The sequence below is a fragment of the Streptomyces sp. NPDC059875 genome, from assembly GCF_042731085.1.
Lineage (GTDB): Bacteria > Actinomycetota > Actinomycetes > Streptomycetales > Streptomycetaceae > Streptomyces.
In genome coordinates, this window is sequence record NZ_JBHWJZ010000051.1 from 1 (window position 1) to 45281 (window position 45281).

General features: G+C 71.1%; 40 protein-coding genes. 21 read left to right on the forward strand and 19 right to left on the reverse strand.

Features of this window, described 5'->3' with window-relative positions:
• Positions 1-98 precede the first annotated feature (98 nt).
• Positions 99-464, forward strand: a complete 366-nt coding sequence (locus tag ACFV9D_RS35985; RefSeq protein ID WP_385156223.1) for an amphi-Trp domain-containing protein — start codon at positions 99-101, stop codon at positions 462-464.
• A 28-nt stretch (positions 465-492) separates the two neighbouring features.
• Here ACFV9D_RS35985 and ACFV9D_RS35990 read toward each other — a convergent pair whose 3' ends face one another.
• Positions 493-687 (reverse strand): hypothetical protein, encoded by a 195-nt coding sequence (locus ACFV9D_RS35990; protein ID WP_385156226.1) that lies wholly within the window; start codon positions 685-687, stop codon positions 493-495.
• Between the two features lie 343 nt (positions 688-1030).
• Between ACFV9D_RS35990 and ACFV9D_RS35995 the strand changes: the two genes are divergently transcribed.
• Entirely contained in the window at positions 1031-2149 is a 1119-nt protein-coding gene (locus ACFV9D_RS35995) for an acyltransferase family protein (RefSeq protein ID WP_385156229.1), read from the forward strand.
• A gap of 79 nt (positions 2150-2228) precedes the next feature.
• On the opposite strand, the gene ACFV9D_RS36000 is transcribed toward ACFV9D_RS35995, so the two are convergent.
• The gene (locus ACFV9D_RS36000; RefSeq protein WP_385156232.1) at positions 2229-3374 is read right to left on the reverse strand and encodes a PP2C family protein-serine/threonine phosphatase; all 1146 of its coding nucleotides are present in this window, start codon (positions 3372-3374) and stop codon (positions 2229-2231) included.
• 107 nt (positions 3375-3481) lie between these two features.
• Here ACFV9D_RS36000 and ACFV9D_RS36005 point away from each other — a divergent pair, with 107 nt between their 5' ends.
• Positions 3482-4711, forward strand: coding sequence for a GNAT family N-acetyltransferase (locus ACFV9D_RS36005; protein ID WP_385156235.1), 1230 nt, complete (start codon positions 3482-3484; stop codon positions 4709-4711).
• A 173-nt stretch (positions 4712-4884) separates the two neighbouring features.
• On the opposite strand, the gene ACFV9D_RS36010 is transcribed toward ACFV9D_RS36005, so the two are convergent.
• From ACFV9D_RS36010 to ACFV9D_RS36020, 3 genes are all read right to left on the reverse strand, one after another.
• Entirely contained in the window at positions 4885-6225 is a 1341-nt protein-coding gene (locus ACFV9D_RS36010) for an alpha/beta hydrolase family protein (RefSeq protein ID WP_385156238.1), read from the reverse strand.
• Positions 6222-7553: an MFS transporter gene (locus tag ACFV9D_RS36015; RefSeq protein WP_385156241.1), complete on the reverse strand. Its 1332-nt coding sequence runs from the start codon at positions 7551-7553 to the stop codon at positions 6222-6224. Before ACFV9D_RS36015 ends, ACFV9D_RS36010 begins: the two co-directional genes overlap by 4 nt.
• Positions 7554-7727: 174 nt before the next feature.
• Entirely contained in the window at positions 7728-8189 is a 462-nt protein-coding gene (locus ACFV9D_RS36020) for a MarR family winged helix-turn-helix transcriptional regulator (protein ID WP_385156244.1), read from the reverse strand.
• A 149-nt stretch (positions 8190-8338) separates the two neighbouring features.
• Here ACFV9D_RS36020 and ACFV9D_RS36025 point away from each other — a divergent pair, with 149 nt between their 5' ends.
• Genes ACFV9D_RS36025 through ACFV9D_RS36040 form a run of 4 tightly spaced genes read left to right on the forward strand, consistent with a single transcriptional unit; the run spans position 8339 to position 12099 of the window.
• Entirely contained in the window at positions 8339-9256 is a 918-nt protein-coding gene (locus ACFV9D_RS36025) for an SDR family NAD(P)-dependent oxidoreductase (protein WP_385156247.1), read from the forward strand.
• 11 nt (positions 9257-9267) lie between these two features.
• Positions 9268-10143, forward strand: coding sequence for an amidohydrolase family protein (locus ACFV9D_RS36030; protein ID WP_385156335.1), 876 nt, complete (start codon positions 9268-9270; stop codon positions 10141-10143).
• A 10-nt stretch (positions 10144-10153) separates the two neighbouring features.
• Complete coding sequence (gene menE / locus ACFV9D_RS36035) at positions 10154-11647, forward strand: o-succinylbenzoate--CoA ligase (RefSeq protein WP_385156250.1); 1494 nt, start codon at positions 10154-10156, stop codon at positions 11645-11647.
• Positions 11644-12099, forward strand: a complete 456-nt coding sequence (locus ACFV9D_RS36040) for a MaoC family dehydratase (RefSeq protein WP_385156253.1) — start codon at positions 11644-11646, stop codon at positions 12097-12099. Before menE ends, ACFV9D_RS36040 begins: the two co-directional genes overlap by 4 nt.
• Here ACFV9D_RS36040 and ACFV9D_RS36045 read toward each other — a convergent pair.
• From ACFV9D_RS36045 to ACFV9D_RS36055, 3 genes are all read right to left on the reverse strand, one after another.
• Complete coding sequence (locus ACFV9D_RS36045; protein ID WP_385156255.1) at positions 12090-12920, reverse strand: PaaX family transcriptional regulator C-terminal domain-containing protein; 831 nt, start codon at positions 12918-12920, stop codon at positions 12090-12092. The genes ACFV9D_RS36040 and ACFV9D_RS36045 overlap by 10 nt on opposite strands.
• Positions 12921-12968: 48 nt before the next feature.
• Positions 12969-13778, reverse strand: coding sequence for an Fpg/Nei family DNA glycosylase (locus tag ACFV9D_RS36050; RefSeq protein WP_385156258.1), 810 nt, complete (start codon positions 13776-13778; stop codon positions 12969-12971).
• Positions 13779-13851: 73 nt separating this feature from the next.
• On the reverse strand, positions 13852-14340 hold the full coding sequence (locus ACFV9D_RS36055) for a ribose-5-phosphate isomerase (protein WP_385156261.1): 489 nt from the start codon (positions 14338-14340) through the stop codon (positions 13852-13854).
• Positions 14341-14524: 184 nt separating this feature from the next.
• Here ACFV9D_RS36055 and ACFV9D_RS36060 point away from each other — a divergent pair, with 184 nt between their 5' ends.
• Both ACFV9D_RS36060 and ACFV9D_RS36065 read left to right on the forward strand, forming a co-directional pair.
• Positions 14525-15970 carry an amino acid permease gene (locus ACFV9D_RS36060; protein WP_385156264.1) on the forward strand — a complete coding sequence of 482 codons (1446 nt, stop codon included), beginning with the start codon at positions 14525-14527 and terminating at the stop codon, positions 15968-15970.
• A gap of 84 nt (positions 15971-16054) precedes the next feature.
• The gene (locus ACFV9D_RS36065; protein WP_385156267.1) at positions 16055-17407 is read left to right on the forward strand and encodes an FAD-binding oxidoreductase; all 1353 of its coding nucleotides are present in this window, start codon (positions 16055-16057) and stop codon (positions 17405-17407) included.
• Here the strand turns inward: ACFV9D_RS36065 and ACFV9D_RS36070 are convergent.
• Positions 17388-17981 carry a biotin transporter BioY gene (locus tag ACFV9D_RS36070; RefSeq protein WP_385156269.1) on the reverse strand — a complete coding sequence of 198 codons (594 nt, stop codon included), beginning with the start codon at positions 17979-17981 and terminating at the stop codon, positions 17388-17390. The genes ACFV9D_RS36065 and ACFV9D_RS36070 overlap by 20 nt on opposite strands.
• A gap of 264 nt (positions 17982-18245) precedes the next feature.
• Between ACFV9D_RS36070 and ACFV9D_RS36075 the strand changes: the two genes are divergently transcribed.
• From ACFV9D_RS36075 to ACFV9D_RS36085, 3 genes are all read left to right on the forward strand, one after another.
• Complete coding sequence (locus ACFV9D_RS36075) at positions 18246-19640, forward strand: amino acid permease (RefSeq protein ID WP_385156272.1); 1395 nt, start codon at positions 18246-18248, stop codon at positions 19638-19640.
• A 115-nt stretch (positions 19641-19755) separates the two neighbouring features.
• The gene (locus ACFV9D_RS36080; protein WP_385156275.1) at positions 19756-21174 is read left to right on the forward strand and encodes an amino acid permease; all 1419 of its coding nucleotides are present in this window, start codon (positions 19756-19758) and stop codon (positions 21172-21174) included.
• 167 nt (positions 21175-21341) lie between these two features.
• On the forward strand, positions 21342-21983 hold the full coding sequence (locus tag ACFV9D_RS36085; RefSeq protein ID WP_385156278.1) for a superoxide dismutase: 642 nt from the start codon (positions 21342-21344) through the stop codon (positions 21981-21983).
• A gap of 155 nt (positions 21984-22138) precedes the next feature.
• Here the strand turns inward: ACFV9D_RS36085 and ACFV9D_RS36090 are convergent, their stop codons facing one another.
• Positions 22139-22774 (reverse strand): DsbA family protein, encoded by a 636-nt coding sequence (locus tag ACFV9D_RS36090; protein WP_385156281.1) that lies wholly within the window; start codon positions 22772-22774, stop codon positions 22139-22141.
• A gap of 136 nt (positions 22775-22910) precedes the next feature.
• Between ACFV9D_RS36090 and pepN (ACFV9D_RS36095) the strand changes: the two genes are divergently transcribed.
• Complete coding sequence (gene pepN / locus ACFV9D_RS36095; RefSeq protein ID WP_385156284.1) at positions 22911-25523, forward strand: aminopeptidase N; 2613 nt, start codon at positions 22911-22913, stop codon at positions 25521-25523.
• 174 nt (positions 25524-25697) lie between these two features.
• The gene (locus tag ACFV9D_RS36100) at positions 25698-26705 is read left to right on the forward strand and encodes a hypothetical protein (RefSeq protein ID WP_385156287.1); all 1008 of its coding nucleotides are present in this window, start codon (positions 25698-25700) and stop codon (positions 26703-26705) included.
• A gap of 3 nt (positions 26706-26708) precedes the next feature.
• Here the strand turns inward: ACFV9D_RS36100 and ACFV9D_RS36105 are convergent, their stop codons facing one another.
• From ACFV9D_RS36105 to ACFV9D_RS36125, 5 genes are all read right to left on the reverse strand, one after another.
• On the reverse strand, positions 26709-27857 hold the full coding sequence (locus tag ACFV9D_RS36105; protein WP_385156290.1) for a serine hydrolase domain-containing protein: 1149 nt from the start codon (positions 27855-27857) through the stop codon (positions 26709-26711).
• Between the two features lie 95 nt (positions 27858-27952).
• Entirely contained in the window at positions 27953-28420 is a 468-nt protein-coding gene (locus ACFV9D_RS36110; RefSeq protein ID WP_385156293.1) for an NUDIX hydrolase, read from the reverse strand.
• A gap of 9 nt (positions 28421-28429) precedes the next feature.
• On the reverse strand, positions 28430-28870 hold the full coding sequence (locus tag ACFV9D_RS36115; RefSeq protein ID WP_385156296.1) for an HPP family protein: 441 nt from the start codon (positions 28868-28870) through the stop codon (positions 28430-28432).
• 36 nt (positions 28871-28906) lie between these two features.
• Complete coding sequence (locus tag ACFV9D_RS36120) at positions 28907-29764, reverse strand: pyridoxamine 5'-phosphate oxidase family protein (protein ID WP_385156299.1); 858 nt, start codon at positions 29762-29764, stop codon at positions 28907-28909.
• A 95-nt stretch (positions 29765-29859) separates the two neighbouring features.
• Positions 29860-30348 (reverse strand): VOC family protein, encoded by a 489-nt coding sequence (locus ACFV9D_RS36125; RefSeq protein WP_385156302.1) that lies wholly within the window; start codon positions 30346-30348, stop codon positions 29860-29862.
• A 141-nt stretch (positions 30349-30489) separates the two neighbouring features.
• Between ACFV9D_RS36125 and ACFV9D_RS36130 the strand changes: the two genes are divergently transcribed.
• The 5 genes from ACFV9D_RS36130 to pepN (ACFV9D_RS36150) all read left to right on the forward strand — a co-directional run bounded on the left by ACFV9D_RS36130 (position 30490) and on the right by pepN (ACFV9D_RS36150) (position 39827).
• A complete protein-coding gene (locus ACFV9D_RS36130; protein WP_385156304.1) occupies positions 30490-31032 on the forward strand; it encodes a CGNR zinc finger domain-containing protein in 543 nt (180 codons plus the stop codon).
• A gap of 189 nt (positions 31033-31221) precedes the next feature.
• Positions 31222-34539 carry a S8 family serine peptidase gene (locus ACFV9D_RS36135; RefSeq protein WP_385156307.1) on the forward strand — a complete coding sequence of 1106 codons (3318 nt, stop codon included), beginning with the start codon at positions 31222-31224 and terminating at the stop codon, positions 34537-34539.
• A gap of 146 nt (positions 34540-34685) precedes the next feature.
• The gene (locus ACFV9D_RS36140; protein WP_385156310.1) at positions 34686-35702 is read left to right on the forward strand and encodes an aspartate-semialdehyde dehydrogenase; all 1017 of its coding nucleotides are present in this window, start codon (positions 34686-34688) and stop codon (positions 35700-35702) included.
• A 161-nt stretch (positions 35703-35863) separates the two neighbouring features.
• The gene (locus ACFV9D_RS36145) at positions 35864-37201 is read left to right on the forward strand and encodes a TerD family protein (protein ID WP_385156312.1); all 1338 of its coding nucleotides are present in this window, start codon (positions 35864-35866) and stop codon (positions 37199-37201) included.
• 52 nt (positions 37202-37253) lie between these two features.
• Positions 37254-39827: an aminopeptidase N gene (gene pepN, locus ACFV9D_RS36150; RefSeq protein ID WP_385156314.1), complete on the forward strand. Its 2574-nt coding sequence runs from the start codon at positions 37254-37256 to the stop codon at positions 39825-39827.
• 141 nt (positions 39828-39968) lie between these two features.
• Here pepN (ACFV9D_RS36150) and alc read toward each other — a convergent pair whose 3' ends face one another.
• Positions 39969-41102 (reverse strand): allantoicase, encoded by a 1134-nt coding sequence (gene alc / locus ACFV9D_RS36155; protein WP_385156317.1) that lies wholly within the window; start codon positions 41100-41102, stop codon positions 39969-39971.
• A gap of 59 nt (positions 41103-41161) precedes the next feature.
• Positions 41162-42091 carry a LysR family transcriptional regulator gene (locus tag ACFV9D_RS36160; protein WP_385156320.1) on the reverse strand — a complete coding sequence of 310 codons (930 nt, stop codon included), beginning with the start codon at positions 42089-42091 and terminating at the stop codon, positions 41162-41164.
• A 94-nt stretch (positions 42092-42185) separates the two neighbouring features.
• Here ACFV9D_RS36160 and ACFV9D_RS36165 point away from each other — a divergent pair, with 94 nt between their 5' ends.
• A complete protein-coding gene (locus ACFV9D_RS36165) occupies positions 42186-42575 on the forward strand; it encodes a hypothetical protein (RefSeq protein ID WP_385156323.1) in 390 nt (129 codons plus the stop codon).
• A 1-nt stretch (position 42576) separates the two neighbouring features.
• Here the strand turns inward: ACFV9D_RS36165 and ACFV9D_RS36170 are convergent, their stop codons facing one another.
• On the reverse strand, positions 42577-43530 hold the full coding sequence (locus ACFV9D_RS36170; RefSeq protein WP_385156326.1) for a DMT family transporter: 954 nt from the start codon (positions 43528-43530) through the stop codon (positions 42577-42579).
• Positions 43531-43555: 25 nt separating this feature from the next.
• Positions 43556-44503, reverse strand: coding sequence for an EamA family transporter (locus ACFV9D_RS36175; RefSeq protein WP_385156329.1), 948 nt, complete (start codon positions 44501-44503; stop codon positions 43556-43558).
• A gap of 166 nt (positions 44504-44669) precedes the next feature.
• Between ACFV9D_RS36175 and ACFV9D_RS36180 the strand changes: the two genes are divergently transcribed.
• A complete protein-coding gene (locus tag ACFV9D_RS36180; protein ID WP_385156332.1) occupies positions 44670-45182 on the forward strand; it encodes a MarR family winged helix-turn-helix transcriptional regulator in 513 nt (170 codons plus the stop codon).
• The last annotated feature ends 99 nt before the right edge of the window (positions 45183-45281 follow it).

Genomic DNA, 45281 nt, shown 5'->3' on the forward strand with positions numbered 1-45281 from the left:
CAGGAGGTTCACTCCTCCGGCCCGGCCCCGAGGCGTTTTCCGTGGTGCGGCCGGAGAATGGGCACTGTCCCCCTGTTTCTGCCGCATCGGAGGCAGTCGTGAAGGATCTCAAGTTCGAGCAGAAGCGCTCGCTGTCGCGGATCGAGGCGGCCGATCAGCTCACGGCGCTCGCGGACGCGCTGAGGAAGGGCGGCGAGGCGGAGCTGGCGTTCGGCTCCGGGACCCTGAGTCTGCGCATCCCCGACGACGTTCGCAGCGAGGTGGAGTTCGAGGTCAGCGACGGGGAGATCGAGCTGGAGATCGAGTTCACCTGGCCGACGGGGAGCCCCCGGAAGGCGCCGGCCCGGGCGGCCGCGAGCGCGGCGAAGCCCGCGCGGAGCCGGAAGTCCGCGCCCGCCAAGCCCGCGCGGAGCGGCGCCGGCGGGGGTACGAAGTCGAAGCGGGCCGCCGCGAAGAAGGCCTGAGCCGCGCCGGGGTCCGGCGGGCGCCGGATCAGAACTTGATGGAGCCCACGGTCTGCGTTATCGAGTCCAGGAAGCGCTGGATGTCGTCGGCCATGCCCGTGGAGGCAAGGAAGAAGCCGAAGAGCACCGCGACCACGGCCGGGCCGCCCTTGAGGTTCCCGCCGCGGATCAGCACCACCAGGATGACCGCCAACAGCAGCACCACAGACAGTGAAATGGCCACAACTGATCACACCCTCGGTCGGTCCCACCTTGCCCGCCGGGGAGCACACGTCGCACCGCACCCCCCGCTGTCTCCATGGTGCCATCAACCCCCCTGCCCCCGCTGCCTGGTGACGAATCGTCGCGCACAAGATCACGACTCCGGGGCGCCGTCGGCCACGGCGTGAACGCGGGGCGAAAGCCCAAGAGAGAGATTAAGCACACCCCTACAACCAAGGGCGATTTGCCCGGTATTCGGCGGACATAATTGCGAAGTGAGGGTACATTTCCGCCATCCAACGAACTGAATGTCCCTTATGCGCCACATGGTTTGGCCACAGGATCCTCACAGCTAGGGTCCTCGGGTGTCCTCCGCCACGCAGAACATAGCCAGGACTCCGCTTCCCCAGGGTGAGGAGGCGGGGTCGGTCCCGACGACGCAGGTCAAGGGCGCCGCCGCCGGCACACCCACGCCACGCGATCCCTACTTCGACAACGCGAAGTACCTCGCGATCCTCCTCGTCGTCATGGGGCACGTCTGGCCCGCGGTGATCGAGGGAAGCCGGGCCACCCGAGGCCTGTACATGTTCGTCTACACGTTCCACATGCCGGTCTTCATTCTGGTGTCCGGCTATCTGTCCCGCAGTTACACGGGGCGGCCCGACCAGCTGAAGCGGCTCCTCACCGGCGTCGCCGTGCCGTACGTCGTCTTCGAGCTGGCCTACACGCTGTTCACCCGGTGGGGGACGGGCACCTTCCGGCCGATCAGCCTGCTCCACCCCACGTATCTGATGTGGTTCCTGATCGCCCTGTTCATCTGGCGGCTGACCACCCCGTTCTGGCGCGTCGTGCGGTGGCCGCTGGCGACGTCCCTCGCGATCGCGACGCTCGCGTCGGTGACGCCCGCCATCGGCGGCACCCTGGAGATGGTCCGGGTGCTCCAGTTCCTGCCGTTCTTCGTGCTCGGACTGTGCATGAAGCCCGAGCACTTCGTGTTCCTGCGACGGCGGCCGGTGCGCATCGCCTCCCTTCTCGTGTTCGCCGCCGCGGTCCCCCTCTTCTACTGGCTGACGCCCACCCTCTTCCTGAGCTGGTTCTACCGCTCCCAGAGCGTGCAGGAGATGGGCGTCGGCGTGGGGCGGGGCCTGTTCCTCATCGGCGTCCTCTTCCTGTGCACGCTGGTGCTGACGGCGGCGTTCCTCTCCCTCGTCCCCGGCAGCCGGCGCTGGTTCACGGCGCTCGGCGCGGGCACCATCTGCGGCTACGTGCTGCACGGATTCCTGATACGGGGGCTCAGCTACCTCGGCCTGTTCGAGGAGAACCCGTGGCTGAACACCGCGCCGGGCCGGGTGGTCGTGACCCTCGCCGCGCTCGCGGCGATGACCCTGCTGTGCACCCCGCCGGTGCGCAAGATGCTCAAGTGGGTCACGGAACCCGAGATGGCCTGGGCCTTCCGCAAGGACACGGCGGCGAAGCGCGCCTGAGGCGAAGCCGCTCGTCGGCCCCGGACGGTCCCGAGAGCGGGAGCGTCCGGGGCCGAGCCGTTTGTCGGGCGGTGAGGAATCAGGTCTGGCGGCTGATGAGCAGCAGGGCGCGGTCGTCGTTGACGTCCTTCGCGCAGGCCTCGATCAGGTGCCAGGCCGCGCCCTCGAAGCCCGAGGCGACATAGCGGTCGGCCTCGCCCGTGAGCCGGTCGATGCCCTCGGCGATGTCCCGGTCGGCGGCCTCGACGAGCCCGTCCGTGAAGAGCATCAGGACGTCGCCGGGCCGGAGCGAGCCCTTGACCGGGTGGAACTCGGCGCCGTCGTAGACGCCGAGGAGCGGGCCGTCGCCGGACTTCTCCTCCCAGCGCCCGGTGCCCGCGTGGAGCTGGAGCGCCGGCAGGTGCCCGGCGGACAGCAACTCGTAGTCCCCGGACTCCAGGTCGAGGACCAGGTGGATGGAGGTGGCGAAGCCCTCGTCCCAGTCCTGGCGCAGCAGATAGCCGTTGGCGGCCGGCAGGAAGCCGTGCGGCGGCAGCGAGCCGAGCAGTCCGCCGAAGGCCCCGGAGAGGAGCAGTGCGCGGGAGCCGGCGTCCATTCCCTTGCCGGACACGTCCGTGAGCAGGACCTCCAGGGTCCGGCCGCCGTGCGTGCGGGCGGCGACGACGAAGTCGCCGGAGAAGGACTGGCCGCCGGCCGGGCGCAGCGCCATCTCGCGGTGCCAGCCCTTGGGGAGCCGCGGGAGGGCGCTCTGGGCCCGGATGCGTTCGCGCAGGTCGAAGAGCATGGTGCCGCCCCGCCGCCAGGGCACGCCGACGCGCGCCCGGAACTGCGCGATGAGCAGCCCGAACAGTCCGCAGGCGGCGACGACCAGGACCGTTCCGGGCGTGACCCGGGCCGGGCCCTGGGTGTACGGGCCGAGCACGACCGACTCGACGATCAGGGCGCCGGCGGCCGCCGCGTACAGCGCGAGCAGACTCGCGGGGCGCAGGAGCAGCCCTCCGGCCACGATCGGCAGGACGAGCGCGGCGGGCGCGCACCACACCGGATCGGCGAGGGTGCCGATGGTGATCGCCGGGATCGTCAGCAGAAGTCCGGCGAAGGCGAGCCAGTCGGAGCCCTCGCCGCGGAAGTAGTCGACACCGGACTTGCGCAGGGAGATGCGGACCCGGTGTGCGCTCCTGCGCATCCGGGCCGAGTACGAGGCGACACCCGCGCGATTTCTCATTGGCCTGGACCCTATCCACCCGGTCGGACCTCGTGCAGGGGGACCCCTCAGGCATTGCGCGCGAAATCGGGTCGCGACGATCCGGTGGGCGCTGATATCGATGGCATATGACGACTGAACTGCGGGTGCTGGACGCGGCCGAGTGGGACGACTGGTACGGAACTCTGGAGCTCGCCTTCGGAGGCGTGCCGGAGTCCCCGGAGGAGCGGCGGCTCTGGCAGGACCTGACCGAAAACGAGCGCTCCATCGGGGTCTGGGACGGCGAGAGCTGTGTCGGTACGGCGGGCGCGTTCACCTTCCGGATGTCCGTACCGGGTGGGGCGATCGTGCCCACGGCGGGCGTCACGATGGTGAGCGTGGCCGCGACGCACCGCCGGCGCGGGATCCTCAGCTCGATGATGCGGCGCCAGCTCGACGACGTACGGGCGTGGGGCGAGCCGCTGGCCGTGCTGACGGCCTCGGAACCGGAGATCTACGGGCGGTTCGGCTACGGCATCGCCACGTACCAGACCAAGGCGACGATCGACACGACCCGGGTGCGGCTCACCGTGCCTGAGGGCACGGACGAGGTCGTGCTGCGGCAGGCCGATCCGGCGAAGGCGGCCGCGGCGTGCGAGGCGGTGTACGCCCGGCTGGTGCCGCGCCGGCCCGGAATGCTGGCCCGCCGGCCGGAGTGGGAGCGACTGCCGCTGCTCGACCCGGAGGGCGACCGGGGCGGTGCCTCGCCGCGGCAGTGCGTGCTGGCGGAGCGGGACGGCGAGGTCGTCGGGTACGCGCTGTACGCGATCAAGCCGGAGTGGTCCCCGAGCGGGGCCGAGGGCAGTGTGGTGCTGAAGGATCTGGGGGCGCTGGACCCGGCGGCGGAGGCGGCACTGTGGCGGTTCCTCTGCTCGATCGACCTGACGTCCTCGGTCCTGATCCACAGCCGGCCGGTGGACGACGCGTGGCAGCACCTGGTGTCCGACGTGCGGCGGTGCGCGCCGTCGCAGCGGGACTCGCTGCATCTGCGTCTGGTGGAGGTGGGCGCGGCGTTGGAGGCGCGGACGTACCAGGCGCCGGTGGACGTGGTGTTCGAGGTGGCGGACGCGTTCTGTCCGTGGAACGAGGGGCGTTGGCGGTTGACGGGGGACGCGAAGGGGGCGGTGTGCGTCCGTACGGACGAGGCCGCGGATCTTGCGTTGTCCGTACGGGAGTTGGGGGCGGCGTACCTCGGGGGCGTGAGCTTGATGTCGCTGGCGGCGGCTGGCCGAGTGCGGGAGCTTCGGGACGGGGCGCTCGTGGAGGCGTCCGTGGCGTTCGGGTCGCCCGTTGCGCCGTGGTTGCCGCACGGGTTCTAGGGCGCCGGCCTCGTGGGCACGGGGGTCGAGGGGCGGACGCGCCCGCCAGGGCGCCGTCCCGTTGTGCCCACCCGTCCCTCCCCCTAGGGCTTCGCCCTGGGGGGACCCCCACAGCGGGACGAATGCCCACAACGGGGGGAAGGCGGGCCGCCGCTCACAACGGGCGCGGTGCGTCACCCGCGCGGGTACTCGTACGGGTTGTACCTGGTGTACCTGGGATCGGTCGTCGGGTCCTCCTTGTGGGACCAGGCGTTCAAGGTTGCCGGTGAGGTGTGCCAGTGGCCCGTGGTGAGGCGGTGTTCCAGGGCGCGGAGGGCGGCGAGCATCTCGCCCGTGGTGAAGGTGCAGTGGCCGGGGCCGTCGACGTACGTCTGGGCGAGGAGGTGGCCCGTGCCGGCCGCGGTGACGGTCCGGCGGTAGGCGCTCTCGGCCTGGACGGGGATCAGCGCGTCGCCGGTCGTGTGGAGGGTGAGTTGGGGGTCGGTCAGCCGCCCGGTGAGGGTGCTGGTCCGCCGCATCCACCCGACGGCCCCGGGGTCGGCGGAGATCCGGGGCGCGCGGTCGAGCGCCGTGAGGTCTCCGCGTAGCGAGAGCCCGGCCTTCTTGTAGAGCTCCGTCACCTCCTTGGACTGGGGCGAGCGGGCGAGCATGCGCGTGTAGTCGACGCCCGTGTTCCACGAGGGGTTTCCGCCCGCGCGGCTCTCGGCCTCCTGCCGCCAGCTGAAGGCGGGGAGCTGGAGAAGGCCCTGGACTGCCGTGTACTGGTTGGCCTGCTGGGCGTCCCAGTCGGTCGGACCCGGCTCCTGCTGCGACGGGTCGTTGTGGCCGGGGATGCCGTGCAGGGCCGCGGCGAGGGCGATGCGGGCGCGGCCCTCGGGGGTCTGCTGGGCGGCGGTGACCTTCGCGGTGAGCGCGTGGGAGGCGTTCCGCGCTGCGGTCTGGTCGGCGAAGCCGGTGAGCCGGATGTCGTCGCCCCGCGCGAGCAGGGTCTTCAGCGCGAAGACCGGGTCCAGGGTGCTGTTCCAGTTGGCGACGCCGCCCTGGAGGAGCCCGCACATGGACAGCGAGCCGTCGAGCCGGTCGGCGTGCCGCTCGGCCAGCCGGGTGGTGACGAGTCCGCCGTACGAGGTGCCCCAGGCGAGCGTGCGCCGGGCGGTGCCGAACCTCTCCGTGAACAGGTCGAGCGTGGCCAGTTGGTCGGGTACCGCGTCCGTGACGGCCCAGCCGTTCGTCGCGTACGAGGAGCCGATGAGTGCGTAGCCCTGGGCGAGGAGCCTGTCGCGCGTCTCCGGACTCGGCGCGTTCTGGGCGGGGTTGGGCCACCCTGCCGCGCGGTAGCCGTGGCTGTAGAGCAGGACGGTGCCGTTCCAGGCGCCGGGCACGTCCATCAGGTACGCGGCGCCGGAGGGCAGTCGTCCCTCGACATGGGTGTCCATGGCGGCCTGTGCGGCGTGTGCGGGTGGCGTGGTCAGGGCGCACAGGGCGACGGCCGTCAGTGCGGTACGGATCTTCAACGGGGCGTCCCTTCCGGGGTGGGGGCGGCGGCTCGCGGAGCCGGGGAGTCGAGGGCGTCGCCGCGTGTCTCGCGCAGGCGCCACACGGTGAGCGCGGTCACGGCCGCGCCGCCGCACAGCAGCAGGGACACGGGGGTGCCGGAGCCGCCGGACGAGGCCACCAGGCTGCTCGCGATCAGCGGGGAGAAGCCGGCGCCGACGAGCGTGGCGGCCTGGTAGCCGAGGGAGGCGCCGGTGTAGCGGACGCGGGTGCCGAACATCTCGGTGAGCAGGGCGCCGAGCGGGCCGTACATCGTGGACTGGGCGACGCCGTGGCCGAGGGCGAGGCCGAGGATCAGCAGGCCCGGGGAGCCGGAGTCCACCAGGGCGAGCACGGGGAAGGCGAGCGCGGCGGAGGCGAGTGCTCCGGCGAGGACGACCGGGCGACGGCCGACGCGGTCGGACAGCGCCGAGGCGGCGGGCAGCACGAACAGGGCGACGGCGGACGCGACGGTCACGGCGGTGAGCACCTGCGGGCGGCTGTACCCGTGGCCGACCGCGTACGAGATCATGAAGCCGGTCAGCAGGGACTGCGCGGTGAACGCGCCGATGCCGACGCAGGCGGCGCGCAGGACGGGTCCGGGCCGGCGCAGCACCTCCACGAGGGGCGGCCTGGCCGGCGGCTCCTGACCGCCGCGCGTCTTGGCCTGTGCCCTGGCCTGTTCGAAGAGCGGGCTCTCGGCGACCTTGAGGCGGACGAAGAGTCCGACGGCGAGCAGGAGGACGCTCAGCAGGAAGGGCACCCGCCAGCCCCAGGAGCGGAACTGCTCGTCGGGGAGTCCGGAGACGAGGGTGACGACGCCGGCCGAGAGCACGGCGCCGAGCGGGGCGCCGAGCTGGGTGAAGCTGGACCACAGGCCCCGTCGGGAGCCCTGGGTGCGCTCGGCGTGCTCGACGACCATCAGGGTCGCGCCGCCCCACTCGCCGCCGATCGCCACGCCCTGCACGACCCGCAGGGCCACGAGGAGGACGGGTGCCCAGACGCCGATCGCGTCGTAGGTCGGCAGGAGGCCGATGAGGAAGCTGCCGCAGCCCATCAGCACCATGGTCAGCAGCATCATCGACTTGCGGCCGAGCCGGTCGCCGAAGTGGCCGAAGACGATGCCGCCCAACGGGCGGGCCGCATAGCCCGCGGCGAAGGTGCCGAAGGCCGCGATGGTGCCGACCGTGGGGTCGGCGCCGGGGAAGAACAGCTCGCCGAAGACGAGCGCGGCGACGGTGCCGTACACGAGGAAGTCGTAGAACTCGACGGCGGTGCCGAGCAGTCCGGACAGTGCGACGCGGCGCAACTGCCGTGATTCCGGGGCGGATTGACGAGCGGATGAGCGGGATGGCTGCACAGCTGGCTCCCTGCTGCCGAGGCGATGGCGTGTCACCGGCGGGGTGAACACACCGATGCCCCGGTGAAGTTAGGCATCAACCGTGCAGCCGTCAATCATTTGCACAACATCAACCCCGCCCGGTCAGCCGAGCCCGTCCTCCGCGATGCGCAACAGCAGGGCGTGCAGAACCTCCCGCTCGGCCGCGGCGAGCGGGGCGACCAGCTCGTTGGTCACCCGCCTCCCCGCCTCGTCGGTGTCGCGCAGGAAGGCACGGCCGTCCTCGGTCAGCACGACGATCCGGCTGCGGCGGTCGTCGGGGGCAGGGCGGCGCTCGGCGAAGCCGAGCTTCTCGAGGTCGTCGACCAGGCCGACGATCGCGCTCGGGTCGTAGCCGAGGCGGGTGCTCAGCTCACGCTGGAGCGCGCCGTCGGACGTGGCGAGGAAGCGCAGCACCGCGTAGTGACGCAGGCGCACGCCCGACTCCTGGAGGAAGGCGTTGAACAGCTGCCCGGAGCGCAGGCCGAGCCGGTACAGCAGGTAGCCGCTGTCCGCATGCAGCCCGCGCATCCAGGGCTCGTGCTCGTCGATGGGGGCGGGGTTCATGGCGGACTCCCTGGTCGGCCCCGGGCGGGGCGGTGTGCGGACGACGGCACCAGTCTGACGCACGAGCCTTACGGCAACAACTATTGACGTCGACAATGATTGCTCTTAGCTTCGATCTCACCGCCGCACCCCTTGCGAAAGGACCGTTCGTGCCCCCCATCGATCTCACTGGCAAGACCGCCGTCGTCACCGGCAGCGGCCGGGGCCTCGGCCTCGCGTACGCCCAGGCCCTGGCCGCACACGGAGCGTCCGTCGTCGTCAACGACGTGGACGAGGCCGTGGCCGAGCAGGCCGTGAAGGCCATCACCGAAGCGGGCGGCACGGCCGTGGCCGAGGTGGTCGCGGTCGGCACCGCCGACGCCGCCGACCGGCTCGTGAACCGTGCGGTCGAGGAGTTCGGGAGGCTCGACATCCTGGTCACCAACGCCGGCATCCTGCGCGACAAGGTGCTGTGGAAGATGACCGACGAGGACTTCGACGCGGTCCTGACCACGCATCTGAGGGGCACCTTCACCTGTGCTCGCGCCGCCGCCGTCCGGATGCGCGAGCAGGGCGAGGGCGGCAGCCTGATCCTGGTCGGCTCCCCCGCCGGACAGCGCGGCAACTTCGGGCAGACGAACTACGCCGCCGCGAAGGCCGGCATCGCCGCCCTCGCCCGTACCTGGTCCATGGAGCTGGCGCGCGCCGGCGTCACCGTCAACGCGATCGTGCCGGTCGCGGCGACCGCGATGACCGAGACCATCCCCGCCTTCGCGCCGTACATCGAGGCGATGCGGAACGGCGCGCCTCTGCCGGACTTCCTGCGCAAGGGCGAGGGCTTCGGCACCCCCGAGGACTGCGCGGCCCTCGTCCCCTTCCTCGCCTCGGAGGCGGCCCGCACCATCACGGGCCAGGCCATCGGCATCGGCGGCGACCGGGTGACCCTCTGGTCGCACCCGCAGGAGGTCAGGGCGGCGTACGCGGACGGCGGCTGGACGCCGGACACCCTCGCCGACGCCTGGCCCACCTCGGTCGGCGCCGAACTCCAGACGGTGGGCATCCCCGCGCCCCGGCTGCCGGAGGCGTGATGTCCCCCTCCATGAACCTCGACGAACTCGTCGCGATCGACGTCCACACCCACGCAGAGGTCTCCGCCCAGGGCCATTCCTCGCTGGACGACGACCTGCACGACGCCTCCTCCGCCTACTTCAAGGTCGAGGGCGACCGAAAGCCGACCGTGGCGGAGATGGCCGCCTACTACCGGGAGCGGAAGATGGCCGCGGTCGTCTTCACCGTCGACGCCGAGTCCGCCACCGGCACCGCGCCGGTCCCGAACGAGGAGGTCGCCGAGGCCGCGGCCGCCAACGCGGACGTCCTCATCCCCTTCGCGTCGATCGACCCTTTCCGCGGGAAGGCGGGCGTCCGTCAGGCGCGGCGGCTCGTGGAGGAGTACGGGGTACGGGGCTTCAAGTTCCACCCCAGCATCCAGGGGTTCTTCCCCAACGACCGCTCGGTGGCGTACGCGCTGTACGAGGTGATCGAGGAGACCGGCGCCATCGCCCTGTTCCACACGGGCCAGACCGGCATCGGCGCCGGAGTGCCCGGGGGCGGCGGGATCCGGCTGAAGTACTCCAACCCGCTGTACGTCGACGACGTCGCCGCCGACTTCCCGCATCTGAAGATCATCCTGGCGCACCCGTCCTTCCCCTGGCAGGACGAGGCCCTCGCGGTGGCCACCCACAAGCCGGGCGTCCACATCGACCTGTCTGGCTGGTCGCCGAAGTACTTCCCGCCGCAGCTGGTGCGGTACGCCAACACCCTGCTGAAGGACAAGGTCCTCTTCGGCTCCGACTACCCCGTCCTCACCCCGGACCGCTGGCTCGCGGACTTCGCGCAGCTGCCGATCAAGGACGAGGTCAGGCCGAGGATCCTCAAGGACAACGCCGCCCGCCTGCTCGGTCTGACGAAACCGTAGGGACCCGCCGATGCGCAACGAGGGAGTGGGGTCCTGGCCGGCCCGCCGGGCCCGCAAGACCCCCCGCCGGACGGCCCTGATCCACCACGACACCACGGTCACGTACGCCGAGCTGTACGCGCGCACCACCCGCCTCGCCCATGCCCTGCGCGCCCGTGGCGTGCGCCGGGGCGACCGGATCGCCTACCTCGGCCCCAACCACCCCTCCTTTCTGGAGACCCTGTTCGCCGCGGCCACGCTCGGCGCGGTCTTCGTCCCGCTCAACACCCGCCTCGCCGGCCCGGAGATCGCCTACCAGCTCGCCGACGCCGGGGCCACGGTCCTCGTCCACGGCCCCGCACACCGCGAGCTGGTCGAAGGGGTGGCGGGCGGCGTCGGTGTCCGTACGTACGTCGAGGTCGGCGCCGCGTACGAGGAGGCGCTGGCCGGGGCCTCCGCCGAGCCGATCGACGAGCCGGTCTCCGGCGACGACACCTGCATCATCATGTACACCTCGGGGACGACCGGCCGTCCCAAGGGCGCCATGCTCACCCATGCCAACCTGACCTGGAACGCGTTCAACGTCCTCGTCGACCACGATCTGATCGCCGACGAACGCGCCCTGGTCTCCGCCCCGTTGTTCCACACCGCCGGCCTCAACATGCTCACGCTGCCGGTGCTGCTCAAGGGCGGCACCTGCGTCCTGGTCGAGGCCTTCGCCCCGGACACCACCCTCGACCTGATCGAACGGCACCGGATCACCTTCATGTTCGGGGTGCCGACGATGTTCGACCAGGTGGCCCGGCATCCCCGCTGGGACGGGGCCGACCTGTCGTCCCTGCGGATCCTGACCTGCGGCGGCTCACCCGTCCCGACCCCGCTGATCGCCCGGTACCAGGAGCGCGGGCTCACCTTCCTGCAGGGCTACGGCATGACGGAGGCGGCTCCGGGCGCGCTGTTCCTGGACGCCGAACACGCGGTGAGCAAGGCGGGTTCGGCGGGCGTGCCGCACTTCTTCAGCGACATCCGGGTGGTCCGGCCGGACCTCACGCCGGTCGACGTCGGCGAGACCGGGGAGATCGTGGTGCGCGGGCCGCACGTCATGCCCGGCTACTGGGGGCTGCCCGAGGCGACGGCCGCCGCGTTCACGGACGGCTGGTTCCGCACCGGGGACGCGGCCCGGATCGACGAGGACGCCTACGTCTACGTCGTCGACCGCATCAAGGACATGATCATCTCGGGCGGCGAGAACATCTACCCCGCCGAGATCGAGGACCTGCTCCTCGGCCACCCGGACATCGCGGAGTGCGCGGTCATCGGCGTGCCGGACTCCACGTGGGGCGAGGTGCCGCGCGCGGTCGTCGTGCCCCGCGAGGGCGCCCGGCCCGACCCGGACGAGGTGCTCGCCTCCCTGGCCGGCCGCCTCGCCAAGTACAAGATCCCGAAATCGGTCGTGTTCGTGGACGCGCTCCCGCGCACGGCCTCCGGAAAGCTCCTCAAGTCCCATCTAAGGAAGACGACATGAGCATCACCGTCAACGGCGTCGACGCCCTGAAGAAGCTCGCCGGCAGCGAGCTCGGCACCAGCGAGTGGATCGAGATCACCCAGGAGCGCATCGACACCTTCGCCGACGCCACGGGCGACCATCAGTGGATCCACGTGGATCCGGTGAAGGCCGCCGAGGGTCCCTTCGGCGCCCCGATCGCCCACGGGTACCTCACCCTCTCCCTCTTCATCCCGCTCTTCACCGAGCTGCTGGACGTCCAGGGCGTCGCCACCAAGGTCAACTACGGCCTGAACAAGGTGCGTTTCCCCTCGCCGGTGAAGGTCGGCTCGCGGATCCGGCTCGTCGGCAGGCTGGCGGAGGTCGAGGACGTGCCGGGCGGGGTGCAGATCACGGTCGACGGCACGATCGAGATCGAGGGCGGCGCGAAGCCGGCGGCCGTGCTGCAGAGCCTGTCGCGCTTCTACGCCTGACCGGCGCGTACGGGTACGAGGTCGAGGAGGCGTTCCGAGGCGTCCTGGGCGAGCGGTGCGAGCCGCTCGTACACCGCACGGAACGTCTCCTCGGCCCGCTCGGCCGGCCAGTCCCCCGGCAGGTGCTCGATCGGCAGCCTCGGGTCGCCGCGGATGATCCCCAGCCACTCCGCCTGCAGCCGCAGCCGCAGCGCGAGGGCCTCGTCCGGCTCCGGCAGCTCGGTCCGCCAGGGCTGCCAGCGCCGTACGAACGCCTCGTGACGCGCGGCCAGTTCGGACAGCTCCCAGGTCTCCCCGATCATCGCGCCGATGTCCGTCGCGCTGTCGGCGTGGGCGCGGAAGACCTTCACATGGGCGGACAGACCGAGTTCGGCCACGAGCGCCGAGACGTCCACGTCTCCGGGCGCGACCCACAACCCGTTGAACAGCGGTCCGAAGCCGCTCCAGGTGAGCTTCGCGCGCAGGTCGTGCCGCTGGCGCTGCCAGGACTCGGGCAGGGAGAAGCCGAGCAGGGTCCAGGTGCCGTCCCAGTGCCGGTTGACCGCGCCGGTCCGCCAGATGCGCCGTTCGCCGTCGCGCAGCACCTCCTCCGAGCGTTCGGTGAGGCCGAAGTACATCCGGCGGCCCTCCCGTTGGCGGCGCAGCAGACCGCGGTTGACCATCCGGGTCAGCGTCGAGCGGGTCGCCTGCTCACCGACGCCGGCGCGCGCGAAGACGTCGATGACGCTCCCCGAGTACACGCAGACCTCGCGCCCGAGCACCTGGTCGCCCAGGAACGTGAGCATCAGGGACTGGGGGCGCAGCGGCTCTTCCGTGGTCACGCGGCCCACCGTACGCCGGGGGCGACGGCGGGCCGCAGGGGCCGGGTGTCAGCGTCGCTGGCAGCCCGGGCACCAGAAGAGGTTGCGGGCGGCGAGGTCGGCGGTGCGGATCTCGCCGCCACAGATGTGGCAGGCCTGGAGGGCCCGGCGGTAGACGTAGACCTCGCCGCCGTGGTCGTCGACGCGCGGCGGGCGGCCCATCGCCTCGGGGGTGTGCTCGGGGCGGACGGTGTCGATGCGGTTGTGGCGGACGCCCTCGCGCATCAGAGCCACGAGGTCGTCCCAGATCGCGTCCCACTCGCGACGCGTCAGGTCCTTGCCGGCGCGGTACGGGTCGATGCCGTGGCGGAAGAGGACCTCCGCGCGGTACACGTTCCCGACGCCCGCGATGACCTTCTGGTCCATGAGCAGGGCCGCGACCGTCATACGGGACTTCGAGATCCGGCGCCACGCCTTGTCGGGGTCGTCGCCGTTCCGGAGCGGATCCGGGCCGAGGCGGTCGTGTATCGCCCGCTTCTCGGGTTCGGTGATCAGCGCGCAGGTGGTGGGACCGCGCAGATCCGCGTAGTGGTCGTCGTTGACGAGGCGCAGCCGGACCGTGTCGGTGGGCGGCGGCGCCGGAGCCGTACCGAAGCCGAGCTTGCCGAAGAGGCCGAGGTGGACGTGGATCCAGCCGGTGTCCTCGAAGCCCAGGAAGAGGTGCTTGCCGTGGGCGTCGACTCCGTCGAGGACCAGTCCGTCCAGCAGCGCCGCGCTGTCGGAGAACTTCCCCTGCGGGCTGCTCACGCGGACGGGCCGGCCCGCGAAGCGGTCGAGGTGGTCCTCGGCCAGGCGGTGGATCGTATGCCCCTCGGGCACTGCTGCTCTCCTGGACGTGCGGGACGGCATGGCCGTGCCGCCGGGCCGGCCCGGCGGCACGGACTCGGGCGGGTCAGCCCTGCTGCGGGTGGTGGGCCGGGATCGGGGGGAGCTCGCCGGTGGTCTCGTACGCGGTGAGCATGTCGATCCGGCGGGTGTGACGCTCGTCACCGGAGTACGGGGTCTTGAGGAAGACCTCGACGAAGGTGGTTGCCTCGTCCTGGGTGTGCATCCGGCCGCCGATGGCGACGACGTTGGCGTTGTTGTGCTCACGGCCGAGGGCGGCGGTCTGCACGCTCCAGGCGAGGGCCGCGCGCACCCCCTTCACCTTGTTCGCGGCGATCTGCTCGCCGTTGCCCGAGCCACCGATGACGATGCCCAGGCTGTCCGGGTCCGCGGCCGTCTTCTCGGCGGCGCGCAGGCAGAACGGCGGGTAGTCGTCCAGGGCGTCGTAGATGTGGGGACCGCAGTCGACGGGCTCGTGGCCATGGGCCTTCAGCCACTCGACGAGGTGGTTCTTGAGTTCGAAGCCGGCATGGTCGGAGCCGAGGTACACGCGCATGGTTCCGAGTGTGGCACGGCAGGGCCTGGGTAGCGGTCAGCGGGGTCGGGGCCTTGGTCCGTATTGGTGTGGACCTTCGCCCCTTACGCAACGATCCGGAATCGGGTCTTCCGATCACCCCGCCCCTCGGTGTTGAATGCTCGGGCTCGTGACCCGAGCGCCCCCCACACTTAAGGAAGCGTTCATGAACACGCAGCCGACCCTTGCGAAGGAAGGCAGCGCCACCGGTAATCCCGGTGATTCGCAGCAGTCCGACGGACTCAAGGCCGGTCTCAAGAACCGCCACCTCTCGATGATCGCCATCGGTGGTGTCATCGGCGCCGGACTCTTCGGCGGCTCCGCGGCCGGCATCAAGGCCGCAGGCCCCGGCATCCTGCTGTCCTACGCGCTCGTGGGCACGATGGTCGTCTTCGTCATGCGGATGCTCGGCGAGATGTCCGTGGCCAACCCGACCTCCGGCTCCTTCTCGGCGCACGCCGACCGGGCGCTCGGACGCTGGGCGGGCTTCTCCATCGGCTGGCTGTACTGGTTCTTCTGGGTCGTCGTGCTCGCCGTCGAGGCGACCATGGGTGCGGACATCCTGAACGGCTGGATCCCGTCCGTCCCGCAGTGGGCCTGGGCGCTGATCGTGATGGTCGTCCTGACCGTCACCAACCTCGGCTCGGTCGCCTCCTACGGTGAGTTCGAGTTCTGGTTCGCCGGCATCAAGGTCGTCGCCATCGCCGCCTTCATCGTGGTCGGCGGGCTCGCGATCTTCGGCGTCCTGCCGGGTGCGGACACCTCGAGCGCCGGACTGAGCAACCTCACCGAGCACGGCGGCTTCCTGCCCAACGGCTACGGCGCGATCCTCACGGGCATCCTGATGGTCGTCTTCTCCTTCATGGGCAGCGAGATCGTCACCCTCGCCGCCGGCGAGTCCTCGGACCCGCGCCGCGCGGTCGCCAAGGCCACCAACAGCGTGATCTGGCGAGTCGGCATCTTCTACCTCGGCTCGATCCTGGTGGTCGTCTCGCTGCTGCCGTGGAACGACCCGTCGCTGGAGAAGGACGGCTCGTACGTCGCGGCGCTCAACTCGATCGGCATCCCGCACGCCGGTCAGATCATGAACGTCATCATCCTGACCGCGGTGCTGTCCTGCCTGAACTCGGGCCTCTACACCGCCTCCCGCATGGCCCACTCCCTCGGCCGGCGCGGTGACGCTCCGAAGGCCTTCGGCCGGACGAACGCGAAGGGCGTGCCGCAGGCCGCCATCATCGGATCGGTGATCTTCGGCTTCGTCGCCGTCTTCTTCAACTACAAGTGGCCCGACACCGTCTTCGCCTTCCTGCTGAACGCGTCCGGTGCGATCGCGCTCTTCGTCTGGCTGGTCATCTGCTTCTCGCAGCTGCGCATGCGGAAGATCATCCTGCGGGAGTCCCCGGAGAAGCTGCTCGTCAAGATGTGGCTCTTCCCGTACCTGACCTGGGCGACCATCGCGATGATCGTCTTCGTCCTCGGCTACATGCTCTACAACGGCGGCTCCGCCCGTGAGCAGGTCCTGCTGTCGCTGCTGGTGGCCGGCCTGGTGGTGGCCATCGCCGTGGTCCGCGACCGCTTCGGCAAGACCGCGGAGCCCGTCACCAAGGACTGAATCCATACCTGACGGGTTCTGTCAGGTATGAACGAGAAGCTCTCCGTGTCTCAGGGAAACCCCCAAGGAACGGAGAGCTTTCTCATGTCCATCGCCGCGCAGTACGTCTTCCGACCCGGCGACGCCGGGTACGACGAGGAGCTCGCCGGTTTCCAGACCGGCTTCGCCGTCCGCCCCGAGCTGATCGTCGGGGCCACCGACGCCGAGGAGGTCCGGGCCGCCGTCTCCTACGCGGCCTCGCGCGGGCTTCCGGTCGGCGTCCAGGCCACCGGGCACGGGCTGCCCGGCGCGGCCGAGGGCGGCCTGCTGATCACCACCCGGCGGATGGACGAGGTCCGGATCGACGCCGAGGGCCGTACCGCGCGCGTGGCGGCCGGGGTGCGCTGGGCGCAGGTCGTCGAGGCGGCCGCCCCGTACGGTCTCGCCCCGCTGAACGGGTCCGCGCCCGGCGTCGGGGCGGTCTCGTACACGCTGGGCGGGGGTCTGGGGATCCTCGCGAGGGAGTTCGGCTGGACCGCCGACCATGTGCGCGCGCTCGACGTGGTCACGGCGGACGGCACGCTGCGGCAGGTGACGGCCGCGAGCGATCCGGAGCTGTACAGGGGACTGCTCGGCGGAGGACAGAACCTCGGTGTGGTGACCGCGATGGAGGTGGGCCTGGTCCCGGTCTCGCGGCTGTACGGCGGAGCGATCTCCTTCGACGGCCGTCGGGTGGACCCGGCCACGATCGTGCGGGCGTACCGGGAGTGGACCGAGACCGTGCCGGACACGGTGACGTCGACGTTCACGGCCCTCGTCTACCCGGACATCCCGGTGGTGCCGGAGCAGCTGCGCGGCGCCTACCTCGTGTCGGTGAAGCTCGCGTTCACCGGGGACGCGACCGAAGGCGAGCGGCTCGTCGCGCCGTTGCGGGCGATCGGTCCCGCACGCTCGGACTCGCTGCGGGAGATGCCGTACACCGAGAGCCACACGATCCACAGCGACCCGGACTTCCCGCACGCCTACTGGGGCGACGGCATCACCGTGAGCGATCTGGAGGTGGCTGCCGCCGCCGAACTGCTGCGGCTCACCGGGCCCGAGGCCGACCGGATGGCCGTGCTCCAGATCAGCCACCTGGGCGGCGCGCTCACCAAGGAGCAGCCCAACGCGGTACCGCACCGCGACGCACGCTTCCTCGTGCGGGCGCTGTACCCGATCGGCGAGGACGGACCGGGACCGATCAAGGAGCTCCACGCGCGCGTGGAGCGCACGATCGCGCCGTGGGCCACCGGCCGGGCACTGAACTTCCTGTTCGGGGACGGCGAGCGTACGGAGGGGCTGTACGACGCCGAAACGCGGAAGAGGCTCGCCCGGGTCAAGGCGACGTACGACCCGGCGAACCTCTTCCGCAGGAACTACAACATCGTGCCCGAGGGCGTCAGCCCTTCCGGCCGATGAGCTTCCAGGCGGTCGGCAGCGCGCCCATCGCGAGCGCGGCCTTGAGCGCGTCGCCGATCAGGAACGGGGTCAGACCGGCGGCCACCGCCTGCGCGAACGTCATGCCCGTGGCGAAGGCCAGGTAGGGCACGCCGACCGCGTAGATGATCGCGGAGCCGAGCGCCATCGCGCCCGCCGTGCGGAGCACGGAGCGGTCGGCCCCGCGGCGCGCGAGGGCGCCGACGACGGTCGCGGCCAGCAGCATGCCGAGGATGTAGCCGAAGGAGGGCATCGCGTAGCCGGAGGTGGCCTGGGCGAACCAGGGCACGCCCGCCATGCCGACGACCGCGTACAGGGCCAGGGAGAGGAAGCCGCGGCGGGCGCCGAGCGCCGTGCCGACGAGCAGGGCGGCGAAGGTCTGGCCGGAGACGGGCACCGGGGAGCCGGGGACCGGGACGGCGATCTGCGCGGCGATGCCGGTGAGCGCGGCGCCGCCGACGACGAGCGCGATGTCACGCGCGCGGCTGGACGGCAGCAGGTCGGCGAGGACCGTCCCGGAGCGGAGGGAACGGACGGGGGCGACGGCGGTGCTCATCGGTACTCCGCGGGGTGAGGAAGGCTGGGACAGCTCGACCGTAGCCGAGGAGTGAACGCTCGATCACCATCAGCCGCCCACAAAGGGGAGGTTGAGCTCTTCGTGGAGATCACACAAAGAACGGGATCCATGCCGCGCGCCACGTGACGCTTGTCACGGCGAGGAGCTGCACCGGGGGCCATTTTGCGCCAGGGGGCGACCACCAGCGACACTGTGGGGTCTCCATAAACGCTTCCGATCGCTTCCGAAGGCACGAGCCCCCACATGCACGACGCACCTCCTGTCGCCTCGGCGCCCCTCGCCCCCGAATCGGAGCCGCTCTCCCACGGGCTGAAGCAGCGTCATCTGACGATGCTGGGGCTCGGCGGGGTCATCGGGGCCGGGCTCTTCGTCGGCTCGGGCGCGGGGATCGCGGTGGCCGGGCCCGGCATCGTCCTCTCGTATTTGATCGCGGGCACGCTGGCCATGCTGATCATGCGGATGCTCGGCGAGATGTCGGCGGCCATGCCGGCCTCGGGCGCCTTCTCCGTCCACGCCGAGCGGGCGCTCGGCCGCTGGGCGGGCTTCTCGGTGGGCTGGCTGTACTGGTTCCTGCTGGTCGTCGTCCTCGCGGTGGAGGCGACGGGCGCGGCGCAGATCGCGCACGGCTGGGTGCCCGGCGTCCCGCAGTGGGGCTGGGTCCTGATCTTCATGCTCGTGTTCACCGCGACCAACCTCGCGGCGGTGAAGAACTTCGGCGAGTTCGAGTTCTGGTTCGCCGCGCTCAAGGTCGGCGCGATCGTCCTCTTCCTCGTCCTGGGGACGCTGGCCGTCGTCGGCTGGCTGCCCGAGACGGACCCGGTGGGGATGGCGAACCTGACCGGCCAGGGCGGTTTCCTGCCCAACGGCTGGGAGGGCGTGGTCTCCGGTGTCCTCGCCGTCGTCTTCGCTTTCGGCGGTCTGGAGGTCGTGACGATCGCGGCCGCCGAGTCGGACGACCCGGCGCGCAACGTGGCGCGTGCGGTGCGCAGCGCGGTGTGGCGGATCCTCTTCTTCTACGTCGGCTCGATGCTGGTCATCGTGACCCTGCTGCCCTGGACCTCCATGAAGCCGGGCCAGTCGCCGTACGTCGCCGTGCTCGACTCCATCGGGGTGCCGTCGGCCGGCCAGATCATGAACGTCGTGGTCTTCGTGGCGCTGCTCTCGGCGCTCAACGCCAACCTCTACGGCTCCTCGCGGATGATCTTCTCGCTCGCCGAGCGCGGCGAGGCGCCGAAGGGCCTGCTGAAGGTCTCGGGCGGGAGCGTGCCGCGCCGGGCGGTGCTGGCGTCGGTGGCCTTCGGCTTCGTCTCCGTGCTGCTCAATCTGAAGTGGCCGGATTCGGTCTTCCTCTACATGCTCAACGCGGTCGGCGCCGTGCTCCTCTTCGTCTGGGGTCTGATCGCCGTCTCCCAGCTGAGGCTGCGCCGCCGGATCGAGCGCGCGGCGCCGGAGACCCTGACGCTGAGGATGTGGGGCTTCCCGTGGCTGACCTGGGCGGCGCTGGCCGCGATGGCGGCCGTCCTGATGCTGATGCTGAGCGACGAGGGGGCGCGGCCGCAGGTGCTCTGGTCGGGCGCGGCCACCGGGGCCGTCCTGCTGGTGGCGTGGGTGCGAGAATTGCGCACGAAGCGGAGGTAATCCTTCACCTTGTGTGAAGCTCGTGCCCGTATAGCGGACATCTGTTCCCTGTAAGCGGTGCACCCACCCAGACTGTGGGCCGTTCCCCCGTCTCAGCCAATGAACAGGGCTGCCCATGTCACGGACCACCGCGCCCGAGCCCGTCGACCGCAAGGTCGACGGGACGCCCCCCTCGCAGGGACTCACGCACGGCCTCAAGCAGCGTCATCTCTCGATGATCGCCCTCGGTGGCGTCATCGGCGCCGGCCTCTTCGTCGGTTCCGGTGCCGGCATCGCCGCCGCCGGTCCCTCGATCGTGGTCGCCTATGCCATCTCCGGTCTGCTCGTCATGCTCGTGATGCGCATGCTCGGCGAGATGTCGGCGGCCAACCCGGCCTCCGGCTCCTTCTCCGTGCACGCCGAGCGCGCGATCGGCCCGTGGGCGGGCTTCACGGCGGGCTGGGCCTTCTGGTTCCTGCTCTGCGTGGCCGTCGGCCTGGAGGGCATCGGCGCCGCGAAGATCATGACCGGCTGGTTCCCGGACACCGCGGAGTGGGCCTGGGTGGCTCTCTTCATGCTGGTGTTCTGCGTGACCAACCTGGCGGCGGTGAAGAACTTCGGCGAGTTCGAGTTCTGGTTCGCGGCCCTCAAGGTCGGCGCGATCGTCCTCTTCCTCGGCATCGGCGTGCTCGCCATCGTCGGCGTACTGCCCGGCACGGACGCCCCCGGCACGACGAACCTCACCGGCGACGGCGGCTTCTTCCCGAACGGCTCCGAGGGACTGATCGTCGGCTTGCTCGCCTCCGTCTTCGCGTACGGCGGTCTGGAGACCGTCACCATCGCCGCGGCCGAGTCCGAGCACCCCGTGCAGGGCGTCGCCAAGGCGGTCCGTACGGCGATGTGGCGCATCGCGCTCTTCTACATCGGCTCGATGGCGGTCATCGTCACGCTCGTGCCGTGGGGGGACAAGGCGGTCGTCGAGAAGGGCCCGTACGTCGCCACCCTCGACCACCTGGGCATCCCGGCCGCCGGCCAGATCATGAACGTGGTCGTGCTGATCGCCCTGCTGTCGGCCATGAACGCCAACATCTACGGCGCCTCCCGGATGGCCACCTCGCTGGTCGCCCGCGGCCAGGGCCCGAAGGCGCTCGGCCGGACCTTCGGCGGCGTGCCGCGGCCCGCCGTGCTCGTCTCCTCGGTCTTCGGCTTCCTGTGCGTGCTGCTGAGCTACTGGCGGCCCGACGACATCTTCATCTGGCTCCTGAACACCATCGGCGCGATCATCCTCGTCGTCTGGTTCTTCATCGCCGTCTCGCAGCTGCTGCTGCGCCGCCGGACCGAGCGCGAGGCGCCGGAGAAGCTGGTCGTGAAGATGTGGGCGTTCCCGGTGCTGACCTGGGTGGCGCTGGCCGGCATGGCGGCGATCTTCTTCCTGATGGCGCGCGAGGAGGGCACCCGGGTCCAGCTGTACTGGACGGGCGGCCTCACGGCGCTGCTCGCGGTGATCGGCTTCGTGCTCCAGAAGGTCCGCGCGTCGGCCCCGCAGGACGCCTGACCCCCCTGCGTACGTACGGAACCCCCGGACCGGTCGGTCCGGGGGTTCCGCGTTTTCCGCCGCGAGTCCTAGGCCCAAGGACTGATCAACTCGGGGGCACTCCTGCTGTTAGCCTGCACTTGCATATAGGTTGCAATAAGCATCAGCAGCAGCGAGAGGCTCGGCACATGGCGATCTACACCCTTCCGGAACTGCCGTACGACTACGCGGCGCTGGAGCCGGTGATCAATCCGCAGATCATCGAGCTGCACCACGACAAGCACCACGCCGCGTACGTCAAGGGCGCCAACGACACCCTCGAGCAGCTGGAAGAGGCGCGCGACAAGGAGCAGTGGGGCTCGATCAACGGCCTGGAGAAGAACCTCGCGTTCCACCTCTCCGGCCACATCCTGCACAGCATCTACTGGAACAACATGGACAGCCCGAAGGAGGGCGGCGGCGAGCCGCTGGCCGCGGACGGCGTCGGTGAGCTCGCGGACGCGATCACCGAGTCCTTCGGGTCCTTCGCGAAGTTCAAGGCCCAGCTGACCAAGGCATCCGCGACCACCCAGGGCTCCGGCTGGGGTGTGCTCGCGTACGAGCCGATCAGTGGCCGGCTGATCGTCGAGCAGGTCTACGACCACCAGGGCAACGTCGGCCAGGGCTCGATCCCGGTCCTGGTCTTCGACGCCTGGGAGCACGCCTTCTACCTGCAGTACAGGAACCAGAAGGTGGACTTCATCGAGGCCATGTGGCAGGTCGTCAACTGGCAGGACGTGAACAAGCGCTACCAGGCCGCCAAGACGTCCGTGCCGCTGATCTCCATCTGATCGGCGCCCTCAGTCGTCCTGCTCGTGATCGTCTTCTCAACCTTCACGTCGCAGGCGGATGAAAGAACGACCCCCGCGAGGACTGGGGGCACCCCCAGAGGCAGCTCTGGGGGCGACTCGCGGGGGTCGTTCCGTTCAGGGGATCCCGAAGGGGCCTACTCGAAGCTCGGCGCCGCCGTCCGCGTGCGCTTGATCTCGTAGAAGCCGGGCGTCGACGCCACCAGCAGTGTGCCGTCCCACAGCCGGGCCGCCGCCTCGCCACGCGGGGTCGGCGTCACGACCGGGCCGAAGAAGGCCACCTGGTCGCCGTCCGCGCCCGGGACGGAGATGACCGGCGTGCCGACGTCCTGGCCGACCTTGTCGATGCCCTCCTTGTGGGAGGCGCGCAGCTCGGTGTCGTACGTGTCCTTGTCGGCGTAGTCCGCCAGCTCGGCCGGCAGGCCGACGTCCGCGAGGGCCGCGGATATCGCCTCGCGCGTGGGGCCCTCGCCGTTGTTGTGGAAGCGGGTGCCGAGCGCGGTGTAGAGCTTGCCGACGACCTCGTCGCCGTGCTGCTGCTGGGCCGCGATCACCACGCGGACCGGGCCCCAGGCCTTGGTCTCCAGCATCTCCCGGTACTCGACCGGGACCTCGTCCAGCCTGTCCTCGTTGAGGACGGCCAGGCTCATCACCTTCCAGCGCACGTCGACCGGACGGACCTTCTCCACCTCGAGCATCCAGCGGGACGTCATCCACGCCCAGGGGCACAGCGGGTCGAACCAGAAGTCTGCGGTGGTCCTGCTCTCGGACATGTCACTCCTCGTGGATGAATACCTATGCGCCGCAAGCTGCAACGCCACGCCTCGGCCGCGGCATTCCCCGAGTGCCGGGCGTCAGTGGCACATGGGAGGATCGGTGCTGTTTCGAACGAGCCACGAAGGAGTGACCGTGCCCGGTGAGAATCTGTCCCGCGACGAGGCCCGCGAGCGGGCCGCGCTGCTGTCCGTCGACGGGTACGAGGTCGCCCTCGATCTGCGCTCGGCGGTCGGCGAGTCCGGGGATGGGAGTACCCCCGCCGAAGGCAGGGGGAGGGTGCGTACCTTCCGCTCGGTGACGACGATCCGCTTCCGCCGTACCGGCACGGGCTCCGCCACGTTCGTCGACCTGATCGCCCCCGCCGTGACCTCCGTCGAGCTGAACGGGCGCGCGCTCGACCCGGCCGCCGTCTTCGACGGCGCGCGGATCGCGCTGGACGGCCTCGCTGACGAGAACGTGCTCGTGGTGGACGCGCAGTGCGCCTACAGCCGGACGGGCGAGGGCATGCACCGCTTCGTCGACCCGGAGGACGGCGAGGTCTACCTGTACACGCAGTACGAGCCGGCCGACGCCCGCCGCGTGTACGCGACCTTCGAGCAGCCGGACCTGAAGGCCCCGCACCGCTTCTCGGTGACCGCCCCCGAGGGCTGGACCGTGTGGAGCAACGGCGCCGGGGAGCAGGACGCCGACGGGGTGTGGCGGTTCGCGGAGACGGCGCCGATCTCGACGTACATCACGTGTGTCGTGGCCGGCCCGTACCACTACGTCACGGACACGTACCGGCGCACCCTGGCCGACGGGTCCGAACTCGAGATCCCCCTCGGCGCGATGTGCCGCAAGGGGCTCGCGAAGCACTTCGACGCGGACGACGTCTTCCTGATCACCAAGCAGGGCTTCGACTTCTTCCACGACAACTTCGACTACCCGTACCCCTTCGGGAAGTACGACCAGGCCTTCGTCCCCGAGTACAACCTCGGCGCGATGGAGAACCCGGGCATGGTGACCTTCCGCGAGGAGTACATCTACCGGGGCAAGGTCACGCAGGCGGCGTACGAGCGCCGGGCGAACGTCATCCTGCACGAGATGGCGCACATGTGGTTCGGCGACCTGGTCACCATGGTGTGGTGGGACGACCTGTGGCTGAAGGAGTCCTTCGCCGACTTCATGGGTTCCTTCTCGCTGGCCGAGGCGACCCGCTTCACCAACAGCTGGGTGACCTTCGCCAACAACCGCAAGTCGTGGGCGTACCGCGCCGACCAGCTGCCGTCCACCCACCCGATCACGGCCGACATCCGTGACCTGGAGGACGCCAAGCTGAACTTCGACGGCATCACGTACGCCAAGGGCGCCTCGGTCCTGAAGCAGCTGGTGGCGTACGCGGGCCGGGACGCGTTCATGGAGGGCGCGCGCCGCTACTTCAAGCGCCACGCGTACGGGAACACGCGCCTGGCCGATCTGCTGTCGGTCCTGGAGGAGACCTCCGGGCGCGACATGAAGGCGTGGTCGCGGTCCTGGCTGCAGACCTCGGGCGTCAACACGCTGACGCCGGAGGTGACGTACGACGCGGAGGGCCGGATCACCGAGCTGGCCGTCGTCCAGGCCGGGGACGCTGTGCTCGATCAGCCGACTTCGTCGGCGGGCCGTCCGCACCGGGCGGCCGTCGGCCTGTACAAGCTGTCGGTGGACGGCGAGCTCGTCCGGTACGCGCGGGCCGAGACCGACGTCGTCGGGGCGCGCACGGTCGTGGCCGAGCTGGCGGGGTCGGCCGAGCCCGACCTGGTGCTCGTCAACGACGACGACCTGACCTACTGCAAGGTCCGTTTCAACGAGCGGTCCCTGGCGACCCTCCGGGCGCACCTGGGCGACATCACGGACCCCCTGGCGCGGGCGCTGTGCTGGTCGGCGCTGTGGAACCTGACGCGGGACGGCCTGATGCCGGCCCGGGACTTCGTGGCGGTCGTGCTGGACTTCGCGGGCCGTGAGACGGACATCGGCGTGCTCCAGATGGTGCACGCCTGGGCGCGGTCGGCGGTCACGCACTACGCGGCGCCCGAGTGGCGCGCCGAGGGCGGCCGGCTGCTCGCCGAGGGCGGGCTGCGCGAGCTGCGGGTGGCCGAGCCGGGCAGCGAGCACCAGCTGACCTGGGCGCGGTTCTTCGCGGCCGTCGCCGACTCCGACGCGGACTTCCAGCTGCTCGAGGGGCTGCTCGACGGGACCGCGAAGATCGACGGCCTCGACGTGGACCAGGAGCTGCGCTGGTCGTTCCTGGAGCCGCTGGCCGCGCACGGCAGGGCCGACGAGGCCCGGATCGCCGAGGAGCTGGCCCGTGACGACACGGCGACCGGCAAGCGCCACCAGGTCCGCTGTCTGGCGGCCCGGCCCTCGGCGGCGGTCAAGGCGCAGGCCTGGGCGCAGGTCGTCGAGTCGGACACGCTGTCGAACGCGCTGGTGGAGGCGACGATCGCGGGCTTCGCCCAGCCGTCGCAGCGGGAGCTGATCGCGCCGTACGCGGAGAAGTACTTCGCGGCGATCGAGCGGCTGTGGGCGGAGCGTTCGATCCAGATCGGGATGGACGTGGTGCGGGGGCTGTTCCCGGGCCTCCAGGGCGAGACGGCCCTGGCCTCGACGGACGCGTGGCTCGCCGCGCACGAGTCGGCTGCGCCGGCGCTGCGGCGTCTGGTCCTCGAGGGCCGGGACGACTTGGCGAGGGCGCTGCGGGCGCAGAAGTGCGACGCGGGGGCGTAACCCTTTGCGGCACAGCCCCGGGGTGCGGCGTCCTTGACCGGGCGCCGCACCCCGGTGCGTAGGCCACGCCTCATCGGCAGTCGAACGTGCGTACTTTAGGACGAGGTTGTCCCGGTTTGGCGACGCGCTTGTAACAGCGGTTAGCGGGGGCTCGGGGAGCGGAAGACCCCCGTCATGAACCACAACACCCCCATCAGCCCCCGCCCGCTCCCCCTCCCCCCGGTCGCCGGAAACCGGCAACGCATCCTGTCCGCCGCCCAGTTGCGCGCTCAGGGCCTTTCCGGCGCCGAGATCTCCGCGCACTGCCGGCCGGGCGGCGGGTGGCAGCAGATCCTCCCCGGAGTCCTCCTGCTGCACCCCGGGCAGCCCACCAGCGAGGACCGGCTGCAGGCAGCGCTCCTCTACGCCCGCCGCTCCGGCGGGGCGCCCTCCCAGGGCCCCGACTCGATGATCACCGGGCTCGCCGCGCTCGCCCTGCACCGCTTCTCGTCCGCTCCCCCGCTGCTCTCCCTGGATCGGATCGACGTCCTCGTGCCGCGCACCCGCCGGCTGCGGTCCACCGGCTGGGTCCGGGTGGTGCGGGCCCAGGAGATGCCGGAGGCGCTGGAGATCACCGGCGTCCCGGTCGCCCCGGTCGCCCGCGCACTCGCCGACGCCGTGTCCGGTCTGACCGACGCGGGTGTGGTGCGCCGGCTGCTCACCGAGGCGGTCCGCGGCGGACACTGCGAGCCCGGCACGGTGGTACGGGAGTTGAACCGGGCCCGGCTGCTCACCCGGCCGCACGTGGTGGACGCCGTGGACTCGCTGCTCGCGGAGGGGCGGAGCATCGCCGAGGAGCGGCTGTACGAGATGGTGCGGGAGTTCGCGCTGCCCGACCCGCTGTGGAACGTGGACCTGCGGCTGCCCGGTGGCCCACACCTCGGCGGCCTCGACGCGTACTGGCCGGAGCAGGCGGTGGCGGTGGAGCTGGACACCCGGGCGCCGCGGCAGGACGACGACGCCCTGTGGTCGGAGTACACCCGCAAGCGCGAGCACCTGGAGCGGCTCGGCATCACGGTCGTCCACATCACCCCGCGCAAGCTGCGCGAGGCGATGGACCAGCAGGCCACCGTGGTCCGTACGGCCCTGATGGCCGCGTCGGACCGGCAGCCCGCCGCCTACGTCGTCGTCCTGCCCCGGTGAGCCTCAGCCCTTCGGAGCCGTACCGCAGAACTCGGCCTCGATGACGGTCTGGCTGTCCCCCGTCCAGTCGGCGTTGAAGTTCATGGCGAGCGAGTGCTCGCCGTCCCTGGTGGCGACGGCCTGGGACGAGGAGCCGTGGATGCCACCACCGTGGCCCCACACCTCCTTGCCGCAGCTCAGCTTCAGCTGCATCAGCCCGAGGCCGTAGAAGAACTCCGGGTCCTCGGCGCTGACAGGCACCGCCTGCGTCATCTCGCGCAGCTCGGCCTTCGGCAGCAACGCGCCCTTGAACAGGGCTCGGTAGAAGGTCTGCAGATCGTTGGAGTCGGAGATCATCTCGCCGGCCGCCTGGGCGAGGCTCGGGTTCAGCTCGGTGACGTCGTGGACCGTCGTCGCGTTCGTGTCGATCGAGAGCTTCGAATACGCCCGCGAACTCGGCTTCGGCATCGTCACGGTCGTGCCGGGCACGCTGGTGGCGCGCAGCTTCAGCGGCTTGATGATCCGCCGCTCGACCTCCTTCCCGTACGGACGGCCGGTCGCCTTCTCGATCACCATGCCCGCCAGGACGTAGTTGGTGTTGGAGTAGGTCCAGGCGGTGCCGGGGGCGAAGTCCGGCTCGTGGGTCATCGCGATCGCGACGAGCTGCTCCGAGGTCCAGGTGTCGTAGCGGTGCTTCAGGAAGTCCGGACCGAACACCTTCTGCTGGAACCCGGCGTCGGAGGTGACGCTGTAGATGCCGCTGGTGTGGTTGAGGAGCTGGCGGACGGTGACCTTCCGGCCGTCGTGGCCGTTGCCGCGGACCACGCCCGGCAGCCACTTCTCGACGGGGTCGTCCAGGTCGAGGCGGCCCTCGGCCTGGAGCTGGAGGAGGACGGTGGCCACGAAGGTCTTGGTGATGGAGCCGACCCGGTAGCGGTCCTTGCCGCCACGCTCACCGGCCGTCCCGGTCCAGGCGCTGTGGCCGGACCGGGCCTGGGCGACGGCGCCGGGCACGCCCGCCTCGACCGCCGCGTCGAGGGCCCGCTGGGTCGCGGTGTGGTCGGGCTTCTTCGGTGCCGTGGCCGCGACGGCGGGTGCGGCGAGCGCTCCGGCGGTGAGGGCGGCCACGGCGGTGGCGGCGAGGACGGTGCGAGTGGTGCGTACAGCTGACATGGTGCGGGCTCCCCTGGTGTGCGTACTGCGGTCACGGGAGGGGACCCCGGGGGCGGGCGGGTCGGTTGAGCGGAGCTGCTTCGGTTGAGCGGAATTCAGCCGTTCGCCGGATCGGCGAGGCGGGAGCGGCCGACGGGCGGACGTTCGCTCCACAACTGCAGGCCGATGTCGACGAGTTCGACGCGGGCGAGCTCCGGGACGGAGGCGATGGGATGCCAGGCGGCGAGGTCGGTGGAGCCGCCGGTCTCGTTGCGCAGGGAGCCGCCGATGATGCGGGATTCGTAGATGATCCGCAGGCCCTGGAAGTCGCCCGGGCCGGCCAACCGGCGCAGCCAGCCGCGGCGGATGGAGTCGATGCCGAGCAGGGCGACCGGCTCGGTGACGTACCCGGTCTCCTCCTCGACCTCGCGGACGACGGTGTCGACCGGTTCCTCTCCGTGGTCCATCCCGCCACCGGGCAGGGTCCAGCGCTTGGCCCCCGAGCTGTCCACCCAGCGGGCGAGGAGTACCTCGTCGTCACGGACACACACGGCGTAGGCCGCCACCCTCAACTCCTGTTTCATGTGCCGAGGTTAGAACCAGTACGCCGGGTACGTCCGCCCGGTGGCGCGGGCGCCCGCGAGGCCGACGGCGACGAGCAGGGCGCTCGCGAGGGCCAGCAGGGCGAGGAAGCTCCAGAACGGCGGATTCTGGAGGGTGACGATCACGGCCGTCGCCGCGGCGGGCGAGTGGGGGGTGCGGGCGGCCATCATGACGCCGAGCGCGAGACCGCCCGCGAGGGCCGCACCCCAGAGGCCGGGTCCGGCGACGAGCAGGACGGCGAAGCCGGTGAGGGCGGAGAGGAGCTGGCCGCCGACGACTGAGCGGGGCTGGGACAGCGGCAGGTCGGGCGCCCCGGCGACGAGCGCCATGCTGGCCGCCAGGGGCGGGATCAGCAGGGGCTGGTGCAGCACGGTGCCGAGAGCCACGAGGACGAGAAGGGCCGCGACGCTGACGGAGGTGGACGTGGCCACGGCACGGGGGTGGGGGCGGGCGGGGGCGGATGCCATTCACGAGTCCAGGGGTGGGTTGGCGGGCGAGTACTCGGGGTGCGACCAGCGCAGGGGGCTGGCGGTCGGGGTCTCCACGGTCCGCTCGATACGGAAGCGGTTGGTGCGGACTCCGCCGGGGCCGTACGTCGTGTGGGCGCGGCCGGTCAGCTGAAGCGTGGTGCCGGTGTGCCAGTCGAGGAAGAGCAGGCCCGCGCGGCCGTCGGTCTCCAGATTGCCGAGGGTCAGGAACATCGCGTTGCCGGGATAGTCCTGCCAGCTCAGTTCGGTGGGCGACTCGACCCGTACGAAACCGGGGTTGCCGCCGCGGTGGCTCGCGTCCACGCCGTCGGGGGCGGCGGTCGCGACGAAGAAGGTGTCGGCGGCGCGGACCAACCGCTCCTGGTCGGGGGCGAGCGCGGTGCCGTGGTGCGGGGCGCCGGGCGGGGTGGTGACGTCCGGCGCGTACAGCTCGCGCTTCTGGATGTACTTCGGGCAGTTGGAGAAGACCTCCTCCGCCTCGACGGTGAAGCCGCGCGCGCTGGGGCGGGCGATGCCGTTGAGGCGCATGCGGCGGCGGGTGCGGGGGTCCAGGGCGATCGTGCCGACGGGGGCGGGCTCGGGGGTGGGGGCTGTGGCCGCCACGGAGATGGTGTGCGGGCCGGTCGCCCGGACGAAGCCGGGGGTGCCGGTCAGGAGGGTGCTCCAGACCTGGCCGTCGGCGTCCGCCGCGCCGAGCACCAGCATGGGCTGGCGCTCGAGGAAGGCGGCGGCGACGGGGCGGATGCCGGGGGTGATGGAGGGGGCGATGTGGGTTGCGAGGGCGCGGACCCCTACGCGCTCCTGCACCGCGAGGGAGCCTTGGTTGTACGGGTCCATGGCCGTGGGTCCTTTCGTGTGCGGGTCCGGGGGTCGGGGTGCGGGGCCCTGGCGCGGTGGGCGCGTTCGTGGCGTCCACAACGGGGAGGCCGGGGCTAGAAGAAGCCGCAGGTCGGGGCGCCCTCTACGGGGGCGTCCGCGGGCTCCGCCCCCTTCGGGGTGTAGATCTCCAGGCGGGTGCCGTCCGGGTCGTGGAAGAAGATGCCGGCCGAGGACGAGCCCTCGGCGTGGGGGACCACGCCCTCGTAGGCGAAGGAGGTGCCGCGCGCCTTCAGGGCCGTCTCCGCCGCCCTGACGCGGTCGATCGACTCGGCCTCGAAGGCGAGGTGGTGCAGGCCCGCGCGGCCGGAGTCGTACGCGCCCTCCGCCTGCTGCCAGAGCGTGAGGACCAGCCGGCCGCCCTGGCCCAGGAACGCGAACCGCCTGGGGGCACCTCCCGTGCCCGAAGGGCTACGGGGGACTTCCTCCTTGCCCTCATGGAGCAGTTCGAAGCCCAGGACGTCCGCGTAGAAGCCGAGCGAGCGCTCCAGGTCCGTGACGTTGAGTCCGATGTGGCCGGTGTTCAGCGTTCCGATCGCCGACATGGCGGGTCCCCTCTCATCGAGCAGGTCATCGTGCGGTCAGAGCTAGCTAACCTCTTAATTCGAGTTTAGAGGTTAGTCATCCGATCGCGCAACCGGTCACGTAACCTTGAGGGGTTAGTTCTTCGAGGAGGGCGTCCCGTCATGACCGTTTCCGACCCGCGACCCCTGGTCGGCGAACCCGTCTCCCTCGACCTGCTCAACACCCGCTGGATGCACGAGGGCGTACGGCAGGACCTGCTGACCGACACCGAGGGGCTGGGCGTCTGGCTCGCCGCGAACGGGCTCGGCGAGCGCTTCGCCGCCGACGCGACGACGCTCCGCCACACACTCGCCGCCCGTGACGCCCTCGCCGGCCTCGTCGACCTCCCCGGCGAGCCCTCCGCGATCGCACGCGTCGACGCCGTTCTCGGGCACGGTCGCATCCGCGCCACCCTCACGCCCGAGGGTCCGGGCGAGGTGCCGGAGTTCGAGGACGCCGCCTGGGGGCCCGGCTGGACCGCCGCCCGTGACTACCTCGACCTGCTGCGCACGGCACCGGACCGCATCCGGGCCTGCGCCCACGAGGCGTGCATCCTGCACTTCTTCGACACCTCGCGGAACGGGACCCGGCGCTGGTGCTCGATGGCGATCTGCGGCAACCGGGCCAAGGCCTCGCGCCACTATGCCCGTACAAAGGACAACTAACTACCCAGTCGACTCGCCCTGATTGAGGGCGTTTTGCTCCCGATGGCGCATGTCCCGCAGTGGCGGATGTGCGCCATCAGCACATCCCGCCACCCGGCAACTCTCCACAAACCCCTGTCACTTACGAAAGGCTGAGCGGTCATCCGGTACCGAAATCCGGACCCTCTTCTTTCACAAACAGGGATGTAAATGACCACCCCCGAATCTCAGAGCTCCATACCCGGGCGCTCGACCCCCGGGCACAGACGCGCGGCCCGTATCGCCGCCGCCGCCGGACTTGTGACCGCGCTCATCGCGGCCGGCGCTGCTCCGGTCCTGGCCGCCGACGACCCGGCGACCACTCCCCCGGTCAAGTCCTCCGACTCCGCCGACAAGCTCGGCCCGACCGACGCCCAGCGCCTCTCCGAGGCCGAGGCGACCGGCGAGAAGAACGTCACGATCCTCGTGGCCACCGCCCCCGGCGCCACCGAGCAGGTCGCAGGCCAGCTCGACGCCGTCCAGGGCGCCTCGGTCGGCAAGCAGGACGACAAGCTCGGCTACGTCCGCGCCACCATCCCGACCGCGAAGGCGGAGGCCGCCATCACGGCGGCCACCAAGCTCTCCTCCGTCCAGTCGATCGACCTCCAGGCCGAGATCAAGCTGGACGACCCGACCCCGGACGCGGGCACCACCGGCGCCGTCGAGGGCACGACCGTCGCCACGACGTACCCGGCCCCGGGCAAGAACACCCCGGCGAAGAACCCGTACAACCCGTCCCACGAGACGGGTGCGGTCGAGTTCGTCGAGGACCACCCCAAGGCCGACGGCCGCGGCGTGACCATCGGCATCCTCGACTCCGGTGTCGACCTGGGCCACCCGGCCCTGCAGAAGACCACCACCGGCGAGCGCAAGATCGTCGACTGGGTCACCGCCACCGACCCGCTGACCGAGGGCGACGGCACCTGGCGTGCCCAGATCACCCCCGTCGCGGGCCCGGTCTTCACCGCCTCGTCGCAGTCCTGGAAGGCGCCCGAGGGCTCCTACCAGTTCAGCCGCTTCAACGAGGCGATCACCGCGGGCGGCGACCCGGCCGGTGACATCAACCGCGACGGCGACACGGCCGACCTCTTCGGCATGCTGTACGACCCGGCCGCCGGGACCGTCCGCGTCGACACCGACCAGAACAACGACTTCACGGACAACGCGCCGATGAAGCCGTACAAGGACGGGTACCAGATCGGCTACTTCGGTACCGACAACCCGGCCACCGAGGTCGTCGAGAAGACGCCGTTCGTCGTCGAGATCCGCAAGGACGTCGCGATGGACCCGCTCGGCGGGACCTGGGTCGGCAAGAAGGCCGACTTCGTCAACATCGGCGTCGTCGAGTCCTCGCACGGCACGCACGTCGCCGGCATCACCGCCGCCCACAGCCTCTTCGGCGGCAGGATGAACGGTGCGGCGCCCGGCGCGAAGCTCGTCTCCTCGCGCGCCTGCACCTGGACCGGCGGCTGCACCAACACCGCACTGACCGAGGGCATGACGGACCTCGTCGTCAACCGTGGCGTCGACATCGTCAACATGTCGATCGGCGGTCTGCCCGCGCAGAACGACGGCGACAACGTCCGCGCCCGCCTCTACACCCGTCTGATCGACCAGTACGGCGTGCAGCTGATCATCTCGGCCGGCAACTCCGGCCCGGGCATCAACACGATCGGCGACCCCGGCCTGGCCGACAAGGTCGTCTCGGTCGGCGCGGCGATCTCCAAGTCGACCTGGGCCTCCAACTACGGCTCGGCCGTCACCAAGTCGTACGCGATGTTCCCCTTCTCCTCGCGCGGCCCGCGTGAGGACGGCGGCTTCACCCCGACCATCACCGGTCCGGGCTCGGCCGTGAACACCATCCCGACCTGGCAGGCCGGCTCCGGCGTGCCCGAGTCCGGCTACGCGCTGCCCGCCGGCTACGGGATGCTCAACGGCACCTCGATGTCGTCGCCGCAGGTCGCGGGCGCGAGCGCGCTGCTGCTCTCGGCCGCGAAGCAGAAGCGCATCGAGCTCTCGCCGCTCAGCCTGCGCACCGCGCTCACCTCGACCGCCCACCGGATCTCCGGTGTCGCGGCCCACGAGCAGGGCTCGGGTCTGATCGACATCAACGACGCCTGGGAGTCGATCAAGGAAGGCGCCACGGCGCACGACTACAAGGTCGAGGCCCCGGTCGACACCGCGATCTTCCCGGCCCCGCACACCGGCACCGGTGTGTACGACCGTGAGGGCGGCCTCAAGGTCGGCCAGAAGAAGGTCTACGACGTCACCATCACGCGCACGAACGGCCCGAACCGGCCCATCGAGCACGAGCTGGAGCTGAAGTACAACGACGGCACCTTCCGGATCCTCGGCGACGACGAGATCGACCTGCCGCTGAACACGCCGGTCACCGTCAAGATCCAGGCCAAGCCCACCACCGCCGGTGTGCACAGCGTGATCCTGGAGGCCGACGACGAGCGCACGGAGGGCGTGGACAAGCAGATCCTCGCCACCTCGGTCGTCGCGAGCGACCTGGTCGCGCCCGGCTACGGCTTCTCGGCGTCCGGCTCGGTCCAGCGCAACAGCCACAAGTCGTACTTCGTGACCGTTCCGGAGGGCGCCAAGACCCTTGAGGTCGCCCTGGGCGGTCTGAAGGAGAAGAGCCAGACCCGGTTCATCTCGATCCACCCGTACGGCGTGGCCTTCGAGTCCACCGCGTCCAACGTCTGCTACCCGCACTACAACCCGGGCAACGGCTGCCGTGCGGACCTGCGGTCGTACGCCAACCCGACGCCGGGCGTCTGGGAGATCGAGGTCGAGGCGCGCCGCACCTCGCCCGACCTGGACAACCCGTACAAGCTGGACGTGTCGGTGCTCGGCGCCGACTTCGACCCGGCCGTCCAGACGGTCGCCGAGGCGAAGGTCGGCACCCCGACCGCCGTCGAGTGGACCGTCACCAACAAGTTCGCCGGCATCGACGGCAAGCTGAAGGGCGGCCCGCTGGGCTCCCTGAAGTCGGAGACGCCGACGATCAAGCACCACGAGCAGCAGACGAAGACCGTCACCATCGGTGAGGGTGTCGAGCGGCTCGACGTGGCGATCGGCAACACCTCCGACAAGGCCGCCGACCTGGACCTGACGGTCCTGCGCGACGGCGTGCAGGTGGGTCAGGCCGCGGACGGCGACTCGGAGGAGGCCGTCTCGCTGGTCAAGCCGGCCGCCGGTACCTACACGATCGTGATCGACGGCTACTCGGTGCAGGCCGAGGGCGGTACGACCTTCGACTACAAGGACGTGTACTACTCGGCCGCTCTCGGCAGCGTCCAGGTCGACGCGTCCAAGACCTACCCGCTGGCCAACGGCGCTTCCGCCAAGGTCGGCGCCGAGGTGCTGGTCGCCGGTGCCGCGCCCGAGGGGCGGCAGTTCTTCGGCGAGGTCCAGCTGCTGAACGCGCGCGGCACGGTCGCGGGCGCCGGCAGCGTCGTGATCGGCAAGGTCACTCCGTAACACCGCTGAGCGAGTGAGGGGCGGGCGCCGAAACCGGTGCCCGCCCCTTTCGCGTCCCGATCCTCGGACAATGGATTGGACAAGGCGGGCCGGGACATACGCATCATGGACGGCAGCAGCCTGCACAAACGTACGGAGGAGTCCCCGTGAAGGTCGGAATCGTCGGAGCCACCGGTCAGGTCGGCACAGTCATGCGCAAGATCCTGGCCGAGCGCGAGTTCCCGGTCGACGAGCTGCGGCTCTTCGCCTCCGCCCGCTCCGCCGGCACCGTCCTCGACGGGGTCACGGTCGAGGACGCCGCCACCGCCGACTACACCGGCCTCGACATCGTCCTGTTCTCCGCCGGTGGCGCCACCTCCAAGGCCCTCGCCGAGAAGGTCGCCTCCCAGGGGGCGGTCGTGATCGACAACTCCTCCGCCTGGCGCCGCGACCCCGAGGTCCCGCTGGTCGTCTCCGAGGTCAACCCGCACGCGGTCAAGGACCGCCCCAAGGGGATCATCGCCAACCCGAACTGCACCACGATGGCCGCCATGCCGGTCCTCAAGCCGCTGCACCAGGAGGCCGGTCTCGTCGCGCTGGTCGCCACCACCTACCAGGCCGTCTCCGGCTCGGGCGTGGCGGGCGTGGCCGAGCTGGACGGCCAGGTCAAGGCCGTCGCCGAGCGCGCCACCGAGCTGACCCACGACGGCGAGGCCGTCGCCTTCCCCGAGCCCAGCGTCTACCGGCGCAGCATCGCCTTCAACGTCATCCCGCTGGCGGGCAACCTCGTCGACGACGGCCTCCACGAGACCGACGAGGAGCAGAAGCTCCGCAACGAGTCCCGCAAGATCCTGGAGATCCCGGAGCTGAAGGTCTCCGGCACCTGTGTGCGCGTCCCGGTCTTCTCCGGCCACTCGCTGCAGGTCAACGCCCGCTTCGACCGTCCGATCAGTGTCGAGCGCGCCTACGAGCTGCTCAAGGACGCCGAGGGCGTCGAGCTCTCCGAGATCCCGACCCCGCTCCAGGCTGCCGGCAAGGACGCCTCGTACGTGGGTCGCATCCGCGTGGACGAGACCGTCGACAACGGTCTGGCGCTGTTCCTGTCCAACGACAACCTGCGCAAGGGCGCCGCGCTGAACGCGGTGCAGATCGCGGAGCTGGTCGCGGCGGAGCTGAAGGGCTGACGCCGGTCCGTACGTGAATCCGTACGTGAAGGGGCGGCCGTCCGGGAGGGCGGCCGCCCCTTCGGCGTCCCGGGCCACGGCCCCGGCGTCCGGTGGTCACGGCCCCGACTGAATCCGGACAACGCGTTCGAAGCCGGGCCTCCGGGTGACAGGATCCGACCATGACCCAGATACCCAAGGGTGCCAACCTCCCGGTGCCCGCCCAGGCCCTCCAGGTCGCCGTCGCCTGGCAGGTCGTGCCCGGGGCGCCCGAGGTGGATGTCTCGGCCCTGCTGTTGGACGCCGGGGGACGGGTGCGGGGGGATGCGGACCTCGTCTTCTACAACCAGGTCGAGCACCCCTCGGGCGCGGTGCGGCATCTGGGCAAGTCGGCGCCGGGTGCGCCGGGCGGCGCGGCCGCGGACTGGCTGTGGCTGGACCTCGCGCGGGTGGAGCCCGGGATCGACCGGATCGTGGTCGCCGCCTCCGCGGACGGCGGGGCCTTCGGGCAGGTGCCCGGCCTGGACGTGCGGGTCATGGACCTCGCCGGCGGACCGGTGGCGTACTTCGCGATCGGCGACGCGACGACGGAGACGGCGTTCGTCTTCGGCGAGTTCTACCGGCGGGAGGGCGGCTGGCGGTTCCGTGCCGTGGGGCAGGGGTACGCCTCCGGTCTCGCCGGCCTCGCGACGGACTTCGGCATCGTGGTGGAGGCCCCGCCCGCCCCGATCCCGGGCCCGGGGTACGTTCCCCCACCCGCCCCGATCCCGGGCCCGGGGTACGTTCCCCCACCCGCGCCGGCGCCCGGCCCGGGGTACGTGCCGCCCGCCTCGCCCCCGGCGTTCGCCGCCCCGGGCACCCCGGTCGTCCCGTTCACCCCGACCGCCCCGGTCGTCCCGTTCACCCCCCACGCCCCCGTCGCTCCCGTCGCCGCGCCCGCGTACGCGGCCGCCGACCCGTTCTCCTCGTCCTTCCGGCCCTCGACCCACCAGGGCCGCGGCAAGGAGACCGTGCACTGCGACCCCTCCCTTCCCCCGGGCTGGGCACTCCTGGAGATCGAGTCGTACCACTCGATCTCCACCACGATCGAGTCCTGCGACGCCTACGGCCGCGCCGAGGACTACCTGCTCATGGCGTACGAGGACGACGTCCGCGCCCGTACCGTCGCGCTCGTCCCGCGCGACCGGCCGCTGACCCTGCGGGTCGAGGCGGACACCCCCTGGACCCTGCGGGTCCTCCCCCTCACCCACGCCCGCCGCTTCGACAGCCACATCGAGGGCCACGCCCACGACCTCGTCGTCTACGAGGGGCCGCCCGGCGTCCTCGACTTCTTCCACCACGGCGAGTCCAACTTCACCGTCCACCAGCACACCCCGCCGCGCGAGCCGGAGTACGACGCGGAGGACCAGGACCTGCTCGTCAACGAGATCGGCGAGGTCCGGGTCAGCGCTCCCGTGCCCGGCCCCGGCCTCCTGCGGATCAGCGGCGACGGCCCCTGGAAATGTGCGGTGCGGCGCTGACGTGCCGCGTGGAAGGATGGCCCAAACGTCACGAAACCGAGGAGTTGACCGGGTGCCTGGCACAAACCTGACCCGTGAAGAGGCGCAGCAGCGGGCGAAGCTGCTGACCGTGGACGCGTACGAGGTCGACCTCGACCTCACCGGTGCGCAGGAGGGCGGCACCTACCGGTCCGTCACCACCGTCCGCTTCGATTCCGCCGAGGCCGGTGCGGAGACCTTCATCGACCTCGTCGCCCCCGCCGTGCACGAGGTCGTGCTCAACGGCCACGCGCTCGACGTCGCCGCCGTCTTCCGGGACTCGCGGATCGCGCTGGCCCATCTGCACCAGGGCCCGAACGAGCTGAAGGTCGTCGCGGACTGCGCGTACACCAACACGGGTGAAGGTCTGCACCGGTTCGTCGACCCGGTCGACGACCAGGCGTACCTCTACACCCAGTTCGAGGTGCCGGACGCCCGTCGCGTCTTCGCCTCCTTCGAGCAGCCGGACCTGAAGGCGACCTTCCAGTTCACCGTGAAGGCGCCGAGCGGCTGGACGGTGATCTCCAACTCGCCGACGCCGGAGCCCAAGGACGACGTGTGGGTGTTCGAGCCCACCCCGCGGATCTCGACGTACATCACCGCGCTGATCGTCGGCCCGTACCACTCGGTGCACTCCTCGTACGAGAAGGACGGGCAGACCGTCCCGCTCGGCATCTACTGCCGACCGTCGCTGGCCGAGTTCCTCGACGCGGACCACATCTTCGACGTCACGCGCCAGGGCTTCGACTGGTTCCAGGAGAAGTTCGCGTACGACTACCCCTTCGCCAAGTACGACCAGCTCTTCGTCCCGGAGTTCAACGCGGGCGCGATGGAGAACGCGGGCGCGGTGACCATCCGCGACCAGTACGTCTTCCGCTCGAAGGTGACGGACGCGGCGTACGAGCGCCGGGCCGAGACGATCCTGCACGAGCTCGCGCACATGTGGTTCGGCGACCTGGTCACCATGGAGTGGTGGAACGACCTGTGGCTGAACGAGTCGTTCGCGACCTTCACCTCGGTCGCCTGCCAGGCCTCCGTCGAGGGCACCCGCTGGCCGCAGGCCTGGACCACCTTCGCCAACGCGGAGAAGACCTGGGCGTACCGCCAGGACCAGCTGCCCTCCACGCACCCGATCATGGCCGAGATCAACGATCTCGAGGACGTGCTGGTCAACTTCGACGGCATCACCTACGCCAAGGGCGCCTCGGTCCTGAAGCAGCTGGTCGCATACGTCGGCCAGGACGAGTTCTTCAAGGGCGTGCAGGCGTACTTCAAGGCGCACGCCTTCGGCAACACCCGGCTGACCGACCTGCTCGGCGCGCTGGAGGAGACCTCCGGCCGTGATCTGAAGGCCTGGTCGAAGCTGTGGCTGGAGACGGCCGGCATCAACATCCTGCGTCCGGAGATCGAGACCGACGAGAACGGCGTCATCACCTCCTTCGCCGTCAAGCAGGAGGCCCCGGCGCTGCCCGCCGGCGCCAAGGGCGAGTCGACGCTGCGTCCGCACCGGATCGCGATCGGCTTCTACGACCTGGACGCGGCCGGCAAGCTGGTCCGCACCGAGCGGATCGAGCTGGACATCGAGGCGGCCGAGCTGACCGCAGTGCCGCAGGTGGCGGGCAAGCCGCGTCCGGCGGTCGTGCTGCTCAACGACGACGACCTGTCGTACGCCAAGGTCCGCCTCGACGACGTGTCGCTGAAGAACGTGACCGCGCACCTCGGGGACTTCACCGAGTCGCTGCCGCGCGCGCTGTGCTGGTCCTCGGCCTGGGACATGACGCGGGACGGCGAGCTGGCCACCCGTGACTACCTGGACCTGGTGCTCTCGGGCATCACCAAGGAGACCGACATCGGCGTGGTGCAGTCGCTGCAGGGCCAGGTGAAGGCGGCCCTCGACCTGTACGCGGCGCCGGAGTGGCGGGCGACGGGTCTGGCGCGCTGGACGCAGGCGGCGCAGGAGCAGCTGCGGGCGGCGGCCCCTGGGAGCGACCACCAGCTGGCGTGGGCGCGGGCGTTCGCCGCGACCGCGCGGACGGACGCGGAGCTGGACGTGCTCGCCGGTCTGCTCGACGGCACGCACATCATCGGGGGTCTGGCCGTGGACACCGAGCTGCGCTGGGCGTTCGTGCAGCGGCTCGCCGCGACGGGGCGTTTCGACGAGCCGGAGATCGCGGCCGAGCTGGCGCGGGACAAGACCGCGGCGGGCGAGCGCCACGCGGCGACCGCGCGGTCGGCCCGTCCGACGGAGGCGGCGAAGGCCGAGGCCTGGGCGTCGGTCGTGGAGTCCGACAAGCTGGCGAACGCCGTGCAGGAGGCGGTGATCGGGGGCTTCGTGCAGACCGACCAGCGTGAGCTGCTCGCCCCGTACACGGCGAAGTACTTCGCCTCGATCAAGGGCATCTCGGAGACCCGCAGCCACGAGATCGTCCAGCAGATCGTGGTGGGCCTCTACCCGACGATCCAGGTCTCGCAGGAGACCCTGGACGCCACGGACGCGTGGATCGCGGAGCACGACCCGGCTCCGGCGCTGCGCCGTCTGGTGACGGAGTGCCGTGCGGGCGTGGAGCGCGCCCTGAAGGCGCAGGCGGCGGACGCGGCCGCCGCGTGACGATCACCGCGTAGGACTCACTGCGCGAAACGACGAAGGGGCACCCTCCCCCACGGGGGTGCCCCTTCGTCCGTTTGGGTCCGCTCGGCGGGCGGGCGTCGGCGCGCGGCCGCCCGCCGGGCGGAAGTCGTGCGGGACGGGTCAGCCGCCGAGCGCCGCGTAGCGGGCGCGCAGGTCGGCCGCGCCCTGCTCCGTCAGCGTGCCGTGCAGCCGCATCCGGGCGACGCCGCCGTCGGGGAAGGCGTCGAGGCGGACGTGGGTGACGACGGCCTGGGCCGGGAGCTTGAAGCGGTGCAGGGTGTCGGGCTGCAGCCTGGTCCGGGGGATGATCTCGAACCACTCGCCCGTGTCGCCGTTGCGGCCCTGGAGCGAGATCCAGCCGGCCGAGTTGCCCTTGAGGTACGCGGTGTCGATCTCGACGGCGCGTACGGCTCCCTGGGCGGCGAGCCGGAAGCGGACCCAGTCGTTGGTGCCGCGGACCCGGCGGCGGCGGTTCTCCCAGCCGTCGTCCATCTTGCGGGAGGTGCCGGGCAGGATGATCTGCGTCGGCGAGGAGTAGAACTTGTCCGACGCGTCCTCGTACACGCCTCCGTTGAGTACGGAGATCAGGTCGAGGGTGCCGAGCAGGTCCAGCCATTCGGGGTCGGGCACGACATCGCCGTGGACGCGCAGGCGGGCGATGCCGCCGTCGGGGTGCTGGCAGACCCGTACATGGGTGAAGCGGCGCTCGACGTCGATCGCGAAGCCGTTGGCGGCGTGGCCGCGCACGGGGGTGGGCGGGACGAGCTCCTCCCACTTCACGTCGTCGGCGAGGAGCTGCTCGGGGCTGGGCGATCCCTCGACGGCGGCGGCCTGGATCGACACCCGCTGCGGGTAGTTGCCGCGGAAGTGGGCGGTGTCGACGATGATGCCGCGGATGACGCCGGGGGCGCCGAGGCGGACGATCGCCCAGTCGTGGTCCTCGGGGGCGGGGAAGACGTTCTCGGCGTCGGCACCACGGCGGCGGCGGGTCTCCCAGCCGTCCATGATCTTGCCCTTGTGGCCGAAGTGCTCGGGGTCGAAGACCGCGCGCTCGCGGACGAGGAGGTTCTCGCGCTCGGCGAAGAACTCGTCGTTGGCGGCGACGACGCCGGCGCCGAGGCGGCGGTCGGCCAGGTCGACCAGCTCGGTGAAGGGGAAGTCACCGGTGCGGTAGTCGGCGTACGGGTCGCCACCCCCGTAGGGGGCGGCGTCGTTGGCGTGCGGGTCCTGGTCCTGGCTCGTCTCGAAGGTCATGCGTCGACTGTGCGCCTCGAGGACCTGGTGGGTCCATCGAATGTTTTCGACAGGTGTTTTCAGTTCTTCTGAACGGTCTGGACGGTCTCGCGCTGTGCGGCCGCCTGGCGCAGCGCGGCGAGCACCCGGGCCACCGCGACGCCCTCCTCCGCCCCGCGCCGTACCGCCGCGACGACGTGGCGGCGCGGCTGGTCGGCGGAGAGGACGCGCATGACGACTCCGGCGCGGCGCTCGGCGGAGGCCATCCGGGGCACAAGGGCGACACCCATGCCGGCCTCGACCATGGCGAGGATCGCGGTCCAGCCGGCGGCGCTGTGGGCCTGTTCGGGCACGAAGCCGGCGGCCTCGCAGGCGGCGGTGGTGATCTCGGACCAGGGGCCGGAGCCGCCGAAGATCCAGGGCTCGGCGGAGAGGTCGGCGAGCCGCAGCCCGGGCGCGTCGGCGAGGGGGTGCCCGGCGGGCAGGGCGACGTCGAGGGGGTCGGCGAGGAGCGGGACCCGGCTGAACTTGGGGTCGCGTACGGAGGGGGCGTGCGCGGCGAGCGAGAGCGCCAGGTCGACCTCGCCGGCGCCGAGCAGCTCGTACGCCTCGGAGGCCTCGGCCTCGCGGATCCGGACGTCGAGCCCGGGGTGCGCGGTCCGCAGCTGCTGCACGGCGGGGACGACCAGCGCGGGTACGGCCGTCGAGAACGCCGCGACCCGCACCTGACCCACCTCGCCGCGCAGATAGCCCTCCAGCTCGGCGTCGGCGCGCTCCAGTTGGGCGAAGACGACCTCGGCGTGGCGGAGCACGAGATGCGCGGCGTCGGTGAGCCGGACGCGCCGCCCCTGCGCCTCCAGGAGCTGGACACCCAGCTGCTTGGCGAGGTTGGTGAGCTGCTGGGAGACGGCCGAGGGGGTCATGAGCAGTGCCTCCGCGGTCGCGGTGACGGTGCCGCGGTCGCGGAGGGTGCGGAGGATCTGGAGCTTCTTGATGTCCCACTCGGTCATGGGGCGCAACCTACCGGGCGGGCGAGCGAGTCCATGCTTGAACGCGTTCAAGAAAGCCCTTGAACGCGTTCAATTCAGCTGTCAGGATGAGTCCATGACGACCCGCGGCCCCTGGGCCAGACTTGGCGTGCTCGGCCTCCTGCTGGCCGACGCCACCGCTCGCTACCTGCTGACATACGCGGCGACGTTCGGCGCGCTCGCCCTCTTCCTGGACGAGCCCGGATACGAGTCGCACTGGACGACCGGCCTGAAGGGCGCCCCGAGCATCGCTGTGCCGTCCGTCGTGATCCTCTGGATCTTCGGGCTGGCGAGCCGACGCACGGGCGTGATGTTCCGGTGGCAGCTCGCCTCGCTTCTCCTGCTGCCGCTATGGCCCCTGTTGTTCGCGTCGACGCCGGTACTGCTGCTGACCATGTGCCTGACCCAGACCCTCTTCGCGGCCGCGCTCACCCGCGCACCCCTGGTCCCGGCGGACTGGCGCTGATTCACCGCCCGCGTGCCGAGGCCAGCGCCACCCCGCCCAGGATGAGCGCCATGCACGCGCCGCCCACGAGCCCCAACTCCTCGCCGAGCAGGGCGTACGAGAGCAGCGCCACGCAGACCGGCTGGAGGTAGTAGACGACTCCGGCGCGGGCCGCGCCGATGAGGGCGATGGCCTTGTTCCAGGCGAAGAAGGCGACGGCGGAGGAGAGGACACCGACGTAGACCAGGGGGCCGACCGTGTCGGCGGTGGGCTCGAAGCCGCCCTGGGCGGCGAGGCTGACGCCGTACGCCGGGAGCAGCATCAGCGCGCCGAGCACGAAGGTGGTGAAGAGGAAGACCGGGCCGCCGAGTTCGGCCGGGCGGCGCTTGAGCAGGGCGCTGTACGAGGCGAAGCTGACGGCCGCCGCCAGCATCCACAGGTCGCCCGCGGCGAGCCGGGTGGGGAGCCGGCCCTCGCCGACGAGGAGCAGCACCCCGGCGCAGGCGATCAGCATGCCGGTCACGCGCCGGGCGCCGAGCCGCGCGCCGCCGAGCCGTTCGTACACCGCCATGAGGACCGGCGAGGCGGCCATGATCATGCCCATGTTGCCGGCGGAGGTGGTGAGTCCGGCCTGGTTGACGAGGGTGTTGTAGACGGTCACGCCGAGCAGGGCGGCGAGGGTGACGAAGCCGAGGTGGCGGCGGATGACCCGGCGCTGCCGCCAGGTCGCGCGGGCCGCGAAGGGGGCGACGGCCAGGATGGCGACGATCCAGCGCCAGAACGCGGCCTGGACGGGCGGTACGGAGTCATGCAGGGCGCGGGAGGCGACGAAGCTGCCGGACCAGACGACCGTGGCCACGAGCGCGAGGAGGAGACCCAGGCTCGCGCCCCGCGCGAGGGTGCGCGGGGCGGTGGTGGACTCGGCGGCGGACTCGGCGGTGGGCTCTGAGGTGCGGACGCGGTCCAGGAGTGCCACGGTGATCCTTTCGGTCGGTGTCGCTCTACCGTCGCACCGGGGAACCCTCCAGGTCCATCGAAAGTTCCTGACCGTTCCTTTCAGTTGAACTGAACGTTTCGGTCTTCTTCGAGGCGGGGGTACGGGGGTTCAGCTGGCCGACCAGGGTGGCACCGAAGGCGACCGCCATGCCGGCGAGCTGCACCGGCCCCAGCGCCTGCCCGAGCGCCACCCAGCCGATGACGGCGGCGCTGATCGGCGACAGCGGGCCGAGGAGCGTCACCGAGGAGGCGCTCAGCCGCTCGATCCCGCGGAACCAGAGGAAGTAGGAGACCGCGGTGTTGCCGAAGGCGAGGTACGCGTAACCGAGCAGGTTGGTGGAGTCCAGGGCCGGCGGGGCACCCTCGATCAGGAAGGCGATCGGCAGGATGATCAGGCCGCCGGCGGTGAGCTGCCAGCCGGTCAGGGCCAGCGCGCCCACACCTTCGGGCCTCCCCCAGCGCTTGGTGAAGACCGTTCCCGCCGACATCGACAGGGCGGAGAGCAGACCCGCGATCACGCCGACGAGGTCGAGGGCCGCACCCGCCTTCAGGACGACGAGACTCACGCCGAAGGCGGCGGCTATCGCGGTGAGCAGGGATCGCACGGTGGGCCGGTCACTCAGGAAGAGGGCCGCCAGGCCGACGACGAAGAGCGGGCCGACCGAGCCGACGACCGCCGCGACCCCGCCGGGCAGCCGGTAGGCGGCGAGGAAGAGCAGCGGGAAGAAGGCGCCGATGTTGAGGCCGCCGAGGACCGCGGACTTCCACCACCAGGCACCCCGGGGCAGTTTGCGGGTGAGGGCGAGCAGCAGCAGTCCGGCGGGCAGCGCGCGCATCAGACCGGTGAAGAGCGGTCGGTCGGGCGGCAGGAACTCCGTGGTGACGAAGTAGGTGGAGCCCCAGGAGATCGGGGCGAGCGCGGTGAGGGCTACGACGGCGGCCTTGCGGGACATGGCAGGTCCCCCCTGGTTCGGAGTGGGTCCGAGTGACTTGATGATAAGTAGCTTAGCAATAAGCTACTTATTGGCAAGCTGCTTGCTCACAAGCTTCTCTCTCGCGAGTGGCTTACCGCCCAGTGACTTACTTGCCGTCGAGTCGATCGATCAGGAGACTGCCGCCATGGACCGCACCGAACCCCCCGCCCACGACGCCGTCGACGCCATCACCGACCAGTGGGCGGCCGTCCGCCCCGACCTGGACACGCTGCCGATGGCCGTCTTCGGGCGGATCTACCGGCTGGCCGCCTCGATGCGCGGGCGGGTCGACAAGGCGTACGCGCCCTACGGAATGGCACTCGGGGAGTTCGACGTGCTGGCGACCCTGCGCCGCTCGGGTGAGCCCTACACGCTCTCGCCGCGCGAGCTCACCGCGACGCTGATGATCACCACGGGCGGGATGACGGGCCGGCTCGACAAGCTGGAGAAGGCCGGGCTGCTCAGCCGCAGCCCCGACCCGAACGACCGGCGCGGGCTGCGGGTGACACTCAGCGAACGGGGTCGCGAGCTGGTGGACCAGGCGGTGGGCGCGGGGCTCGACCAGCAGAGGGAGGCCCTGGAGGAGGCGCTCACGCCCGAGGAGGCGGAGCAGCTGGCCGGGCTGCTGCGGAAGCTGCTCGCGACCACGGTCGTGTGAACGCACACAAGGGCGCTGCGGCGGTACGTCCGTACCCCCGCCGCGCCCAAGGGAGATGCGGGGGCCAAGGCCATATTGGGCCAGTCCGGCGTGTGGAGC

What these genes read in the sequence shown, in the direction of transcription:
- ACFV9D_RS36000 (WP_385156232.1), bottom strand. Translation starts at nt 3,374, where the DNA reads ATGAGAAATCGCGCGGGTGTCGCCTCGTACTCGGCCCGGATGCGCAGG.
- ACFV9D_RS36005 (WP_385156235.1), top strand. Translation starts at nt 3,482, where the DNA reads ATGACGACTGAACTGCGGGTGCTGGACGCGGCCGAGTGGGACGACTGG.
- ACFV9D_RS36020 (WP_385156244.1), bottom strand. Translation starts at nt 8,189, where the DNA reads ATGAACCCCGCCCCCATCGACGAGCACGAGCCCTGGATGCGCGGGCTG.
- ACFV9D_RS36030 (WP_385156335.1), top strand. Translation starts at nt 9,268, where the DNA reads ATGAACCTCGACGAACTCGTCGCGATCGACGTCCACACCCACGCAGAG.
- menE (WP_385156250.1), top strand. Translation starts at nt 10,154, where the DNA reads ATGCGCAACGAGGGAGTGGGGTCCTGGCCGGCCCGCCGGGCCCGCAAG.
- ACFV9D_RS36040 (WP_385156253.1), top strand. Translation starts at nt 11,644, where the DNA reads ATGAGCATCACCGTCAACGGCGTCGACGCCCTGAAGAAGCTCGCCGGC.
- ACFV9D_RS36055 (WP_385156261.1), bottom strand. Translation starts at nt 14,340, where the DNA reads ATGCGCGTGTACCTCGGCTCCGACCATGCCGGCTTCGAACTCAAGAAC.
- ACFV9D_RS36060 (WP_385156264.1), top strand. Translation starts at nt 14,525, where the DNA reads ATGAACACGCAGCCGACCCTTGCGAAGGAAGGCAGCGCCACCGGTAAT.
- ACFV9D_RS36065 (WP_385156267.1), top strand. Translation starts at nt 16,055, where the DNA reads ATGTCCATCGCCGCGCAGTACGTCTTCCGACCCGGCGACGCCGGGTAC.
- ACFV9D_RS36070 (WP_385156269.1), bottom strand. Translation starts at nt 17,981, where the DNA reads ATGAGCACCGCCGTCGCCCCCGTCCGTTCCCTCCGCTCCGGGACGGTC.
- ACFV9D_RS36075 (WP_385156272.1), top strand. Translation starts at nt 18,246, where the DNA reads ATGCACGACGCACCTCCTGTCGCCTCGGCGCCCCTCGCCCCCGAATCG.
- ACFV9D_RS36080 (WP_385156275.1), top strand. Translation starts at nt 19,756, where the DNA reads ATGTCACGGACCACCGCGCCCGAGCCCGTCGACCGCAAGGTCGACGGG.
- ACFV9D_RS36085 (WP_385156278.1), top strand. Translation starts at nt 21,342, where the DNA reads ATGGCGATCTACACCCTTCCGGAACTGCCGTACGACTACGCGGCGCTG.
- ACFV9D_RS36090 (WP_385156281.1), bottom strand. Translation starts at nt 22,774, where the DNA reads ATGTCCGAGAGCAGGACCACCGCAGACTTCTGGTTCGACCCGCTGTGC.
- ACFV9D_RS36100 (WP_385156287.1), top strand. Translation starts at nt 25,698, where the DNA reads ATGAACCACAACACCCCCATCAGCCCCCGCCCGCTCCCCCTCCCCCCG.
- ACFV9D_RS36105 (WP_385156290.1), bottom strand. Translation starts at nt 27,857, where the DNA reads ATGTCAGCTGTACGCACCACTCGCACCGTCCTCGCCGCCACCGCCGTG.
- ACFV9D_RS36110 (WP_385156293.1), bottom strand. Translation starts at nt 28,420, where the DNA reads ATGAAACAGGAGTTGAGGGTGGCGGCCTACGCCGTGTGTGTCCGTGAC.
- ACFV9D_RS36120 (WP_385156299.1), bottom strand. Translation starts at nt 29,764, where the DNA reads ATGGACCCGTACAACCAAGGCTCCCTCGCGGTGCAGGAGCGCGTAGGG.
- ACFV9D_RS36125 (WP_385156302.1), bottom strand. Translation starts at nt 30,348, where the DNA reads ATGTCGGCGATCGGAACGCTGAACACCGGCCACATCGGACTCAACGTC.
- ACFV9D_RS36130 (WP_385156304.1), top strand. Translation starts at nt 30,490, where the DNA reads ATGACCGTTTCCGACCCGCGACCCCTGGTCGGCGAACCCGTCTCCCTC.
- ACFV9D_RS36135 (WP_385156307.1), top strand. Translation starts at nt 31,222, where the DNA reads ATGACCACCCCCGAATCTCAGAGCTCCATACCCGGGCGCTCGACCCCC.
- ACFV9D_RS36145 (WP_385156312.1), top strand. Translation starts at nt 35,864, where the DNA reads ATGACCCAGATACCCAAGGGTGCCAACCTCCCGGTGCCCGCCCAGGCC.
- alc (WP_385156317.1), bottom strand. Translation starts at nt 41,102, where the DNA reads ATGACCTTCGAGACGAGCCAGGACCAGGACCCGCACGCCAACGACGCC.
- ACFV9D_RS36160 (WP_385156320.1), bottom strand. Translation starts at nt 42,091, where the DNA reads ATGACCGAGTGGGACATCAAGAAGCTCCAGATCCTCCGCACCCTCCGC.
- ACFV9D_RS36165 (WP_385156323.1), top strand. Translation starts at nt 42,186, where the DNA reads ATGACGACCCGCGGCCCCTGGGCCAGACTTGGCGTGCTCGGCCTCCTG.
- ACFV9D_RS36175 (WP_385156329.1), bottom strand. Translation starts at nt 44,503, where the DNA reads ATGTCCCGCAAGGCCGCCGTCGTAGCCCTCACCGCGCTCGCCCCGATC.
- ACFV9D_RS36180 (WP_385156332.1), top strand. Translation starts at nt 44,670, where the DNA reads ATGGACCGCACCGAACCCCCCGCCCACGACGCCGTCGACGCCATCACC.